Origin of the sequence: Rodentibacter trehalosifermentans, assembly GCF_002000545.1 — a bacterium.
GTDB classification, from domain to species: Bacteria; Pseudomonadota; Gammaproteobacteria; order Enterobacterales; family Pasteurellaceae; genus Rodentibacter; species Rodentibacter trehalosifermentans.
On the sequence record NZ_MLHL01000004.1, the window covers coordinates 1 to 47,123 of the forward strand.

General features: G+C 41.0%; 42 protein-coding genes, 1 other RNA gene and 1 riboswitch. Of the genes, 25 read left to right on the plus strand and 18 right to left on the minus strand.

Annotation, left to right across the window (positions count from 1 at the left end; all coding sequences use genetic code 11):
* Positions 1 to 35: 35 nt before the first annotated feature.
* The 9 genes from bioB to ompA form a co-directional block, all read right to left on the minus strand.
* Positions 36 to 1,049: a biotin synthase BioB gene (bioB, locus tag BKK52_RS00365; RefSeq protein ID WP_077474024.1), complete on the minus strand. Its 1,014-nt coding sequence runs from the start codon at positions 1,047 to 1,049 to the stop codon at positions 36 to 38.
* Between the two features lie 8 nt (positions 1,050 to 1,057).
* Positions 1,058 to 1,687, minus strand: a complete 630-nt coding sequence (thiQ, locus tag BKK52_RS00370) for a thiamine ABC transporter ATP-binding protein (protein ID WP_077414877.1) — start codon at positions 1,685 to 1,687, stop codon at positions 1,058 to 1,060.
* Positions 1,680 to 3,287, minus strand: coding sequence for a thiamine/thiamine pyrophosphate ABC transporter permease ThiP (gene thiP / locus BKK52_RS00375; RefSeq protein ID WP_077477459.1), 1,608 nt, complete (start codon positions 3,285 to 3,287; stop codon positions 1,680 to 1,682). Before thiP ends, thiQ begins: the two co-directional genes overlap by 8 nt.
* 8 nt (positions 3,288 to 3,295) lie before the next feature.
* Positions 3,296 to 4,294: a thiamine ABC transporter substrate binding subunit gene (gene thiB, locus BKK52_RS00380; RefSeq protein ID WP_077477460.1), complete on the minus strand. Its 999-nt coding sequence runs from the start codon at positions 4,292 to 4,294 to the stop codon at positions 3,296 to 3,298.
* 31 nt (positions 4,295 to 4,325) lie between these two features.
* Positions 4,326 to 4,416: riboswitch (TPP riboswitch) on the minus strand.
* Between the two features lie 112 nt (positions 4,417 to 4,528).
* Positions 4,529 to 4,855 (minus strand): Grx4 family monothiol glutaredoxin, encoded by a 327-nt coding sequence (gene grxD, locus BKK52_RS00385; protein ID WP_077420375.1) that lies wholly within the window; start codon positions 4,853 to 4,855, stop codon positions 4,529 to 4,531.
* Positions 4,856 to 4,938: 83 nt separating this feature from the next.
* Positions 4,939 to 5,736: a TPM domain-containing protein gene (locus BKK52_RS00390; RefSeq protein ID WP_077477461.1), complete on the minus strand. Its 798-nt coding sequence runs from the start codon at positions 5,734 to 5,736 to the stop codon at positions 4,939 to 4,941.
* A complete protein-coding gene (locus BKK52_RS00395) occupies positions 5,729 to 6,178 on the minus strand; it encodes a TPM domain-containing protein (protein ID WP_077414885.1) in 450 nt (149 codons plus the stop codon). The genes BKK52_RS00390 and BKK52_RS00395 overlap by 8 nt, the downstream gene beginning before the upstream one ends.
* A 10-nt stretch (positions 6,179 to 6,188) precedes the next feature.
* Positions 6,189 to 6,770, minus strand: coding sequence for a LemA family protein (locus tag BKK52_RS00400; RefSeq protein ID WP_077414887.1), 582 nt, complete (start codon positions 6,768 to 6,770; stop codon positions 6,189 to 6,191).
* A gap of 118 nt (positions 6,771 to 6,888) precedes the next feature.
* The gene (ompA, locus tag BKK52_RS00405) at positions 6,889 to 7,974 is read right to left on the minus strand and encodes a porin OmpA (RefSeq protein WP_077477462.1); all 1,086 of its coding nucleotides are present in this window, start codon (positions 7,972 to 7,974) and stop codon (positions 6,889 to 6,891) included.
* Between the two features lie 410 nt (positions 7,975 to 8,384).
* Between ompA and ydiJ the strand changes: the two genes are divergently transcribed.
* The 3 genes from ydiJ (at position 8,385) to hemH (ending at position 12,959) form a co-directional block, all read left to right on the plus strand.
* Positions 8,385 to 11,456, plus strand: coding sequence for a D-2-hydroxyglutarate dehydrogenase YdiJ (ydiJ, locus tag BKK52_RS00410; protein WP_077477463.1), 3,072 nt, complete (start codon positions 8,385 to 8,387; stop codon positions 11,454 to 11,456).
* 118 nt (positions 11,457 to 11,574) lie between these two features.
* Complete coding sequence (locus BKK52_RS00415) at positions 11,575 to 11,991, plus strand: hotdog fold thioesterase (RefSeq protein ID WP_077420409.1); 417 nt, start codon at positions 11,575 to 11,577, stop codon at positions 11,989 to 11,991.
* Positions 11,988 to 12,959 carry a ferrochelatase gene (gene hemH, locus BKK52_RS00420; RefSeq protein ID WP_077477464.1) on the plus strand — a complete coding sequence of 324 codons (972 nt, stop codon included), beginning with the start codon at positions 11,988 to 11,990 and terminating at the stop codon, positions 12,957 to 12,959. Before BKK52_RS00415 ends, hemH begins: the two co-directional genes overlap by 4 nt.
* 31 nt (positions 12,960 to 12,990) lie before the next feature.
* On the opposite strand, the gene selD is transcribed toward hemH, so the two are convergent.
* Positions 12,991 to 14,031, minus strand: a complete 1,041-nt coding sequence (gene selD / locus BKK52_RS00425) for a selenide, water dikinase SelD (protein ID WP_083735370.1) — start codon at positions 14,029 to 14,031, stop codon at positions 12,991 to 12,993.
* Between the two features lie 114 nt (positions 14,032 to 14,145).
* On the opposite strand from selD, the gene gntR reads away from it, so the two are divergent.
* Positions 14,146 to 15,147 carry a gluconate operon transcriptional repressor GntR gene (gene gntR / locus BKK52_RS00430; RefSeq protein WP_077414899.1) on the plus strand — a complete coding sequence of 334 codons (1,002 nt, stop codon included), beginning with the start codon at positions 14,146 to 14,148 and terminating at the stop codon, positions 15,145 to 15,147.
* A 33-nt stretch (positions 15,148 to 15,180) separates the two neighbouring features.
* Here gntR and BKK52_RS00435 read toward each other — a convergent pair whose 3' ends face one another.
* A complete protein-coding gene (locus BKK52_RS00435; RefSeq protein ID WP_077474029.1) occupies positions 15,181 to 15,696 on the minus strand; it encodes a gluconokinase in 516 nt (171 codons plus the stop codon).
* 231 nt (positions 15,697 to 15,927) lie between these two features.
* On the opposite strand from BKK52_RS00435, the gene idnD reads away from it, so the two are divergent.
* From idnD to cydC, 7 genes are all read left to right on the plus strand, one after another.
* Entirely contained in the window at positions 15,928 to 16,968 is a 1,041-nt protein-coding gene (idnD, locus tag BKK52_RS00440; RefSeq protein WP_077477466.1) for an L-idonate 5-dehydrogenase, read from the plus strand.
* Between the two features lie 12 nt (positions 16,969 to 16,980).
* Complete coding sequence (idnO, locus tag BKK52_RS00445) at positions 16,981 to 17,745, plus strand: gluconate 5-dehydrogenase (protein WP_077420393.1); 765 nt, start codon at positions 16,981 to 16,983, stop codon at positions 17,743 to 17,745.
* A gap of 29 nt (positions 17,746 to 17,774) precedes the next feature.
* Positions 17,775 to 19,121, plus strand: coding sequence for a GntP family permease (locus tag BKK52_RS00450; protein WP_077477467.1), 1,347 nt, complete (start codon positions 17,775 to 17,777; stop codon positions 19,119 to 19,121).
* A gap of 89 nt (positions 19,122 to 19,210) precedes the next feature.
* Positions 19,211 to 20,068, plus strand: coding sequence for a co-chaperone YbbN (locus BKK52_RS00455; protein WP_077477468.1), 858 nt, complete (start codon positions 19,211 to 19,213; stop codon positions 20,066 to 20,068).
* Positions 20,069 to 20,182: 114 nt separating this feature from the next.
* Complete coding sequence (trxB, locus tag BKK52_RS00460) at positions 20,183 to 21,136, plus strand: thioredoxin-disulfide reductase (RefSeq protein ID WP_077477469.1); 954 nt, start codon at positions 20,183 to 20,185, stop codon at positions 21,134 to 21,136.
* Positions 21,137 to 21,239: 103 nt separating this feature from the next.
* Entirely contained in the window at positions 21,240 to 23,000 is a 1,761-nt protein-coding gene (gene cydD, locus BKK52_RS00465) for a heme ABC transporter permease/ATP-binding protein CydD (protein ID WP_077414913.1), read from the plus strand.
* The gene (gene cydC / locus BKK52_RS00470; protein ID WP_077477470.1) at positions 23,000 to 24,727 is read left to right on the plus strand and encodes a heme ABC transporter ATP-binding protein/permease CydC; all 1,728 of its coding nucleotides are present in this window, start codon (positions 23,000 to 23,002) and stop codon (positions 24,725 to 24,727) included. The genes cydD and cydC overlap by 1 nt, the downstream gene beginning before the upstream one ends.
* Before the next feature lie 18 nt (positions 24,728 to 24,745).
* Here the strand turns inward: cydC and ffs are convergent.
* Positions 24,746 to 24,844, minus strand: an RNA gene (gene ffs / locus BKK52_RS00475) — signal recognition particle sRNA small type.
* Positions 24,845 to 24,972: 128 nt separating this feature from the next.
* Here ffs and nrdG point away from each other — a divergent pair.
* Positions 24,973 to 25,443, plus strand: coding sequence for an anaerobic ribonucleoside-triphosphate reductase-activating protein (gene nrdG, locus BKK52_RS00480; protein WP_077414917.1), 471 nt, complete (start codon positions 24,973 to 24,975; stop codon positions 25,441 to 25,443).
* On the opposite strand, the gene BKK52_RS00485 is transcribed toward nrdG, so the two are convergent.
* From BKK52_RS00485 to BKK52_RS00495, 3 genes are all read right to left on the minus strand, one after another.
* Complete coding sequence (locus BKK52_RS00485; protein ID WP_077477471.1) at positions 25,438 to 26,439, minus strand: glycosyltransferase; 1,002 nt, start codon at positions 26,437 to 26,439, stop codon at positions 25,438 to 25,440. The two genes, nrdG and BKK52_RS00485, sit on opposite strands and share 6 nt — an antisense overlap.
* 102 nt (positions 26,440 to 26,541) lie before the next feature.
* Positions 26,542 to 27,345, minus strand: coding sequence for a TatD family hydrolase (locus tag BKK52_RS00490; RefSeq protein ID WP_077473646.1), 804 nt, complete (start codon positions 27,343 to 27,345; stop codon positions 26,542 to 26,544).
* Between the two features lie 57 nt (positions 27,346 to 27,402).
* Positions 27,403 to 27,912 carry a peptidylprolyl isomerase gene (locus BKK52_RS00495; protein WP_077477472.1) on the minus strand — a complete coding sequence of 170 codons (510 nt, stop codon included), beginning with the start codon at positions 27,910 to 27,912 and terminating at the stop codon, positions 27,403 to 27,405.
* A gap of 105 nt (positions 27,913 to 28,017) precedes the next feature.
* On the opposite strand from BKK52_RS00495, the gene cysS reads away from it, so the two are divergent.
* From cysS to BKK52_RS00540, 9 genes are all read left to right on the plus strand, one after another.
* Entirely contained in the window at positions 28,018 to 29,397 is a 1,380-nt protein-coding gene (gene cysS / locus BKK52_RS00500; protein ID WP_077421311.1) for a cysteine--tRNA ligase, read from the plus strand.
* A gap of 221 nt (positions 29,398 to 29,618) precedes the next feature.
* On the plus strand, positions 29,619 to 30,257 hold the full coding sequence (gene sspA, locus BKK52_RS00505; RefSeq protein ID WP_077421312.1) for a stringent starvation protein SspA: 639 nt from the start codon (positions 29,619 to 29,621) through the stop codon (positions 30,255 to 30,257).
* Entirely contained in the window at positions 30,257 to 30,709 is a 453-nt protein-coding gene (locus BKK52_RS00510) for a ClpXP protease specificity-enhancing factor (RefSeq protein ID WP_077421313.1), read from the plus strand. The genes sspA and BKK52_RS00510 overlap by 1 nt, the downstream gene beginning before the upstream one ends.
* 194 nt (positions 30,710 to 30,903) lie before the next feature.
* Positions 30,904 to 31,332: a 50S ribosomal protein L13 gene (gene rplM / locus BKK52_RS00515; RefSeq protein ID WP_077477473.1), complete on the plus strand. Its 429-nt coding sequence runs from the start codon at positions 30,904 to 30,906 to the stop codon at positions 31,330 to 31,332.
* Between the two features lie 16 nt (positions 31,333 to 31,348).
* A complete protein-coding gene (gene rpsI, locus BKK52_RS00520; protein WP_017806615.1) occupies positions 31,349 to 31,741 on the plus strand; it encodes a 30S ribosomal protein S9 in 393 nt (130 codons plus the stop codon).
* A 234-nt stretch (positions 31,742 to 31,975) separates the two neighbouring features.
* Complete coding sequence (hypF, locus tag BKK52_RS00525) at positions 31,976 to 34,276, plus strand: carbamoyltransferase HypF (protein WP_077477474.1); 2,301 nt, start codon at positions 31,976 to 31,978, stop codon at positions 34,274 to 34,276.
* Positions 34,277 to 34,298: 22 nt separating this feature from the next.
* Positions 34,299 to 34,961, plus strand: coding sequence for an NAD(P)H-dependent oxidoreductase (locus BKK52_RS00530; RefSeq protein ID WP_077473643.1), 663 nt, complete (start codon positions 34,299 to 34,301; stop codon positions 34,959 to 34,961).
* Between the two features lie 307 nt (positions 34,962 to 35,268).
* Positions 35,269 to 36,522, plus strand: coding sequence for a glutamate-5-semialdehyde dehydrogenase (gene proA / locus BKK52_RS00535; protein WP_077477475.1), 1,254 nt, complete (start codon positions 35,269 to 35,271; stop codon positions 36,520 to 36,522).
* A 64-nt stretch (positions 36,523 to 36,586) separates the two neighbouring features.
* Entirely contained in the window at positions 36,587 to 37,240 is a 654-nt protein-coding gene (locus BKK52_RS00540) for a hypothetical protein (RefSeq protein ID WP_077477476.1), read from the plus strand.
* 52 nt (positions 37,241 to 37,292) lie between these two features.
* Here the strand turns inward: BKK52_RS00540 and BKK52_RS00545 are convergent, their stop codons facing one another.
* Together BKK52_RS00545 and pepT are read right to left on the minus strand one after the other, a co-directional pair.
* Complete coding sequence (locus BKK52_RS00545; RefSeq protein WP_077477477.1) at positions 37,293 to 38,813, minus strand: catalase; 1,521 nt, start codon at positions 38,811 to 38,813, stop codon at positions 37,293 to 37,295.
* Between the two features lie 380 nt (positions 38,814 to 39,193).
* Positions 39,194 to 40,432 carry a peptidase T gene (gene pepT, locus BKK52_RS00550; RefSeq protein WP_077421320.1) on the minus strand — a complete coding sequence of 413 codons (1,239 nt, stop codon included), beginning with the start codon at positions 40,430 to 40,432 and terminating at the stop codon, positions 39,194 to 39,196.
* A gap of 303 nt (positions 40,433 to 40,735) precedes the next feature.
* On the opposite strand from pepT, the gene potA reads away from it, so the two are divergent.
* From potA to BKK52_RS00575, 4 genes are all read left to right on the plus strand, one after another.
* Positions 40,736 to 41,854, plus strand: a complete 1,119-nt coding sequence (potA, locus tag BKK52_RS00560) for a spermidine/putrescine ABC transporter ATP-binding protein PotA (protein WP_077473641.1) — start codon at positions 40,736 to 40,738, stop codon at positions 41,852 to 41,854.
* Positions 41,838 to 42,698, plus strand: coding sequence for a spermidine/putrescine ABC transporter permease PotB (gene potB / locus BKK52_RS00565; protein ID WP_077421321.1), 861 nt, complete (start codon positions 41,838 to 41,840; stop codon positions 42,696 to 42,698). The genes potA and potB overlap by 17 nt, the downstream gene beginning before the upstream one ends.
* Complete coding sequence (gene potC, locus BKK52_RS00570) at positions 42,698 to 43,468, plus strand: spermidine/putrescine ABC transporter permease PotC (RefSeq protein WP_077421322.1); 771 nt, start codon at positions 42,698 to 42,700, stop codon at positions 43,466 to 43,468. Before potB ends, potC begins: the two co-directional genes overlap by 1 nt.
* A 134-nt stretch (positions 43,469 to 43,602) precedes the next feature.
* Positions 43,603 to 44,685 (plus strand): extracellular solute-binding protein, encoded by a 1,083-nt coding sequence (locus BKK52_RS00575; protein ID WP_077421323.1) that lies wholly within the window; start codon positions 43,603 to 43,605, stop codon positions 44,683 to 44,685.
* A gap of 77 nt (positions 44,686 to 44,762) precedes the next feature.
* Here BKK52_RS00575 and BKK52_RS00580 read toward each other — a convergent pair whose 3' ends face one another.
* Complete coding sequence (locus tag BKK52_RS00580; protein ID WP_077421324.1) at positions 44,763 to 46,790, minus strand: BCCT family transporter; 2,028 nt, start codon at positions 46,788 to 46,790, stop codon at positions 44,763 to 44,765.
* Positions 46,791 to 47,123 lie beyond the last annotated feature (333 nt).

Consider the following 47,123-nt stretch of genomic DNA (forward strand, 5'->3'; position numbering starts at 1 on the left):
TTTGGGGTGCAGATCATTGACCGCACTTTTTCTTTCTACCCTTTCAAAGGCTTACGGTTTTCTTTTGTTTCCGGTTCGAGATCAAGTTTTGCCATAAGCTGTTGATCGCCATCTTCTTCAGAGTTAGCCGTTACCAATAATTTATCACCATAAAAAATAGAATTAGCGCCCGCCATAAAGCACATCGCTTGCATTTCTTCACTCATACCTTGGCGACCGGCAGATAAACGCACATAACTTTTTGGCATAGTAATGCGTGCAACGGCAATCGTTCGCACAAACTCCGTCCAATCCAGCTCAACAGCATTTTCAAGCGGCGTTCCCTCTACTTTCACCAATTGATTTATCGGTACCGATTCAGGTTGAGGGTCTAAATTTGCAAGGCTTGCAATTAATCCCGCACGTTCTTTGCGTGTTTCATTCATACCAACAATGCCACCACAACACACTTTTAACCCTGCCTTTCGTACTTTTCCTAAAGTGCTTAGGCGATCATCAAATCGGCGTGTTCCGATAACCTGTTGATAATGTTCCGGAGCCGTATCAAGATTATGGTTGTAATAATCCAATCCCGCTTCTTTAAGCGCTTCTGCCATGCCCTCTTGCAATAGCCCAAAAGTACCGCAAGTTTCCAGCCCCAATGCTTTCACCGCTTTAATGATAGCCGTCACTTTTTCCATATCTTTTGGCTTCGGACCCCGCCATGCCGCCCCCATACAAAAACGAGCCGCACCACGGGATTTTGCAATTTTCGCTTTTTCAACAATTTCCTCAATCTCTAATAATTGCTGATTTTGCACACCGGTTTGATAACGGGCTGATTGTGGACAGTAGCCACAATCCTCTGGGCAACCACCGGTTTTAATCGACATTAAGGTCGAAAGTTGAATGACTTGCGGATTAAAATGCTCACGATGAACTTGGGCGGCACGGTAAATTAATTCTAAAAATGGCATTTCAAATAATGCCTCGACTTTGCAAACCGACCAATATTCAATGGAAGGATGTGGGGTTATACTATTTAATTGAACGGATTGGATGTTGGTCATTCTTTTTCCTATAAATTTTTTCCTTGATGAATAGGGATAATACGATCAATATGCCCTTCTAATTCTTTCGGCTGATGTGTAACGAGGAGTAAAGTTAGCATTTTTTCATCGCATAACTGGTCAATCAACTTTAACATTTCCATACGTAATTGCGGATCAAGTGCAGAGAAAGGTTCATCTAATAATAAAATCGGTTTATCACGTAATAAACAACGAGCCAATGCCACCCGCTGTTTTTGCCCGCCTGAAAGTGCGGTGGATTTTCGCCTTAAAAAATCTTGTAAATTCACCGCACTTGCCACCTGTTCCACTCGAATTTTTTCTTCAACAGATAACGATAAATTCGGTTTTAAGCCTAGTGCGATATTTTCTGCCACCGTCAAATGGGTAAATAAATTATTTTCTTGAAATAGCATTGAAACGGGGCGTTCGTAAGGGGCAGTATGCGTATGGTTTTCACCATTGAGCCAAATTGCCCCGCTATTGGCATAATCAAATCCAGCAATAAGATTCAATAGAGTGCTTTTGCCTGCGCCACTTTCACCAATAATCGCAATTTTTTCTTGTGCTTGAATGTGTAAATCAAACATCATTGGCATAGATTGATAATTAAAGATGACTTGTTTTAATTTAATCATAATTCACCTTATTGCGTTCAATAAACAAGAAAAATCCGATACATAAACTGAGGAGAATGAATGCGGTAATCGCGGCTTCTTGACTCCGATATTGCCCAATTTGTTGATAGAGTAAATGCGGTAAAGAAGTAAAATCAGGATTACCAAACAATGCAATAGCCGTAAAATCGCCTAAAGAAAAAGTGGTTGCTAAAGCAAACGCATATTTTAATGGCGCTTTGAGTAACGGATATTCGATGAGTTTAAAACGTTGCCAACCTTTAAGACCAAGGGATAAACAAAGCTTTTCATAATACTGCATGGTTTGTACCATTGGGGGATTTAAAATGCGAATAACAAAAGGCATAGCCGCTAAAGCATTGCACAGCACGACAATCACAAATAAATGTGCCGGGGTAAAATTCATATTTTGTAAAGTTAGAAATAACCCTACGGTTAAAATTAAAGTCGGGATAGCTAATATCATCATTCCACCACTTTGAATAAGTGTTGCGAGCAGGGGGAAATGAAGCCATTGCAATTGTCGGGAAAGTAAAAGTAAGAAAAAAGAAAAGACGATGGATAATACACCTGAGGTCGGTGCAATTGAAAGGGAATAAATTAATGCTTTCCATAATTGCGGATCTTGCCAGAAAGTCAACCATTGTGGTGCACTTATCCCTTCCACAATAATATTGATCAACGGCATCAAAATGAATAAACACACGGAAACTAAAATAAAAATATGTAAAATTTTGACCGCACTTGAGGGTCGGTTAACCCAAATATAGCGTTGAGAAACAACGGTTTCCGGTGGGGTGGAAAAAAATTGCGATATGCCGAATAGTACAAAACAGCAGATAAATTGAATCAATGCAAATAAGGCGGCTTTTGGTAAATCAAACTCAAAGAAAATCGCTTGGTAAATAGCGACTTCTAAGGTGCTATTTTGTGGTCCTCCCCCAAGCGAAAGCACAATAGCGAAACTGGTGAAACACAACATAAAAACCAAGACAAAAGCCGGCAAAAGCTGGCTTTTTAAATAAGGGAATTCAATTAAGCGAAAAAATTGCCAGCCTCGAAGATTTAATTGTGCCGCAAGGCGGTGTTGTTCTGAGGGAATACTTTGCAAGGCTTGCTGTGCCATTCTGGCGGCAAGAGGAATATTAAAAAAAAGATGTGCGATAAGTATACCGGTTAAACCGTAAATGGTCGGTTTCCAATCTATTCCCAGCCAATGAATGAAACGGCTGAACCAGCCTGCTGTGCCATAAATACCCAACAAACCAAAAATCACAAGCAGTGAGGGCAGCACAAACGTCAGGGAAAATAAACGTTGAATAACCGATTTCCCTGGAAAAGATTGATAAAAAAAAGCACGCCCGAATAACACACCAATGAATAAAGAAAGAAATGCGGACAAAAAAGCTTGCCCGAAACTAAAGGTGATAACTTGGTGTACATAGTCATCTTGTTTGAAATCTTCCCACGAGTAATCACCTCCTACTGAAAAAATTTCGTAAAGCGAGGTGCTATAAAGCAAAACGATAAAAAAAATGACCGCACTCCCCCCTAAATAATGACGAGGGCGAAAATGCGGATGAGAAAAGCGTGACATCATTTCAATCACTATTTAGACAGTGCTTTTTGCCATTGATTGATCCAAATTTTTAATTGTTCACCGGTAATCTTTGAGGTATCCAGTATCAACGAATTTTGGGTATGTTTTTTTAGTGCGTCAATATGGCTTTCGATAGGGCTATCAATGACGGGTAACATCACGTTATGTTTTGCAATGTTCGCTTGCGCTTCGGGTGAAACTAAATAATCTAAGAAAAAATCGGCACAGGCATTATGACGATTTGCCACTTTAGCCGCTACTTCCACTAGCAATATGCCACCTTCCGAAAAATCCGTTGCCATATAGTTGTCTTTTTGTTCAGAAAGAAGATGATAAATTGGTGAAGTATTGGTACTGAGTACAAGATCTCCTTCACCTTTTAAAAATGCACCGTAGGCTTCAGTCCATCCTTTTGTAATCGTGACCGTGTGTTCTGACAAGGTTTTCCATACGTTTTGTGCTTCTGCTTGCGGATAGAGTGTGTTTACCCAAAGTAATAAACCACGACCAATACTGCTGGTTCGCGGATCTTGATACAACACCTTCAAATCTTTACGTTCGACTAATTCTTTTAGGCTTTTCGGTGGATGGGATAATTTATTTTTATCATAAATGAAGGCGTATTTTGCAAAATCAAAAGGCAAGAACGTGCGATCATCCCATTTGAGCGGTAAATCCAATTTATTAAGATCTACTTGGTTCGGTTCAAAAATGGCTAATTTCTTGGCTTCATCTATTTGGTAATTATCTAACCCTAATACGATATCCGCTTTAATTTTTTTTCCATCCAAACGAACACGATTAAATAATGTACCACTATTATCAAAAGCCACATAATTTAATTGGCATTGAGGAAATTGTTTTTCAAAACCTGCTTTTACCTTTGGACCGGCACTCCAATCGGCACTAAAAGTGTCGTAAGTGTAAACGGTTAGGGGTTGTGTGGTTTGAGCAAAAACGTTTGAGGCAAGAAAAAGTGCGGTTGAAATGAAGAGTGTTTTTTTCATTATGCTGTCCTTATAAAAATGCGAAACAGTCTAATGAAAAGAATTAGTTTCCTACGCCAGCATTATCTGTTTCAGGTTCACGGGTCTCTCTCAGCCAATGATAGGCACCCCGACTAATGGGCAAGAGTCTATATAAACTTGTTACGATATACAAGCATTTTAAAAGAAAAATGCTAACCTGATCACAAAATTTAGGCAAAATAAAACCCGCACAAGCGGGTTTCAACAATAGAATTAAGCTTTATGTTTTGCGGCGACTTCAGTTAATAAGGCTTGTAACTCACCGGATTGATACATTTCTAACATAATATCGCATCCTCCAATGAGTTCTCCTTCAACCCATAATTGTGGGAAAGTCGGCCAATTTGCGTAAGCCGGTAATTCAGCACGAATATCCGGATGTTGGAGGATATCCACATAACCAAAAGGCACTTTACAGTTGATTAATGCCTCTGCCGCACGCGCAGAAAAACCACAAGAAGGTAGCTTAGGCGAACCTTTCATATAAATTAAAATTGGGTTCTCGCTAATTTGTTTTTTGATTTTATCTAAGGTTTCCATAATGTTCCCCATAACAATAGAAAGGCGCATTCTAGCATAAGTTCTCAGTATCACCAATGAGAAGCTGAGTTATTATGTCGGATTTACCAGCTCCCGCCGGCACCACCGCCACCAAATCCGCCACCGCCAAAACCGCCACCCGATGAGCCACCACCGAATCCCCCGCCAAATCCTCCACCAAAACCGGAGCCGCCTCTACGACGACGGGATAATGTCGATTGATGCACAATGCGATTTAATTGATCACGCTGATTTGGGCTAATGTAAATTTCATCTTTGTGGAATTGATATTCACCAAACACGACAAAGGCGATAAATACCAATGCCATAAGGAAAGGAATATATTGGTCAAATTCACTTTCTTCCGTTTGATAAGCGCCATATTCCCCTTGGCTTGCGGCAATAATATCATTTAACCCATCGTTAATCCCTTGTGCATACTGACCCTGTTTAAATTGCGGTAAAATGGTATGACGGATAACCTGGGATAAAAAAGCATCGGGTAATACGCCTTCTAATCCCTGCCCGGTAGCAATAAATACCTTACGATCATTTTTGGCAATCAGCATTAATACGCCATTATTCAATTGCTTACGCCCAATTCCCCATTTATCGCCCAAAGCAAAGGTGTAATCTGCAATCTCATATTCAGCCGTGGTAGGAATGATAACAACAGCGATTTGTGAACTGGTCGCCTTGCCATAGTCCACTAATTTATTTTCAAGCACTTGCTGCTGTTGTGGCGAGAGCGTATTAGTGTAATCATTCACATAACGAAAAGGATTGGGTGTTGCAGGGAACTGTGCAGCAAAAACCAACGATCCCCAAAAAATAAGCCCAAAAACAACCGCACTTTTCAAGTGTTGCAACAGTTTAGCCATGAATGATCACCTCATTAGGTAATTCATTTTTATCATTCGGTTGAATCGGAAAATGGATTTTCAACGTATCAGTAATTCGCTCAATAGCCTCTACAATCCCTTTTGTATAGGCTTTTTCTTTGAATTGTTCGATCATAAGATCACATTGCCTCTGCCAATAAGCCTCATCAACAAATTGATGAATCCCTTTATCGCCAATGATTGCACAAAGGTGATCTTTATATCCCACATAAATCAACACTGCGTTTTGTGCAGAAGTTTTATCCATTTCAAGTTCGTTAAACACCTGTAAAGCGCGTTCTATGGCAGACATCCCTGCAGAAGATTTAGGCAGTTTTCGTTCAATATAAACACGCAACTCTGCCGAACTTTCATTTTCAAGGCGGCTAATCGCCGCCTCTATTTGTTTTTTATCCACCGGAATTCTTGAAAAGAATCTCATCATAGCAACCTTAATTAAAATTCACAGTCGGGGCATTTTCAGCGCCGGAGGCCGATTTAAAATAAGGTTTTTCTTTAAACCCAAAGATTAATGCGGCAAATTTTGTCGGGAATTGGCGCACCTTTTGGTTATAAATACGAGCCGCATCATTAAACTTATTACGAGCAACATTGATACGGTTTTCAGTTCCCTCTAATTGTGCTTGTAAATTCATAAAGCCTTCATGCGCTTTTAATTGAGGATATTGTTCAACGGTAACAAGCAATCTGGATAATGCGGATCCTACTTGGTTTTGATCCTGTTGAAATTGTGCAAGTTGTTCTTCTGTCATATTGGCAGGATCAATTCTCGTTTGTGTCGCTTTTGCACGCGCTTCGATTACATTGGTTAAGGTTTGTTGTTCAAAATTTGCCTGACCTTTCACTGTATTCACTAAATTAGGAATAAGATCGGCACGGCGTTGATAAGAAGATTCCACATTTGCCCATACTGAATCAATTTCTTCTTCCGCTTTAACCAATCCGTTATAACTCGACATTAAAGTAAACCCCGCAACAACAGCAACAAGGATAATTACAAGCCATTTTTTCATAATAATGTTCCTACTTAATTAAAAAATGAGAGAGCCTTTCTCTATTTAGATAAAAGAAAAGACCTAAACCGAGGCTTAGGTCTTTCCGTTTAATCCGCTAATGGATAACTAAATGAAATTATTTAGTACCGTTAACTGCGATTTCAACACGACGATCCGGTGCTAAACAAGCGATAAGCGCTTTACGACCTTTAACCGCATCACAGGTTGCACCAGTAACTGGGTTTGCTTCACCGTAACCGGTTGCAGTGATATCTTGTGCGGCAACACCTTTAGATACTAAGTAGTTCGCCACAGAATCTGCACGACGTTGTGATAATTTTAAGTTTGCTGCATCTTTACCGATACGGTCTGTGTAACCGGCAACTGCTACTTTAGCGCTGTTTACTTGTGCAATTTCACCGTAGATACCATCTAAAGTTGCTTTTGCTTCAGGTTTTAAGTTTGCTTTAGCGAAAGCGAAAGTCACATCAGAGTTTAAGTTGAAAGTTTTGCTTACAACTTCAGGTGCAACAACCGGTGCGCCTTGACCGAAACGGTAAGATAAACCAGCGTTGATAGAACCGATCCATGGAGTGTAGTCTGCATTTTCTGCAATTTTGTTGTCTTTACCTACAGAAGTTAACCATTGGTATTCAAGACGGAATGCTAACTCAGGTAATGAAGGTAATGCATACTCGAAACCTGCTGCAAACATTGGAGACACTTTTAAGCTGTGCGCTCCAGCTTCATGGTTACGGTTACCGTTGTCGTAAAATTTGTAGTCAGAGCGAACTAATGCAGCACCTGCACGACCATAGAAGTCTAAACCTTCTAAAGCAGACACTAAACCGCCTAAACCATAGCTACCTTTAAGGCTTAAGTGAGCACCGTGGTTAGTATGTTTTAAAGCAGTTTGACCTAAAGTACGAATTTTAGCACGACCAAAATCATCGTAACCTAATTCAACCGCTAAACCTAAGTTGTCACGATTTAAGATTTGGTAACCACCAAATACACCATAAGTAAAAGAATTACGCTTATAGCCAGCAACGGTAGTACCAACGACATTATTTATGCTATCAGCGGTTGCTCTTAAACCATCATGGAAAGATGCTTGACCTGCTTTAACACCAACATAGAAAGTGTTTTCTTGTGGTGCTGCTTGAGCTACAGAAGCTGCTGCGAAACCAGCTACTGCTAATGCGATTGCAGTTTTTTTCATTTTGATGTCCTCTATTTAGTCATCGTTAATAATAAAAGTTTCCTTACTTGAAAGTTTTTGAACTTTTCACTCAAAACGTTTTCCAAGCATTGCTTAACTAGGGTTTTGAATTTGCCCTATCGTTACCAACTTTTGACAAATTCAATTCCTTTGTGTCGCCAAAGGAACGTTCAAAAGTGCCGCTATTATCCTACAAAAAAATCAAAGATCAAATAATTTTTGTGATTATTGTCTATTTTATAAACAAATAAATCTTAAAATGCACGTCCATTCATCGATTGTTAATAATTATTTTCATTTCAATAAGATAAAGCTCGTACTGTCAAATTTAACACTGCAAAAATCGACATTCTTGCCCGTATCATATATCATCTCTTTCGTTTTTTCTGTATTATTTTGTGAGTAAAACTATGTTACCCCGTCTTGCTAATGTGCCACAAGTTGATGAAATTGTTCAACACTATCTCACCGAACTTAAAACACAACATTTTGAAGGTGATATCGCCACCCATTATGCTGATCGCTTAAGCCTTGCCACAGATAATAGTGTCTATCAGCAACTGCCTCAGGCGATTTTATTCCCCAAAACCGTGACCGATGTTGTGCGTATCACAAAATTAGCAAATCGATCAGATTTTCAATCCCTCACCTTTACTCCCCGAGGCGGTGGTACCGGGACAAACGGGCAATCTCTTAATCACAATATTATTGTAGATATGTCCCGCCATATGACAGCCATTTTAGAACTGAACATTGAAGAGCGCTGGGTGCGTGTGCAAGCGGGTGTCGTGAAAGATCAACTCAATCAATTTTTAAAACCCTATGGTTTATTCTTTGCCCCGGAGCTTTCCACCAGCAATCGTGCCACGTTAGGCGGAATGATTAACACCGATGCCTCTGGACAAGGCTCGCTCCAATACGGTAAAACCTCAAATCACGTGTTGGCATTGCGCACAGTTCTTATGAATGGCGAAGTTTTGGATACAAGTGCGGTCAATTCTCAGGCTATTTTTGATAATATTGATTCCCTTAGATTGACTGAAACCGCTAAAACCCTGCATCAAACCATTGCACAACGTTGCAAAGAAAAACGTGAAAATATCATTAACGATTTACCGCAACTCAATCGTTTTTTAACCGGTTATGATTTAAAAAATGTGTTCAATGAAGATGAAAGTGAATTTAATCTCACTCGTTTGCTCACCGGTTCTGAAGGATCCCTAGCCTTTATTTGCGAAGCCAAGCTCAATCTCTTACCTATTCCGCGATACCGCACCCTCATTAATATAAAGTACCGTTCTTTCGATGCGGCACTACGCAATGCCCCTTTTATGGTGAAAGCCAACGCCCTTTCAGTGGAAACCATTGATTCCAAGGTTTTAGACCTCGCAAAACAAGATATTATCTGGCATTCGGTTAGCGACCTGCTAACAGAGGAAGAAAACAACCCGATTTTGGGTTTAAATATTGTGGAATATGCCGGCCATCATCAAGAAAAAATCCATCGCCAAGTGACCGCACTTTGTCAGGCATTAGATGAAAAAATCGCCCAACAGCAGGATCAGATTATTGGCTATCAAATCTGCCATGATCTTCCTTCTATTGAACGCATTTATGCCATGCGTAAAAAAGCCGTCGGGTTACTCGGTAATGCCAAAGGACCGGCCAAACCCCTTCCTTTTGTGGAAGATACCTGCGTGCCACCGAAACATCTTGCCGATTACATCAGCGAATTTCGTGCCTTATTAGATCGCCACCATTTACAATATGGTATGTTCGGGCATGTGGATGCCGGTGTGCTACACGTTCGCCCTGCGCTGGATTTGTGTGATAAAGAACAAGTTAAACTTTTCCAACAGATTTCCGATGAAGTCGCTGAGCTGACTGTGAAATACGGTGGTTTACTGTGGGGGGAGCATGGCAAAGGCGTGCGTTCTCATTACGGCGAAAAATTCTTCACACCGGAATTATGGAATGAACTCCGTTACATCAAATTCTTATTTGATCCTCACAATCGCCTAAACCCGGGGAAAATCTGCACGCCGTTAGGTTCTGAAGATGAACTCTATTCCATTTTATCGCCAATGCGGGCTGACTATGATCGCCAAATTCCGGTTCAAATACGCGATGAATTTAAAGGTGCAATGCATTGCAACGGCAATGGGCTTTGTTTTAATTTTGATGAACACAGCATTATGTGTCCATCAATGAAGGTGAGTAAAAACCGTGTGTTTTCCCCGAAAGGGCGGGCTGCGATGGTGCGGGAATGGTTGCGTTTATTAGCCAATGAAAACATCTCGCCGGAACAACTTGATTTTCAAAAAAATGACGTAAAATTGACCGCACTTGTCGCCAAAACCCGTCATAGCCTGCAAAAATGGCGGGGAGAATATGATTTTTCCCACGAAGTCAAAGCCGCAATGGAAACCTGCCTTGCCTGCAAAGCCTGTGCCAGTCAGTGTCCGATCAAAATTGATGTGCCAAGTTTCCGTGCAAAATTTTTCCATTTTTACCACCGCCGTTATTTGCGTCCGGTAAAAGATCATATTGTGGCGAATTTAGAACTTGCCGCCCCTTATATGGCGAAACAAGCCAAATTTTTTAATTATTTTACTCGGTTAAAAACCACCCAAAAGCTAGTAGAAAAAACCATTGGCATGACAGATTTACCGCTCCTTTCTACCCCAAATTTACAACAACAACTTGTGGAAGTCGGCTATCAGGGCAAACCGTTGGAAGCCTTAGAACAGTTAAACGCCGTGGAAAAAGCGAAAATGTTATTGATCGTCCAAGATCCTTACACCTCTTATTACGATGCAAAAGTGGTACGGGATTTCGTGGCGTTAACGCAAAAACTGGGCTTTACCCCAATTCTTCTTCCTTTCAAACCCAATGGCAAAGCCATGCATGTGAAAGGGTTCTTGAAACGTTTTGCGAAAACCGCAAAAAACCAAGCGGAATTGCTTAATCGGGTTGCCCAATTGGGTGTGCCGTTGGTGGGGGTCGATCCCGCTATTGTGCTTTCCTACCGTGATGAATATAAAGAGGTATTACAAGCACAACGGGGCGATTTCCATGTTCTGACCGCTCACGAGTGGCTCAAAAACCAGATTGATTTAGGCACATTAGAAAACATACCAAAAACTGACCGCACTTTTGATTGGCATTTCTTTCCCCATTGTACGGAATCCACCTTTATGCCAAACAGTCCAAAAGAATGGCAACAGATTTTTGCAAAATTCGGACAACAATTAACCGTTGAAAAAGTGGGCTGTTGTGGTATGGCGGGCGTATTTGGTCACGAAGTACAAAACCAAACCATGAGCCGTGACATTTACGCTATTTCATGGGGCAAAAAACTTCACGGAAAAGATCCACACTTTTGTTTAGCCACCGGTTATTCATGCCGCAGCCAAGTAAAGCGTTATGAACAAAGGGTGCTAAAACATCCCGTACAAGCATTGCTTGAAGTGTTAGAGTGAGAAAAAATTAACCTTGCCTTCCCCTGCTTGCGGGGGAAGGTACCCAAAGGGCGGAAGGGGGAAAATGCGAAATCTAAACAAACTCAAAGAAAAGAAGAACGATATGGAAGAAAAAATGATGATTTGGAAAAAAACCTTCACCCTCCCACAACTCAATGAAATAGGTAAAAATTGTGCGGTAGGTCATCTTGGCATTGCTATTTCAGCCTTTGGCGAAGATTGGTTAGAAGCCACTATGCCGGTAGATAATCGCACCACACAACCTTTTGGATTATTACATGGCGGCATTTCTGTCGCACTGGCGGAAACCGTGGGCTCCCTTGCCGGTTTTCTTTGTGTTGAAGAAGGAAAAGCCGTGGTAGGCTTAGATATTAACGCCAATCATCTTCGCCCGGTGCGTGAGGGCAACGTGACAGCAAAGGCTACGCCTATCAGTTTGAGTAAAAATACCCATGTTTGGCAAATTGACATCCGCAATGATCAAGATAAACTTTGCTGCGTTTCACGATTAACGCTCTCTATTGTAAATTTATGACAATGACAAAAAAAATTGGGGTCATTTTGGCTAACTTGGGAACACCGGATGCCCCTACACCTTCCGCTATTTCCCGCTATTTGTGGGAATTTTTAACAGATCCCCGTGTAGTGGATTTGCCTCGTTGGCGGTGGTTGCCTTTGCTTAAAAGTCTCATTCTTCCTTCCCGCTCCAAACGTATTGCGAAAAATTATCAGGCCATTTGGACAGAACAAGGCTCGCCATTACTTGCTATCACCACACAACAGCAAAAGGCATTACAAGCCTATTTGTCCGCTCGAAATATCAATGCGCAGGTTGAAATTGCGATGACATACGGCAATCCTTCAATGCAAAGTGCAGTGGACGCACTCGTGGAAAATCAGGTGGATAAAATCATCGTCTTCCCCCTTTATCCACAATATTCCAGCACCACAACCGGTGCATTGTTTGATGCTTTTGCCAATGCCCTGAAATACACTCGAAATATCCCGCCTTTTGAATTTATCCATTCCTATCATTTGGATAAACACTATATTGATGCCCTCGCGCAATCTATCAAAGTGCGGTTAAAACCCGATGAGTTTTTACTTTTCTCTTATCACGGTATTCCATTGCGCTATGAAAACCAAGGGGATTATTATCGCCAACATTGCAAAGAAACCACCATTGCCGTTGTCGATAAGCTCGGTTTAACCGAAAATCAATGGGGAATGACCTTTCAATCCCGCTTTGGGCGTGAGGAATGGTTGCAACCTTACACCGATGAATTTTTAATTTCTGCAAGTGAACAAGGTATCCGTAAAATCGCTGTGGTTTGCCCCGGTTTTTCGGTGGATTGTTTGGAAACTATTGAAGAAATTGATGAAGAAAACCGTGAGAATTTTCTCCATAACGGGGGAGAAACTTATCAATATATTCCTGCACTAAATGCCGAGCAGGCGCATATTGAAATGATGGGTCATTTAATTCTACAAAAACTTCAATAAACAAAAGCGTGGATTGCTCCACGCTTTTTTATCAAACCTCAATAAAAATCCCTTTTTCTTCATCTCTTGCTTTCAGCACACCAATTTCATCAATCTCAAGGCCTGCAGCTTGCGCAATCGCTAAAAGTTCCGCCTCGCTTTTCGGTTCAACCGCCACCAATAAACCACCTGAAGTTTGTGGATCACATAACACGGCTTTTTGATAATCCGTCAATATGTCTACTTTATGTCCGTAACTGTCGTAATTGCGCGTTGTTCCTCCCGGCACGCAACCTTCCGAGATATAGCCCGATACGCCCTCAAGGGTTGGGATTTGCTCAAAATACAGCTCAGCATTGAGATTTGATCCTTCACAGATTTCAAGTAAATGACCAAGTAAACCAAAGCCTGTCACATCCGTCATGGCGCTCACCCCATCAACTTCTGAAAATTGGCTGCCAATCTTATTTAATTGGCACATTACTGCCGTTGCCAATCCTTGATGCTCGGGTTTTAATTTGCCTTTTTTCTCCGCCGTAGTCAGCACGCCAATGCCCAAAGGTTTGGTTAAATAGAGTTTGCTCCCTACCTTAGCTGAGGCATTTCGTTTTACTTTTTCAGTATTTATCACCCCGGTGACCGCCAAACCAAAAATCGGTTCCGGTGCGTCAATGGAATGACCGCCGGCGAGAGAAATCCCTGCTTGATGACAGGCAAATCGTCCGCCGTCCACAATTTTTTGTGCCACCTCTGCCGGTAATTTATTGATTGGAAAGCCTAAAATCGCAATCGCCATAATGGGCTTTCCTCCCATCGCAAAAATATCGCTAATTGCATTCGTGGCTGCAATACGTCCAAAATCAAAAGGATCATCAACAATCGGCATAAAAAAATCCGTGGTACTGATAATTGCCGTTCCATTTCCTAAATCGTACACTGCCGCATCATCTGCGGTATCATTGCCCACCAACAAATGAGGATCGACAAAATTTTCAAGCTGTGTTTGTAAAATTGTCCCTAACACCTTAGGCGAAATTTTACAGCCTCAACCCGCACCATGGCTGTATTGTGTTAAACGAATGTCATCCACCATACACTATCCCCCTGTTATCAATTTGATTGCCAAATTATACCTTTTTTCAACGAAAAGTGCGGTCAAAAAATCAAATGTTTTTGTTATACTGCCAATACGTATGATTTAATTTGAATGTCAATGAAACATAAACGTCCCACCTTGCAGGATATCGCCAATCACCTCGGTATCACCAAAATGACGGTCAGCCGCTATTTGCGTAATCCCGATTCTGTCGCCCAGGAAACCCAAATTCGTATTGCTCAGGCGCTTGAGCAATTTGGTTATATTCCTAACCGTGCACCGGAAATTCTCTCCAATGCAAAAAGTAAAGCTATTGGCGTATTATTGCCTTCTTTAACCAATCACGTTTTTGCCGATATTTTAAAAGGTATTGAATATATTACCGATCAAGCCGGTTACCAAACGATGTTGGCGCATTACGGATATAGTGTCAAAAAAGAAGAAGAACGGATTGAAAGTTTACTTTCTTATCATGTTGACGGGCTGATTTTATCGGAAAATTACCATTCCCTACGCACCCTTAAAATGATCGAAGTCGCGAATATTCCCGTGATTGAAATTATGGATAGTACACAGCCCGGCATTCAGCAAGTTATTGGTTTTGATAATGTTGCGGCAGCACAAACTATGGTGGAAACAATGATTACACGAGGATACAAAAATATTGTGTATTTCACCGCACGAATGGACAGACGAACCCAACTGAAAATGCAAGGCTATGAACAAGCTATGAAAAAATATGGGCTTGAGCCCTATAGTTTAATCACCGAAGAGCCCTCTTCCTTTACCTTAGGCGGAAAGCAACTTCGTGACATTCTAAAAAAACGCCCGGCAACTGATGGTATTTTCTGCACCAATGATGACTTGGCGATTGGCGCACTCTTTGAATGTCAGCGACTTGGCATTTCTGTCCCGACACAAATCGCCATTGCGGGATTCCATGGACATGATGTTGGGTTTTCCGTTACCCCTCAACTTGGCACAGTGATTACACCTCGCTTGGAAATCGGAAAACTCGCTGCTCAAGAATTATTAGCACGATTAAACGGTGATCCCCTCACAGAAAAAACCATTGATCTTGGATTTAAAATCCATCTTGGTGAAAGTGTGTAAAAAATGCGGTCAAAAATGACCGCACTTTTATCATCAAAGCAACGGCTTTAACGCACGAATGCAACGCTCTACCACGGTTTCAAAGCTTCCGTCAATATCAATATGAATGACATCCGGCTCATCGTCTTGCGGTACTTCAAGGGTATCAAATTGGCTTTTTAACATATCCGTTTTCATATAATGCCCTTTGCGTTGTTTCATCCGATCAAGCACCAAATCAAAAGAACCTTCCAAAAATAGGAATTTTACATTCTCATTCCCTTGTCGAATCAAATCACGGTATTGCTTTTTCAATGCCGAGCAAACAATGATCCCCACTTCGCTTTTACGTTCAAGACTAAAGGCGGCATCACGAATGCGCTCAAGCCAAGGTGCCCTGTCCTCATCATTTAACGGTTGTCCTTTCCCCATTTTGATAATATTGGCACGAGGATGAAGATCATCACCATCAATTAGTTTAATGCCTAAACGCTGTGCGACTTCAGTTCCAACGGATGTTTTTCCCGTACTTGAAACCCCCATCAGGATAAAACTTTTTCCTTTGCTCATAACAATACCTCATCAATGTTTTTCTTAATCATATAAGAATTTTGATTAATTGTTACTGGTAACATTTAATTTTGTGACAGACATCACAGAAATTCTATCTTTTTTATGCCTACTTACAAGCAATAATCACAATTTCTTTGAAGTCGATCACATTTCTGAAAAAAGCATCTTTACCAAATTGTGATAAGTGGATATGTTACTGGTAACATATCTATGTGTAGGAGAAGAAATATGAAAATTAAAACATTATCCTGTGTGGTGAAATGCGCAGAAAATGTCGGAATTATTGAACAAGATTTGCAATATGATGATGGTGATCAATATCAGACACTTATCCGGATCTCTCGTGGAGGAATATGCGGCTCAGATTTGCATTATTACCAACACGGAAAAGTTGGAAATTTTGCGGTAAAACATCCTATGATTTTAGGACACGAAGTGATTGGTAGAATCATCAAAACAAACTCCCCAAATTTACGCATAAATCAAAAAGTGGCAATAAATCCGAGCAAACCCTGTCACAGCTGTAAATATTGTTTATCAGGAGACATTAATCAATGCGAAAGTATGCGTTTCTTCGGTAGTGCGATGTATAACCCTCACGTAGATGGTGGATTTACACAATATAAAGTTGTTGATAATACCCAATGTATTCCTTATCCGGAGGATATTGATGATGAAATAATGGTTTTTGCAGAACCGCTTGCCGTGGCGATTCATGCCGCAAAACAAGGAGGCGATCTTAAAGGGAAGCGTGTATTTATTTCCGGTGTCGGGCCTATCGGTTGTTTGGTTGTCGCTTCAGTCAAAGCATTAGGCGCACAAGACATTATTTGTACAGATATTAGTCAGCGCTGTTTAAATTTAGCCTTAGAGATGGGGGCAACGAAAGTCCTCCACGCCAATGATGATTTTTCAGAGTATGCACAACATAAAGGTGAATTTGATGTGGCTTTTGAAGCGTCAGGTCACCCTTCTTCAATTGAACGTTGTTTAGAAGTGACTAAAGCAAAAGGTACAATTGTACAGATTGGTATGGGAGGCAACCTACCTAATTTCCCATTAATGACATTGATTGCTAAGGAAATTAACTGGAAAGGCTCATTCCGTTTTGTTGAAGAATTTAATACAGCGGTCAATTGGCTAGCAAGCAATAAAGTCAATCCACTACCGTTACTCTCCGCTACATTTTCATTTAAGAATTTCGAAGATGCATTAAAAACAGCAGGAAATAAAAATGATATTTCAAAAGTACAAATAATATTCTCATAGAGGAAAATCATAATGGAAAACTTATTTTCACTAAAAGATAAAAATATTTTAATTACGGGTTCCACAAGAGGCATTGGATATTTACTGGCAAAAGGGCTCGCTGAACAAGGGGCTAAAATTATCATTAATGGCACAACACAAGAAATTGTTGAAAAAACAGCCAAAGAATTTAATGATAATGGCTTTATTGCTTATCCTGTTCCTTTTGATGTGACAAATACGGCTGCAGTTCATACCGCTATTGACTATATTGAACAAAATATCGGTCCTATAGATGTATTAATTAATAATGCCGGTATTCAGCGTCGCCATCCGTTTTGTGAATTTCCCGAACAAGACTTTGATGACATTATTCGAGTTAATCAAAAAGCGGTTTTTATTATTTCACAAGCCGTTGCTCGATATATGGTACAACGCAAAAAAGGAAAAATTATTAATATAGGTTCCATGCAAAGTGAATTAGGGCGAGATACTATTACACCCTACGCCGCCTCAAAAGGTGCGGTAAAAATGCTGACAAGAGGTATGTGTGTTGAGCTTGCTCGTTATAACATTCAAGTCAATGGTATTGCTCCGGGATATTTTCAAACAGAATTGACAAAACCCTTGGTCGAAAATAAAGAATTCACAGAATGGTTATGTAAAAGAACACCGGCCGCACGCTGGGGAAACCCTGAAGAATTAATTGGCTCGGCGATATTTCTTTCGTCAAAAGCATCTGATTTTGTCAATGGTCATTTGCTATTTGTTGATGGCGGAATGCTTGCGGCTGTTTAGGTTATTACATCACATAAGGTAAACACATTATGCTTATTTTCATCCTTATCGCCTCAATAGCAATTTTATTGCTATTAATTATTAAATTTCATGTCCATGCATTTGTTGCTTTAACGATTGTTAGTTTACTTACCGCAATCGCAACAGGCATTCCCGTAGATAAAATATTACCAACCCTCCTCAGCGGTTTTGGAAATACTCTTGCTTCCGTTGCATTATTAGTCGGACTCGGTGCAATGATAGGGCGACTACTTGAAATAACCGGTGGTGCAAAGGTATTAGCGGATACACTCATCAATAAATTTGGAGAAAAAAGAGCTCCCTTTGCCTTAGGTATCGCTTCTCTCTTGTTCGGTTTCCCCATCTTCTTTGATGCCGGCTTAGTCGTGATGCTTCCTATAATATTTAGTGTTGCAAAACAATTTGGCGGTTCCTTATTTAAATATGCGTTTCCTGCCGCAGGTGCTTTTGCTGTCACTCATGCTTTCCTTCCGCCACATCCAGGCCCGGTCGCTTCCGGTGAATTACTCGGTGCGAATATCGGTTTACTCACTATTATTGCAGTAATTATTGCGATTCCAACATGGTATTTTGCCGCTTATTTATACGGCACATATTTAGGGAAAAAATTTCATTTGGATCTACCAAAATCATTTTTAAATGTCACACCAATAAATGAAACGACTTTAACCCCGCCGAGTTTTAAAAAAGTACTTTTCATTCTATTGCTCCCATTATGCTTAATTATGTTCGATACCGTCTTATATACCCTTACCGTAGCGAAAATGGTTGATGGTTCTTCACTATTAGTACAAAGTTTGCGTCTATTAGGAAAAACACCCATTGCATTATTAATTACATTACTTGTCTCCATTGCGCTACTCAAAGAACAAAGAAGTTACGAACAAATCGAAAAAATCTGTGATAATGCGCTTGGTCCAATTTGTGCTATCGTTTTAGTGACCGGTGCCGGTGGGATGTTTGGTGGTGTTTTACGAGCCAGCGGTATCGGAGATCAATTAGCCTCTATGTTATCTGATACAGGAATGCCGATTATTGTTGCAGCATTTGTCATATCAACAGCATTACGTGTAGCCCAGGGATCCGCTACCGTTGCCATCACAACGACTTCGGCTTTAATTGCCCCAACTGTCGCTGCAACAACCGGACTTAGCCAATTTGATCTTTGTTTCATCGTTATCTCAATTGCCTCCGGCGCAACGGTCTTAGCACACGTAAATGACAGCGGATTTTGGTTGGTTAGTCGCTTTTTAGAAATTGATACCAAGACGATGTTTAAAACTTGGACGGTTCAAGAAACATTAATTGGCTTAGTCGGCTTTGTTATCGCCCTTATCGGTAGCATCATTCTCTAATCTTAAAGTGCGGTCGATTTGTAAAACATTTCTAAAATTGACCGCACTTTGTTAAAATCAGCCATTATTTTTCCGAACAAGGATGCACAATGGCTGATTTTTCTTTTGTTATTGAGATCAATGAACAAAATCTCACCGAAATTCTTCAACAATCTCTTGAAAAACCGCTGGTGGTAAACTTTTATGCACCAAGTCATAAAGAATCGGTGGATTTTTTAACATTATTGGAGCGGGTTGCTGAGCAATATCAAGGGCAATTTATATTGGCGAAAGTGAATTGTGAAACAGAGCAAATGATTGCCGCACAATTTCGTATTCAAGCCTTACCAACCACTTATTTATTCAAAGAAGCACAGGCATTGGATGCCTTTCCCGGTGCGTTGGATCAAGCCTCGCTTTTACAACGTTTAAGTGTGATTTTGCCCAAAGAGGAAGAGCTTAAATTTCATCAAGCCTTAGATTTCTTACAAGTAGAAAATTATGATGCCGCATTACCGCTATTAAAAGAGGCGTGGGAACTTTCCGATAAGAAAAACAGTGATATCGCCCTACTCTATGCGGAAACCTATATTGCGATGAAAAAAACCAAGCCGGCACAAGCCATTTTAAATCAAATTCCACTGCAAGATCGGGATAGTCGCTGGCAAGGTTTACAAGCCCAGATTGAATTATTCATTCAAGCGGCTGACACACCGGAAATTCAACAATTAAGTGCTGATTATGCAAAAAATCCTGCCCCTGAAATTGCCATTAAGCTTGCCGTGCAATTACATCAGGCGGGGAGAAATGAAGAGGCACTCAGTCTGCTTTTTGATATTTTAAAAGTGGATTTAAATGCACAAAATGGTGAAGTCAAACAGCAGTTTTTATCGATACTAAGTGCAATGGGGAATGCGGATCCACTCACCAATAAATTCCGCCGATTACTTTACTCTCTGCTCTATTAAATAGGGTATTATATTGCCGTGACAAGCCCTTGATTTTGGCTTTATTTGTAGGGGCACACTGCGTGTGTCCGTTATAAAATCAAATTACTTCAATATGTTAAGAAAGGATACTTTATGTCAACTGTGAAACACGCCAAACTGTTAATTTTAGGTTCCGGCCCTGCCGGTTATACTGCGGCAATTTACGCCGCTCGTGCCAATTTAAACCCGGTGTTAGTCACCGGTTTACAACAAGGTGGACAGCTCACCACCACCGATGAGATCGAAAATTGGCCGGGGGATTTTGGTGAAACCACAGGTTCCGGTTTAATGCAACGAATGCTACAGCACGCCGAAAAGTTCAATACAGAAATTGTATTCGATCATATCAACCGTGTAGATTTATCCTCTCGTCCGTTCAAACTTTATGGTGATGTACAAAATTTCACCTGTGATGCGTTAATTATCGCCACCGGTGCGTCAGCCCGCTATTTAGGTCTGCCTTCTGAAGAACATTATAAAGGTCGTGGTGTTTCCGCCTGTGCTACCTGTGATGGTTTTTTCTATCGTAACAAACCCGTTGCAGTGATTGGCGGTGGCAACACAGCAGTAGAAGAAGCGCTCTACTTAGCCAATATTTCAAGTTGTGTTCACTTAATCCACCGTCGTGATACCTTCCGTGCGGAAAAAATCTTAATCGACCGCTTATACAAAAAGGTGGAAGAAGGAAAAATCGTGCTCCATACCGACCGCACTTTAGAGGAAGTATTGGGCGACAATATGGGCGTAACCGGCTTACGCTTACAAAATACCAAAGACGGTACAAAAGAAGATCTCAATATTGATGGCTTATTTGTGGCAATCGGTCATTCACCGAACACCGAAATCTTCCAAGGTCAACTTGAATTAAACAACGGCTATATTGTGGTGAAATCCGGTCTTGAAGGCAATGCAACGGCGACTTCGGTAGAAGGGGTATTTGCCGCCGGTGATGTGATGGATCATAACTATCGCCAAGCCATTACTTCTGCCGGTACAGGTTGTATGGCGGCATTAGATGCCGAACGTTATCTGGATTCGCAAAAATAAACCCTAAGGTGTGCTAAGTAAGAACTAGCACATCGGTTCATCATTGTGCGTGGTTTGCTCACGCACCAATCGATCTTCCCCGATTCGGGACGAATAAAAATCTATGGATAAACTTCGCCAAAAATATTTACAAAAATGGCTACGCACCCAACAAGAACCGATTAAAAAACTAATGCGTGCCAATATTGCTCTTGCGACCGTTTCATCGCTTATTTTAGTGATACAAACCTATTTTCTTGCGTTCCTACTTGATAAGCTCATTATGCAAAATGTGCCATCGGGTGAGCTCATCCCCTATTTTATTGGCTTAATTTTTTGTTTTGCTTTACGGGCAATCATTTTGTGGGGGAGAGAAAAAATCGGTTTTGAAAGCGGCCGCCAATTACGATGCCATATTCGTCAAAAAATTCTGGATAAAATCCACCTTGTCGGCCCTGCTACCATAAATCAAAAACCGGCGGGCAGTTGGGCAAGTATTATGTTGGAACAGGTAGAAAATTTGCACAATTTCTATGCCCGTTTTCTACCACAACAGAGTCTTTCTGTGATCCTCCCTATTGTCATTTTAATTGCGGTATTTCCACTAAACTGGGCTGCCGGTTTAATTTTAATGCTCACCGCCCCACTCGTCCCCCTATTTATGATTTTGGTGGGCATTGCGGCAGCCGACAGCAACCAAAAAAATATGGCGACCCTCGCCCGTCTAAGCGCACAATTTTTAGATCGCCTGCGTGGACTTGAAACCTTGCGCCTTTTTAACCGCACTTTAGAACAAACCCTGCATATCAAAAACACCACGGAAGATTTTCGTGAAACCACTATGGATGTGCTTAAAATCGCCTTTCTCTCCTCAGCGGTATTGGAATTTTTTACCTCTATCTCTATTGCACTGATGGCGGTTTATTTTGGTTTTAGTTATCTCGGGCAAATTGAATTTGGCACTTACAGCACTTCGCTCACCCTCTTTACCGGTTTTTTCTGTTTAATTCTTGCACCTGAGTTTTATCAACCCCTTCGTGATCTCGGCACCTATTACCACGACCGGGCTGCCGGTATCGGTGCAGCCGATGCCATTGTGGATTTTTTAGAAACAGACTATCTCCCCCCCTATCAACAGGATAAACCTATTCCCACTGAAAGTGCGGTAGAAATTCGGGCTGAAAATCTCGTGGTGCTTTCAACGCAAGGTCTCCCACTGACTAAACCTCTCAACTTTCATATTCCGGCAAATCATAATGTCGCCTTGGTAGGGCAAAGCGGTGCGGGCAAAACCTCTTTGATGAATGTTCTTCTTGGTTTCCTCCCTTATGAAGGCTCATTAAAAATCAATGGTCAGGAACTTCGTGAAAGCAATTTAACGCAATGGCGTAAAAACATTGCTTGGGTGGGGCAAAACCCCTTATTGCTACAAGGCACAATCAAAGAAAATCTGTTGCTTGGTAATATTCAAGCAAACAATGAAGAAATTGACCGTGCTTTAGCTTTGGCACAAGCCAAAACCTTCACGGACAAACTCGGCTTAGACTATGAAATCAAAGACGGGGGCTTGGGTGTTTCCGTAGGGCAAGCACAACGTCTTGCCATTACACGGGCATTATTACGCAAAGGCAAATTGCTTCTCCTCGATGAACCCACTGCAAGCCTTGATGCCCAATCGGAAAATTTAGTTTTACAGGCATTAAACGATATCAGTTGCTATCAAACCACATTAATGATCACCCATCGTATTGAAGATCTTAAACAATGCGATCAAATTTTTGTGATGCAACAAGGTGAGATTCTGCAACAAGGCGACTTTTCACAACTCAAATCCCACGGCTTTTTTGCCGAATTACTCGCTCAACGACAAGAGGATATTCAATAATGCGTGCATTGCTGCCTTTTATACGTTTATTTAGCTCCGCCAAATGGCCCTTAATTTTAGGCTTAATTTTGATGATTTTAGGGCTAGCCTCCAGTATGGGATTACTCACGCTGTCCGGCTGGTTTTTAGCGGCAACCGCCATTGCAGGACTCGGCTCATTATTTAACTTTTTCTACCCTTCCGCCAGTGTGCGGGGATTAGCCATTGGACGCACCGTTGCCCGTTATTTTGAAAAATGGGTAACCCACGATGCCACTTTCCGGGTGTTGGCGAATTTACGTGTGAAAGTCTTTGAAAAAATGATCCCTTTAAGTCCTGCGGTGCTAAACCGTTACCGCAATAGCGAATTATTAAATCGCTTAGTATCGGATGTAGACACCTTAGATAGCCTTTATTTACGCCTACTTGCCCCGTTTTTCAGTGCAATATTGGTGATTATTGCCATGACGATTGGCTTGAGCTTTATTCATACTCCCCTTGCATTAGGGATCGGTATGGTTTTGCTACTATCATTAGTGCTTATTCCGACCACTTTCTATCGCTTAGGTCAACAATTTGGCAAACCTTTAGTGCAAGCCCGTGCCACCTACCGCACGCAATTCTTAGAATTTATCCAAGCCCAAGCAGAGCTTCTACTGTTTAATGCAGAAAATCAAATCAAAGCGAAAATGGCAAGCACAGAAAAACATTGGCAAGCCACCCAAGAAAAAGAAGCAAAATTAGGCGGATTTTCCACCGCACTTTCGCTCTTTCTCAATGGCTTGCTCATTTGTGCTATGCTCTGGTTTGGTAGCCAAGCCGATTTTGGTGACGATGAATATCGTGCAGCCTTTATTGCCCTTTTTACCTTTGCCGCCCTTGCCGCCTTTGAAATTATTATGCCTTTAGGCGCTGCTTTTTTGCATATCGGACAGGTGATTGCTGCCGCTGAACGGGTGACGGATATTGTGGAACAACAACCTTTAGTTGAATTTCAGGGTGAGGAAAAGTTTGAACCACAAGTGCGGTTGATTTCAGCCAAGAATTTAAGCTTTACCTATCCTGAAAGCAAAAATCTTGCGTTGGATAATCTCACGCTGGATTTAGAACAAAGGCAAAAAATTGCCATTCTTGGCAAAACCGGCAGTGGTAAATCCACATTACTTCAATTATTGGTGCGCAACTATGATCCGAACCAAGGGGAACTCTTACTGGCAGGCAAACCAATTTCCGGTTACGCCGAGCAAACCTTGCGTGAGCAATTTTGTTTTCTCACCCAACGGGTATATGTTTTCAGCGATACTTTGCGGCAAAATTTACAGTTTGCCAGCCACGACAAAATTTCCGATGAGAAAATGATCGAAGTACTCAATCAAGTGGAATTAGGCAAATTATTAACCCAACCGGAGGGATTAGATCTTTGGTTGGGGGATGGAGGTCGCCCCCTTTCCGGTGGCGAGCAACGCCGTTTAGGTATTGCCCGCATTTTATTAAATGCAGCCCCAATTTTATTGCTTGATGAGCCAACAGAAGGGCTTGATCGTGAGACTGAACGTCAAATTTTACGCTTAATTTTACAGCATACGGAAAATAAAACCCTAATTATGGTGACCCATCGTCTAACTGCCCTTGAGCAATTTGACAAAATTTGTGTCATTGATGAGGGTAAACTCATTGAACAGGGCGATTACGAAAGTTTAATCAAAAAAGAAGAGGGATTTTTCAAACGATTCGTTGAACGTGTCTAGAAAGGAAGTTGGGCGGAAACCTTCCCAGCTGCTTCTCGGCACACAGCACTTCCGACTTTGGCTGCTTTCTTCCGAACCTGACCGAGTAAACCGGACACCGTTGCGAGAGACCGAAAAGGTTTCCATTGACATCGCAATGCGATAGAGTGCTATTATGCAAGAATTGAAAGGTCATTGCAAAGGTTAATTGCACATAATGATGAATTTGACGAGAATTTGAACCGCACTTTTCAGGAATTGGCAAAATGAATTATTTACAATATTACCCTGTTGATGTGGTGAACGGAGAAGGGACACGTTGTACCCTTTTTGTGAGTGGCTGCACCCACGGTTGCAAAGGTTGCTATAACCAAAAAAGCTGGTCATTTAGTGCCGGTGTACGCTTTGACGAGGTGATGGCGCAACAAATTATCAATGATTTAAAGGATACCCGTATCAAACGCCAAGGATTAACGTTATCCGGTGGCGACCCATTACATCCTCGCAATGTAGAAACACTCTTACCTTTCGTGCAACGTGTAAAACGTGAATGCCCCGACAAAGATATTTGGGTATGGACCGGTTATAAATTAGCTGAACTGGATGGAAATCAGCGAGCTATGCTCCCCTATATTGATGTCCTTATTGACGGAAAATTTGAACAAGAAAAAGCCGATCCGGGTCTACTCTGGCGAGGATCGGCAAATCAGATTATTCATCGCTTTAAAAATTTATAATTTCACCTCAAAAAGAAGCCATTTTTTCATTAATTGTAATACTTCATCAGTGAAATAATGCCGGACTTCTGCTTTCATCGCCTCGGGATACTTCAAATATTGAGAGCGGTAAATATAAGCGTAGTTAAGCGCTCTGATTTTTTCTAAATTAATCAGCATCATTTTTGCCTCATCATTGATATTTTCTAGTTCATTTAGACGCTGTTGATAAAGCGCTATCAGCCATTTATCAACCTTTAATAAATTCATCAATTTTGAGAGCTCAGGCTTTCTTGTCGTTAAACTATTTGGTCTTAAACGGTAATGATAGAAGACCCGTCCCACTTCAATCACCACCATATTAGGGCAAGAAAGCACATAAGTCATAAATGGGGTGTCTTCAGCAAATTTGATGTTTTCATTAAACATTAAATGATGATTTCGTAGGAATTCGACCCTAAAAAAACCAAGCCAACAAGCCGGAAACCAATCTTTAAGGAGATCATTCAAATGCTGATAACCACTCATTATTTCATATTGATTTGGCTTAATTCGTGGTGATTCAAAAGCCCGTACAGTCAATTCTTGGCTAGCACTATTTTCATCGCTTTGTTCGACTGTGCCTCTTAAATAATCCGCTTGATGCTGATCAGCAATTTCAACCATTCTATCGAATTGCATTTCCACCAACCAATCATCTGAATCAACAAAATACACATAGCGCCCTTTTGCTTGCCTTAAGCCTGCATTACGAGCGGCTGAAAGTCCTTGATTATGTTGATTAATTATCGTGATGAAGGAATAACGTGATAAATATTGTTCGGCAACAGCCAAACTACCATCTGTTGAACCATCATTAACAATGATGATTTCTTTACTCACAGATTGAGAAACAAGGCTCTCTAAACACTGAGCGAGATATTTTTCAACATTATAAACAGGAACGACAAAACTGAGACTGACTGACTGACTGACTGACTGACTGACTGACTGACTGACTGACTGACTGACTGACACATTGTATGGTTAATTCTATAGCGCAACAAATAGTGGTATTTTACATCGCGCCCCCAACCATATCAATCATAGAAATAAGCTATTTATTCCGCTAGTTCACAATTATCTCTTCACCCCATTGCCAAATAAAATATGACTATTGCCCCAGATTATTTCTTCTATTTTATCTGTTGGTTCTTGTCGCAATTCACGCAGAGTCTGAAAAATATTAATGATCCGTTCAGGGCGATTCGGTTGCCCTTGGAAACCGAATACCGGCATATCGGGGCTATCGGTTTCCAGCACCAAGGCATCTAATGGCAATTTTGCTATCGCTTGGCGGGTTTTATTTGCACGCGCATAAGTAATCGTGCCACCCACTCCGATTTTATAACCGAGATCCACAAACCGTTTGGCTTGCTCATAACTGCCGGCAAAACCATGTATCACACCACATTTAGGCAATGAAATACGTTTCAAAAAGGTAAAAATTTGATCGTGGGATTTTCGGCTGTGAATATTCACGGGTAAATTAAATTGCTTGGCTAAATAAAGCTGACGTTCAAAAAAATAGCATTGTTTTTGCCAGAGTTCATCTGCAACTAAATCGGGGATCGCCCGCTCCAAACCAATTTCCGCCACCGCCGTACAATTTTTATCACGATGCGCTAAGGCTTGTTGCAAAATCGATAAATCCTCTTCCGAATGTTCTTTAATATAGAGCGGGTGTAAACCCAACCCATAATATAAATTTTCCGGATAAAGTGCGGTCATTTTTTGGATAGTTTTGAAATCCCTAGCCAACACCGCCACAATCAGGATTTTTTCAACCCCCGCCAGCTTGGCGTTTTCCATTAATTGCGAAAGCGGTTCGCCGGTGAATTGTTGCAAATAATCAAGGTGGGTGTGCGTGTCAAAAAAAGGCATAATACATCGCTTAAAAATGCAAAGAGAAAACCTGAGACAACGCTCAGGTTTCTTTCATTACTCTACGGTAACAGAATTAATCACTACATCTTCTTTCGGCACATCTTGGTGGAAACCTTTATTACCGGTTTTCACAGCTTTGATTTTATCCACCACATCCATACCTTCTACCACTTCACCGAATACGGCATAACCCCATTCTTGTACCACTGTTTTACCAAACATTTCTTTAGCACGGTAATCTAAAAACGTATTGTCCGCCACATTAATAAAAAATTGTGCTGTCGCAGAATGTGGATCGGAGGTGCGCGCCATGGCAATGGTGCCACGTTTATTACTTAATCCATTTGCCGCTTCATTTTGAATTGGCGCACGGGTATTTTTCTCTTTCATTCCGCTTTCCATGCCTCCACCTTGGATCATAAATCCGTCAATAACACGGTGGAAAATTGTGTTATCATAAAACCCGTCTTTACAATAGGTTAAGAAATTTTCAACTGTCATTGGCGCTTTTTCTGCATTTAAAGCCAGTTTAATATCGCCAAAATTTGTGTGTAAAGTAACCATTTTGATTTCCCTATGAAATTTAAAGGATGCCATTATTCCATAAATAGGCAATAAGTGCTATAAAAGTGCTGTCAGTTTCACTATCAATTTAAAGCCGAGAAAAAAATGCTAAAAATCTTCAATACTTTAACCCGAGAAAAAGAAATTTTTAAACCTATCCACGCCAATCAGGTGGGGATGTATGTGTGTGGTGTAACCGTCTATGATTTATGCCATATCGGGCATGGTCGCACTTTTGTGTGTTTTGATGTCATCGCCCGTTATCTGCGTTATTTAGGCTACGATTTAACCTATGTACGCAATATTACCGATGTGGACGATAAAATCATTAAACGCGCCTTAGAAAATCAAGAAACCTGCGAACAATTGGTGGATCGTATGGTGGTCGAAATGTACAAAGATTTCGATGCGTTAAATATTCTACGCCCGGATTTTGAACCCCGTGCTACCCATCATATTCCTGAAATCATTGAAATTGTAGAAAAATTAATTGAACGGGGGCACGCCTATGTGGCACAAAACGGTGATGTAATGTTCGATGTGGAAAGCTTCAAAGAATACGGTCAATTATCCCGTCAAGATTTAGAACAATTACAAGCCGGTGCACGGGTTGATGTGTCTGAGGTGAAGAAAAATCCGATGGACTTTGTGTTGTGGAAAATGTCAAAACCGAACGAACCAAGTTGGCAATCCCCTTGGGGAGCGGGTCGTCCTGGTTGGCACATTGAATGTTCGGCAATGAATAGTAAACAATTAGGCGAACATTTTGATATTCACGGCGGCGGTTCTGATTTAATGTTCCCTCACCATGAAAATGAAATTGCCCAATCTTGCTGTGCGCACGGTGGCGATTATGTCAATTATTGGATTCACTCCGGTATGATTATGGTGGATAAAGAAAAAATGTCAAAATCACTTGGCAATTTCTTCACTATTCGTGATGTCCTCCAACATTATGATGCGGAAACCGTACGTTATTTCCTGTTATCCGCCCATTACCGCAGTCAGCTCAATTATAGTGAAGAAAACCTCAATTTGGCCCGTGGCGCTTTGGAACGGTTATATACCGCCTTGCGGGGAACAGATCAAAGTGCGGTCGCTTTTGGCGGAGAAAATTTTGTTGAAGCATTCCGTGAAGCAATGGACGATGATTTCAACACACCAAATGCCATTTCAGTGTTATTTGAAATGGCACGTGAAGTGAATAAATTAAAATCGGAAGATATTGGAAAAGCCAATGGACTCGCCGCACAATTACGAAAATTAGCCCAAATTTTAGGGCTGTTGGGACAAGGTCCAGAAAGCTTTTTACAAGCCGGTTCTGACGATGATGAAGTCGCTAAAATCGAGGCATTAATCCAACAACGTAATGAAGCCAGAGCCGCTAAAAACTGGGCAGCAGCAGATGAAGCGAGAAATGCCTTAAATGCCATGGGGATTGTGTTAGAAGATGGGGTAAACGGCACGACTTGGCGTAAGCAATAATCCCAAAGGAGATAATATCCTGAGAGCCAATCTTCCCTAAAACGACAAAGCGGAGGTTTTTTCCTCCGCTTTTTCATACTGTTTCAGATACCGATTTGATCTCTAACCTACTGAATATAAATCAAAAATAAGTTTTTCTTGGCTTTTTCACTCATGCTTGTGATAGAATAGCGGACTTTTCAAACACTCTTAATTTTTAATTTGGATCTTCGGAGGAATCAATGTCCAACGCATCAAGTAAACGTTTTGTTATGACACTTTTCTCAAATAAAGATGATATTTACAGCCATCAAGTGAAAATTGTACTGGCTGAAAAAGGTGTCGCTTATGAAAATGAAGAAGTTGATCCGCAAGCATTATCAGAAGATTTAATGGAATTAAATCCTTACGGTACCTTACCGACATTGGTCGATCGCGATTTGGAACTCTTTAATTCCCGTATTATTATCGAATATCTTGACGAACGTTTCCCTCATCCTCCCCTTATGCCGGTTTACCCTATTGCCCGTGGTAAAACCCGCCTTTTAATGTATCGTATTGAACAAGATTGGTATCCGACTTTAATAAAAGCAGAAAAGGGCAACGAAGCGGAGCGGGCAGAAGCCTTAAAACAACTGCGCGAAGAATTATTGGCAGTAGCGCCTATCTTCCAACAAATGCCGTATTTTATGAGCGAAGAATTTAGTTTGGTTGATTGTTACATTGCACCATTGTTATGGAAATTAAAACAATTTGGTGTGGAATTTACCGGTGCTGGCAGCAAAGCATTAAAAAATTATATGGATCGTGTTTTCAGCCGTGATTCCTTTTTGCAATCTGTCGGCGAAGCAGCACCGAAAAATTTGATGGATGATAAATAATGGAATACCAATCTTCACCAAAACGGCCTTATTTATTACGGGCGTACTATAATTGGTTGGTTGATAATGACTTTACACCTTATTTAGTGGTAGATGCCACCTATTTGGGGGTCAATGTGCCGATTGAATATGTTCAAGACGGGCAAATCGTGCTTAATCTTTCCGCCAATGCCACAGGTAATTTACAACTTACCAATGATTTCATTCAATTTAATGCCCGTTTTAAAGGCGTATCACGTGATCTTTATATCCCAATGGGGGCTGCTCTTGCCATCTATGCACGTGAAAACGGTGACGGCGTGATGTTTGAACCGGAAGCGATTTACGATGAGTTAAATCTTGAGCCGGATACCGATCAACCGAATGGTTTTAACGAAGCCGTTACCCCTCCTAAAACAACGAAGAAAAAAACTTCGTCAAAATCGACCGCACATTTAAGAATTGTTGATTAGGCTGAAGAACAAATTTAAAGATAAAAAATTAGCATTTATCTGAAAAATAGGTATAATACGCCGACCCTGTTGATGCACGAATTCCCATCGTGCATTATTTTATTGAAATCACACTCGAAGGGGTGAAGGTTTCGATGACTGGTTGTGTTCATTAAAGAACACTGGGTATCAAACTAATTTTTGGTAATTAATTAATGAAAACTTTTGTAGCAAAACCAGAAACGGTTAAACGCGACTGGTACGTAGTAGATGCGACAGGTAAAACTTTAGGTCGCTTAGCGACTGAATTAGCACGTCGTCTTCGTGGTAAACACAAGGCTGAATACACGCCACACGTTGATACCGGTGATTACATCATCGTGATCAATGCGGATAAAATTGCGGTAACCGGTCGTAAAGAAAGCGATAAACTTTACTATTGGCACACCGGCTATGTAGGCGGTATCAAACAAGCGACGTTCAAAGAAATGATCGCACGCCGTCCTGAAGCAGTGATTGAAATTGCGGTTAAAGGTATGTTGCCAAAAGGTCCATTAGGCCGTGCAATGTTCCGCAAATTAAAAGTGTATGCAGGTTCTGAACACCAACACGCTGCACAGCAACCACAAGTTTTAGATATTTAATCACGAGGTTTAGGATATGGCAGAGAATCAAAACTACGGCACAGGTCGCCGCAAAAGCTCTTCAGCTCGTGTATTTATCAAACCGGGCAGTGGTAAAATCACTATCAACCAACGTGAATTAGACGTTTACTTCGGCCGTGAAACTTCACGAATGATCGTACGTCAACCTTTAGAACTGGTTGAATTAACTGATAAATTAGACCTATACATCACTGTAAAAGGTGGTGGTATTTCAGGTCAAGCGGGTGCAATCCGTCACGGTATCACTCGTGCATTAATTGAATACGATGAAACCCTACGTCCTGCACTTCGTGCAGCCGGCTTTGTTACTCGTGATGCACGTCGCGTTGAACGTAAAAAAGTGGGTTTACACAAAGCTCGTCGTCGTCCGCAGTACTCAAAACGCTAATACGACAATTATCATCGTACTCAAAGAATTTATCCTTGTATATCAAGGTTTTATGCAAGAAAAGGTTGGTTTTACCAACCTTTTTTATTTTCCAATATTTCTTATTGATTTCATATTTTAATTTCCATTCGTTACGATTCACCTTCTCCTAGCAATAAAAAATTTGACTGAAATCACGCTATTTCTCATCATTTTTCGTTATCATACCTCTCACCAACTCCAAGCGGAAAAATTATGAACGGTATTGAAATAAGAATAAAAGGAAAAGTGCAAGGTGTGGGATTTCGCCCTTTTGTGTGGTTACTCGCCAATGAATATGAGCTGAAAGGTGATGTGAATAACGATGGGAAAGGGGTACTAATTCGTTTTATCGAACCAAATGAAAATGTATTACAACAATTCTTATCCGCCCTACAAACCAAACACCCTCCTCTTGCGTTAATTACAGATATTCAAATACAAAAAAAATACTGGGAAAACCTACCGCACTTTTCGGCATTTATCATTCGAGAAACTGAAAACAATAATATGGATACTCAAATTGTGCCTGATGCCGCCACCTGTACTGCTTGTATTGATGAACTATTTAATCCGAAAAGTCGCCGCTATCACTACCCTTTTACCAATTGTACTCACTGCGGCCCGCGTTTCACGATTATCAAAAAAATGCCTTATGACCGCCAAAATACTGCAATGGCGGATTTTCCACTTTGCCCCGAATGTACACAGGAATACAAAAATCCGGCGAATCGCCGCTTTCATGCCCAACCAAATGCCTGTATTGTTTGTGGACCACACATTTGGCTACAAGATCGCTATCATCAGTTAGCTATTCAAGAAACTGCCTTAAAACAAACCGCACTTCTATTACATCAAGGAAAAATAGCTGCCATTAAAGGCATTGGCGGCTTTCATTTAGCGTGTGATGCCCGCAATAAAACCGCTGTAACATTATTACGGGAACGTAAACATCGTCCAAGCAAACCCCTTGCCATAATGGTGCCAAATCTTGATTTTTTGCGTGATCTCAATGAAGTCGAAATTCAACTTTTAACTTCAACGGCTGCCCCTATCGTCTTACTGACAAAACATAAAGTCCCCAATTTAGCCTCCAATATAGCCCCTGACTTGAATGAAATTGGTGTAATGCTACCAAGTAATCCATTACAGCATTTATTATTACGTGAGATGGATGCACCATTGGTGATGACTTCTGCAAACCCGAGCGGGCAACCGCCGGTGTTGGATAATGAAAGTGCGGTCGAAAAACTGACAGATTTAGCCGATATTTATCTCTGCCATAATCGGGATATTTTACAGCGTGCCGATGATTCTTTGGTTAGAGTAGCATTTGACGGCGTGGAAACCTTACGCCGTGCCCGTGGTTATGTGCCGGATGAAACCATACTTGAAACAAACAATACGAAGAATATTTTAGCGTTAGGCTCGGATCTTAAAAATACCTTTTGCTTGCTCAAACAAAATAAATCAGTAGTCAGTCAACACATTGGCGATACTGCTAATGTATTCATCCAACAACAGTTAGAAAACAACCTCAACTTGTTTTCGCAAATTTATCAATTTAAACCGAATTGCATTGCAGTGGATGCACATCAAGGTTATTTTTCCTCAAAAACAGGCAAAGCCTTAGCGGAAAAACTCAATGTACACTGTGTAGAAATTCTCCACCACCATGCCCACATTGCAGCGGTATTAGCGGAATATCGTTGTAATGAAAAAGTGATCGGCATTGCGTTAGATGGCATTGGTATGGGAGAGAACGGACAACTTTGGGGCGGGGAATGCTTACTGGTCGAAGGCAAAAATTGCCAACACCTCGGCGGCTTGCCTGTGGTTGCCTTACCGGGCGGTGATATTGCCGCAAGTCAACCTTGGCGCAATTGGCTTGCACATTTACAACAATTTGTGCCGAACTGGCGCAATATTGCTGCGCAAACTTGCCAACATTTGCCATGGGAAGCCCTTGCCAGCGCCATAGAACGCCGTCTCAATTCCCCCCTAGTTTCTTCCACCGGACGATTATTTGATGCGGTGGCTTACGGTTTGGGTATCGCTGGTGAAAAATTATCTTGGGAGGGAGAAGCGGCTTGCCATTTGGAAGCATTAGCCGCTCAATCTTCTTTTACTAAAGGCGAAAAAAGTGCGGTCAATTTTTCGGTTAAAATGCCGCTTAAAGGAAACCGGCTAGATCTCGCTACCTTTTGGCAAACTTGGCTTGCTTATGAAGGTTCGGCGGCAGAAAAAGCCTTCGCTTTTCATTATGCGCTGGCAAAAGGCTTTTCGGATCTTGCCCGCCAACAGGCACAAAACCATGGTTGTCGAATCATTGTGCTATCCGGTGGAGTGATGCACAATCAATTACTCCGCCGATTATTGAAAGAAAACTTAGCCGAATTTACCCTGTTAAGTGCCCACCAATATCCCATGGGGGACGGCGGACTCAGTTTGGGGCAAGCTTCTATCGCATCAAGTTTGCCAATAAATGAGGAAAAGCGTAAAATCGCCAAATTTTAAATATTAAAAGAGAGGAAAAACCATGATCAAACTTACCGCTCAAGAAGTCATCGAACTTCTCAATCAACGTAGTTCCACCCGTTATTATGATCCGAGCAAAAAAATTAATGATGAAGATTTCCACGCCATTTTAGAATGTGCCCGTCTTTCACCAAGTTCCGTCGGCTCAGAACCTTGGAAAATATTAGTTATTCAAAACAAAGCGTTACGTGACAAGATCAAGACCTTTAGTTGGGGTATGGCGAATCAGTTGGATAATTGTAGCCACGTGGTGATTTTACTTGCGAAGAAAAATGCACGCTACGACAGTCCGTTTTTTGTCGATGTGATGACAAGAAAAGGGCTGACCGAAGAACAGCAACAACAAGCCTTGGCAAAATACAAAACGCTTCAAGAAAATGATATGAAATTGCTGGAAAGTGACCGCACTTTATTTGATTGGTGTAGCAAACAAACCTATATCGCTCTAGCCAATATGCTGACCGGTGCTGCTGCAATGGGGATTGATTCTTGCCCGATTGAAGGTTTCCATTATGAGTTAATGAATCAAGCCCTTGCGGAAGAAAACTTGTTTGACCCGAATGAATATGCTGTATCCGTTGCCGCCACCTTTGGCTACCGTGCCCGTGATATTGCGAAGAAATCCCGCAAAGCGATGGATGAAATTGTCACTTGGGTAGAATAAAGCTGAGTGATTTATTTGATGAATTTAAAAAGCGTTAGAGGTATTGGCGATATTTACCGTTCATACTATTCGAAATCCCGCCATTATTTCATTGATGCGGTATTAAAATAGCTACCCAATAAAGCAAAGCACACATACATTTAAAGCGGGCGTAAATTTTCATCGCCAACACAAAATATGTTAAATTTTAATCGCACTTTTTTGGATAAGGATACTTTGGAATATTTGCAGGGTTATTAATCTAAAGATTTAACCCTATTTATTTTTCAGATAAGTTACGCATCATTATTTTTTTAGAGAGAAGACTATGTTAGTACAAATGGGACAACAAGCCAAAGAAGCCGCTTTTATCTTGGCACAATTAAGCACGGCAGAAAAAAATCAGGCGTTAACGATGATTGCTGAACAATTGGAACAACAAGCTGGTCGTATTTTAGCCGAAAATGCCAAGGATATTGAACGGGCAAAACAAAACGGGCTGTCGGAAGCCTTGATTGATCGCCTTTTGCTCACCCCTGAGCGTTTACAAGGCATTGCCAATGATGTCCGCCACGTGATTTCTCTTGCCGACCCCGTGGGGAAAATTATTGATGGGGGAACATTGGATAGCGGTTTGAAAATTGAGCGGGTTCGTACCCCCATTGGTGTGATCGGCACGATTTATGAAGCCCGCCCAAATGTCACCATCGATGTGGCAAGCCTTTGTTTAAAAACCGGTAATGCGGTCATTTTGCGGGGGGGGAAAGAAACCCAATTTTCTAACCATATTTTGGTGGAAGTGGTGCAAAATGCTCTTGAGCAGGCGGGATTGCCTAAATTTGCCGTGCAAGCTATCACCGATCCTAATCGTGATCTCGTGATGCAATTACTCAAATTGGATCGCTATGTGGATATGATTATTCCTCGTGGCGGAGCCGGTTTGCACGAACTTTGCAAACAACATTCCACCATTCCGGTGATTGTGGGTGGCGTGGGCGTTTGCCATACCTTTGTGGAAGAAAGTGCGGATCAAAATCAAGCCGTTTTAGTTATCGACAATGCCAAAACCCAACGTCCAAGCACTTGCAACACCTTAGAAACCCTACTTGTACAAGAGTCCATTGCCGCTGAATTCTTACCTAAACTCATCGCACAGCTTGCAGCGAAAAACGTAAAATATCACGCAAAATCAACCGCACTTGAGCTTTTAAAACAAGCAGGGGCTGAAGTGAGCGAAGTCACGGAACAGCAACTACGTGAAGAATGGGGCTCCCTTGATCTCAATGTGGTGATCGTCAAGGATATTCAAGCCGCAATCTCTCATATTCAGGAATATGGTACACAACATTCTGAAAGTATTTTAACCGCCTCCCAATCTCTCGCCCGCCAATTTATAAACCAAGTGGATGCGGCAGCCGTTTATGTGAATGCCAGTACACGTTTTACCGATGGCGGACAATTTGGTTTAGGCGCAGAAGTCGCCGTCAGCACTCAAAAACTCCATGCGCGAGGCCCAATGGGACTGGAAGCGCTCACCACCTATAAATGGGTGTGCGAAGGAAACTACACCACCAGAAAATAACCATTATTTCAACCGCACTTTCTCGATTATCACGCCAAAGTGCGGTGATTTTTAGGAGCATTTTATGAAAAAATTACTTTCATTATTCATTATCATTGCCGCATTAATAGGTATTTCCGCAATACAGCCTTCAGCAACGGCTGACAACGCCGATGACGGTAAACGAAATTTCGTGGTTTCTCTCGTTGCAAAATATTTCCCCTTTGAAGCCGAATCCTTAGTGGCATGGTATGACAAAAATATTGTTTATGCGGATAACCCGACAGAGAGCACGGTGAGCTTTAAATTAGATGAAAAAGAAATCACGCTAGCTCCTCATCAAACACAAAAACTGATTTTGGAACCGGGACAATATCGCCTCGTTCTCGCGGATGGAAAAGTGGTTGAACTGACACAAAAAGAAGGCACGAATCGTTCTATTTTAAACCCGACCGCTTCACCTTATTTCTTTTGGAAAACCGTCTATGGCAGCGTAAATTTACCCATTGAATACAAAACGGTCGTCATGGCTGGAAAAGCTTATGAAGGGCCTTTTGAGGTAAGTAATGAATATTTGATTACACGCATAGGCAATCAACCTTGGCGTTTTGGTTTGGATGAAGCCATTCCTGATACAGTTGCGGTAAATAATGATCGGAATACTTACACCTTAATTTTTAGTAAAGCCTATCGCTTACCGGATTTTATCAAGGCTTATCCTATGCTATCAGCACAATAAACAAAAAGGGTTGATACCATTTCTGATATCAACCCTTTTGCTTTTTATTAAATTAGAGTAAGCCGCCTTGACCTAAAGCCGGATCAGTATCACGGGCTTTTAACGCCTCTTCTACGGTTAAACCTAATGCTTTTGCCACGCCTTCACCATATGCCGGATCACACCAGTGACAATTACGGATATGACGATATTTGATGAAATCAGGCGCATCACCCATTGCCCCCGCAGTATTGTTAAATAACGCTTGTTTTTGTTCAGCGCTCATTAAGTTAAACAAGGCACGCGGTTGACTGAAGTAGTCGTTATCATCTTGACGACAATCCCAGAATGCTGCATCACCGTTAATGCGAAGTGGTGGCTCTGCAAAATCCGGTTGTTGTTGCCATTGATTAAAGCTGTTTGGCTCATAATGCGGTAAGCTACCGTAGTTACCATCGACACGGCCTTGACCATCACGTTGGTTGCTGTGAACCGGGCAACGAGGACGGTTTACCGGAATTTGACGGAAATTCACACCTAAACGATAACGTTGTGCATCGGCATAGTTGAATAAACGAGCTTGTAACATTCTATCCGGGCTTGCACCGATTCCCGGTACTAAATTGCTTGGTGCAAAGGCAGATTGCTCAACATCGGCAAAGAAGTTTTCAGGGTTACGGTTAAGCTCAAATTCACCCACTTCAATTAATGGATAGTCTTTTTTCGGCCATACTTTGGTTAAATCAAACGGATGATAAGGCACTTTTTCTGCATCGGCTTCCGGCATTACTTGGATAAACATTTTCCATTTCGGGAAATCACCACGCTCAATAGCTTCATATAAATCACGTTGATGACTTTCACGATCGTTGGCAATAATAGCGGCAGATTCTGCATCGGTTAAATTTTTAATGCCTTGTTGTGTATGGAAATGGAATTTCACCCAGAAACGCTCGCCGGCTTCATTCCAGAAGCTATAAGTATGTGAACCGTAACCGTGCATATGACGATAACTTGCCGGAATACCACGATCACTCATTACGATAGTGACTTGGTGTAATGCTTCCGGTAATAATGTCCAGAAATCCCAGTTATTGGTTGCGGAACGCATATTGGTGCGTGGATCACGTTTTACCGCTTTGTTAAGATCAGGGAATTTACGGGGATCACGCAAGAAGAAAACCGGTGTATTGTTACCGACCATATCCCAGTTACCTTCTTCGGTATAGAATTTTAACGCAAAACCACGAATATCACGCTCTGCATCCGCTGCACCACGTTCACCGGCTACGGTCGTAAAACGCGCGAACATTTCTGTTTTTTTACCCACTTCACTGAAGATTTTAGCACGGGTATATTTGGTGATATCATTGGTTACAGTGAAAGTCCCAAATGCACCTGAACCTTTTGCGTGCATACGGCGCTCAGGAATCACTTCACGCACGAAATCCGCTAATTTTTCATTAAGCCATAAGTCTTGTGCAAGTAATGGACCACGAGGACCTGCGGTTAAGCTGTTTTGATTGTCAACAACCGGTGCGCCATTTCCCATCGTTAAAGGGGTGGCATGAGAAAACGGACATTTTGAAGTCATAGTATGTTCCTTTTTTGAGTTGAGTAAAATTCGTGCGGATCATACTAAAAGATTTTACCGATTGAAAACTATCAAATTGATTTAAAAAACCAATCCCTAAACACAAAACCTTGATAAAAAAGACTGCACTTTATTGGTGAATCCGCAAGATTTAAACCTAACAAAAGGCAAATTAAAGTTGATTTATCCACTCACAATAAGCAGAAACCAATCAATCATTTATTAGAAAAGGAGGAAGATATAAAAAAAACCCCTGATCGCTCAGGGGAGTGTCAAAAGGAATTTATGAATAAAATCTCTAAAGTTTAGCTTTATCAAAAGGAATCTCAATAAAACCGAGGTAAGTATATTTACATTTCTTTACAAAAGCAAGAAAAAATTTACATTTTCTTGAATTTCACAATTTCTGTAATCACTTCTGTGGCTTTTTCCATTCCCTCCAAAGAGATTAACTCGTGCTTGCTGTGGAAATTATATCCGCCGGTAAAAATATTCGGGCAAGGCAAACCTTTCTCCGATAAAAATGCGCCGTCCGTTCCTCCGCGAATAGGTTTATGGATCACATGGATACCACATAAATCCATTGCTTTTTCCGCAATAGTAATGGCTTGAGGTACTTTTTGAACCGCATCATACATATTTTTATAACTTTCATGAACCACACATTCAACAGGTGTTTTTAAGCCTATTTCAGCATTAAATTTTGCAGTCCAATCCAACACAAATTGTTTACGTTTCTCAAAGGACGATAAATCAAAATCTCGAATTAAATAATGTAATTCTGCTTTTTCAATATTCCCCTCAAAATGCTCCAAGTGGAAAAATCCTTCTTTGCCCTCTGTTTTCTCCGGTACCTCATCTTTAGGAAAACCTTGGTGAAAATCACAGGCAAGTGCGAGAGCATTTATCAGTTTATCTTTTGCATAACCGGTATGAATACTTCTTCCTGAAAAATAAATTTTTGCGGTCGCCGCATTGAAGTTTTCGTATTCCAATTCCCCCACTTCCCCGCCATCAACAGTGTAAGCCCAATCACAGAGGAAATCCGCCAAAGGAAAATACTGCATGCCTAAACCGATTTCTTCATCGGGTGTAAAGGCTATTCTTAAATTACAATGAGGTAATTTTTCCTTTTGAATGATCTCAAGTGCGGTCATAATTTCAGCAATTCCTGCTTTATTATCTGCACCTAATAAGGTGTTACCATCTGCCACAATTAAGGTTTTTCCGATAAGCTGATGCATAAAAGGATAATAAACTGGACTGATAAATTCTTCCCCTATTCCTAAAGCAATATCGCCCCCCCGATAATTTTCAATGACTTCCGGCTTCACATTCTTCCCACTACATTCCGGTGAGGTATCCAAATGAGCGATAAAACCGATGGTATGGGAAAGCTCCGGTCTATTTGATGGAAGAAAAGCGGTGACCACTGCATATTTGCTGACCTCAACCTGCTCCAGCCCCAGTTCAATGAGCTCTTTTTGTAGATGCTTAGCAAGTTTCATTTGCCCAATAGAACTTGGTGAAGATTTTGCATTAGGCTTTGATTGCGTATCAAAAGAAACATAATGCAAAAAACGGTTTAATAAATTGTTTTTATAATAATTTGTATCCATTTTTCTCATCCTTTACGACTTATGGTTCTGACTCTAACCTAAACTTCAAGATAGAGTTTTGATATATAGCAAACATTCAATAATTAGCTGAAAAATAAGCCTAAAAAAGGAAAAGTGCGGTCAATTTTTTATTTGTTTTTATGACCGGAAATTTTTTTGTTTCCTCAAGCATGAAGTCCTTTTCATTATTGAAAATTCACTATATCATAGGCACCTATTTTTATGTCGCCCCTGCATTCTTGCAGGTTCTTATTTCTACTCAGTACCAGTTTATTGGTGAAATTAGGGAGAAAACCAAAGCTAGTGGAAAATCAGGTTCAAAACAAGCCGATTATTGAGCTTCGTTCAATCAAAAAATCCTACGGTTCTAACACCATTATTAACGACTTTAACTTAACCATTAATAATGGGGAATTTGTCACCATTCTTGGTCCTTCAGGCTGTGGTAAAACTACAGTTTTACGCTTGTTAGCGGGCTTAGAAGAATTAGATTCGGGTCGTATTATTTTGGATGGTGAAGATATTACCGATGTACCCGCTGAAAAGCGCCATATCAACACCGTTTTCCAAAGTTATGCCCTCTTTCCGCATATGACAATTTTTGAGAACGTGGCTTTTGGTTTACGCATGCAAAAAGTGCCTGAGGCTGAAATCAAACCTCGTGTACTTGAAGCCTTGCGTATGGTGCAATTGGAAGAAATGGCCGATCGTAAACCGACCCAATTATCAGGCGGTCAGCAACAACGTATTGCCATTGCCCGTGCAGTTGTCAACAAACCAAAAGTATTGTTGCTCGATGAATCTTTATCGGCATTGGACTATAAATTGCGTAAACAAATGCAATATGAACTTAAAGTATTGCAACGCCAATTAGGCATCACCTTTATCTTTGTTACTCACGACCAAGAAGAAGCCATCACTATGTCTGATCGCATTGTATTAATGCGTAAAGGTAAAATTGCACAAGATGGTTCACCTCGTGAAATTTATGAAGAACCGGCCAACTTGTTTGTGGCACGTTTTATCGGTGAAATCAACGTATTTGATGCCACAGTGATTGAACGTAAATCCGACAATGTGGTCTTGGCAAATGTGGAAGGTCGTGTCTGTGATATTTATACCGATATGCCGGTCGAAAAAGATCAAAAACTTCAAGTGCTTCTCCGCCCTGAAGATATTGTGATTGAAGAACTTGATGAAAACGAACAATCCAATGCGATCATCGGCCATATTATTGACCGCACTTACAAAGGGATGACATTGGAATCTACCGTGGAATTTGACCATAACGGTATGCGTGTACTTGTCAGCGAATTCTTTAATGAAGACGATCCGCATATGGATCACAGTGTAGGACAACGTGTTGGCATTACATGGCACGAAGGTTGGGAGGTAGTACTCAACGATGAAGATAATCAATAATAAATTTCAAAAAATTGCTGTTGCTATTATCTTCGCTTGGCTAATCTTCTTTGTACTGATCCCAAACTTATTGGTGTTGGTTGTAAGTTTTTTAACCCGAGATGGTAGCAACTTCTATGCCCTGCCATTTAACTTGGATAACTACCTCAACCTGTTTAATCCGCTTTATGCGCAGGTGGTATGGAATTCCTTGTATATGTCAGGGATTGCCACAATCATTTGCTTACTCATCGGCTACCCTTTTGCCTTTATGGTCAGCAAAATTCATCCAAAATATCGACCGCTCTTGTTATTCCTTGTGGTTTTACCGTTTTGGACGAACTCGCTTATCCGCATCTATGGTATGAAAATCTTCCTTGGTGTGAAAGGCGTGTTAAACACCATGCTTATGGATATGGGCATTTTGAGTGAGCCTATCCGTATTTTAAATACAGAAGTAGCGGTGATTATCGGGTTAGTTTATTTATTACTCCCCTTTATGATTTTGCCTCTCTACTCGGCTATTGAAAAATTAGACGGACGCTTACTGGAAGCGGCAAAAGATTTAGGTGCTAACGCCTTCCAACGCTTCTTCCGGGTTATTTTGCCATTAACTATGCCCGGCATTATCGCAGGTTGTCTTTTAGTCTTACTCCCGGCAATGGGCATGTTCTATGTGGCAGATTTACTGGGCGGTGCGAAAGTGCTTCTCGTGGGGAATGTTATTAAGAGCGAATTCTTAATTTCCCGTAACTGGCCGTTTGGTTCAGCAATCAGTATCGGGTTAACCATCCTTATGGCATTGTTGATTTTCGTCTATTACCGTGCAAATAAACTATTGAATAAAAAAGTGGAGTTAGAATAATGAGCCGTTTACTGCGTAATGTGTTTATGTTTGTGGTATACGCTTATTTGTATATCCCAATTATTATCTTAGTCACCAACTCCTTCAATGCCGACCGCTACGGATTAAGCTGGAAAGGATTTAGTTGGAACTGGTATGAACGTTTATTTAATAACGATACCTTAATTCAGGCGGCCATTCATTCCGTGACTATTGCCTTTTTTGCGGCAACCTTGGCAACCATTATTGGTGGACTAACCGCTATTGCATTATATCGCTATCGTTTCCGTGGAAAACAAGCGGTGAGCGGAATGTTATTTATCGTGATGATGTCACCGGATATTGTTATGGCGGTCTCCTTACTTGCCTTATTTATGGTTGTGGGGATTTCATTAGGTTTCTGGTCACTGCTTTTAGCCCATGTGACTTTCTGTTTACCTTATGTGACGGTAACCATTTTCTCACGGTTAAATGGCTTTGATGCCAGAATGTTAGAAGCGGCAAAAGATTTAGGTGCAAGTGAAGTCACCATCTTACGCAAAATTATCGTTCCCCTTGCGTTGCCTGCTATCGTTTCGGGTTGGTTATTAAGTTTTACGATCTCATTAGATGACGTGGTCGTCTCCTCCTTTGTAAGTGGCGTAAGCTACGAGATTCTACCACTACGCATCTTCTCCTTGGTGAAAACCGGCGTCACACCGGAAGTGAATGCCCTAGCCACTATTATGATCGTGCTTTCCTTAGTATTAGTAATTTCAAGCCAGTTAATCACGCGTAAAAATAACCACTAAGAAACGATAAAAGGTTTCACAAACCCTTTAATATCAAATAGAATACGCCTTGACGCATCATCAAGGCGTTTTTTTATACCTACTGTTTACGGTAGGTGGTTTTTTTACCCCTCTTTTACGGAGAACAAACAAAAATGAAAAAATTTGCAGGTTTAATGACCGCCGGTTTAGTAGCAGCAACCTTAACCGCTTGTAATGATAAAGAAAACAAGCCTGAAAATACCAATGCACCAGCGACTGCTAATGATACGGTTTACCTCTATACTTGGACAGAATATGTCCCGGATGGTCTTTTAGATGACTTCACGAAAGAAACCGGCATCAAAGTGATCGTTTCAAGTCTTGAATCTAATGAAACCATGTATGCCAAACTCAAAACCCAAGGTGAAGCCGGCGGTTATGACGTTATTGCCCCTTCTAACTATTTTGTCTCTAAAATGGCGCGTGAAGGCATGTTAAAAGAGCTTGATCATAGCAAACTGCCTGTTATTAAAGAATTAGATCCTGATTGGCTGAACAAACCTTATGATAAAGGAAACAAATATTCCCTTCCTCAATTACTTGGAGCACCAGGTATCGCATTTAATACCAATGCTTATAAAGGGTCGGATTTCACCTCTTGGGGCGATTTATGGAAACCTGAGTTTGCCAATAAAGTCCAGTTATTAGATGATGCCCGCGAAGTATTTAATATTGCCCTCTTAAAACTTGGTCAAGATCCTAATACGCAAGATCCAAAAATCATCAAACAAGCCTATGAAGAATTATTAAAATTACGTCCGAATGTGCTGTCTTTCAATTCCGACAACCCGGCTAACGCTTTCATCTCCGGTGAAGTGGACGTCGGTCAATTATGGAATGGTTCTGTGCGTATTGCGAAAAAAGAACAAGCACCTTTAGATATGGTGTTCCCGAAAGAAGGGCCGGTACTTTGGGTGGATACCTTAGCCATCCCGAGCACCTCTAAAAACCCGGATGGTGCGCACAAATTAATCAACTATATGCTCAGTGCCAAAGCGGCTGAAAAACTCACTTTAGCCATTGGCTACCCAACCGCTAACGTTGAAGCGAAAAAGGTATTGCCAAAAGAAATTACCGAAGATCCATCAATCTACCCAACCGCTGAAGTGCTACAAAACAGCCACTGGCAAGATGACGTAGGTGATGCCATTCAATACTACGAACAATACTACCAAGAATTAAAAGCAGCAAAATAATCTGACTTAATTCCAATAGTATAAAGTGCGGTCAAAATCACTCCTGTTTTTGACCGCACTTTTATTTGTGTGAAAAATTACTCTGCCAATTCCGTTTGTTCGTGTGCCATGAGTTCCTGTCCCACATTATCTAAGAGACTTAAATAGCGTTCATATTGTTTTAATATATCGGCAATCAATTCCTCTTTATTCATATATTGCACATCATAACCTACCCGCCCATCGAAGAAATAAGTATAGGGTTCATAAGTGGTGTGATGCTGAATATGCGGCAGATTTTCATCATTGATGAGTTTCTCGGATACTTCCCGTCCCACAGATTTGATGCCGTACATAAAATCACGCAACGATTCTTTTTGTATCACCAACTCTACCGCAGGCTCTTCTTGTTCAAGCAACGCATTCACTTCCACACTCAGATTATATTTGCTGATAAGTTCTTGGCGTAATTCACGCATTGCCGGCAATGCTCTGTGTTTTAAAAAACGCAAAATATCTTTTTCTTGGGTTTGGCTCATCATTTGCTCTAAGCGATCTTTCCACTTTTCACCTGTCCAGAAAATACTGGTTGGATTCACCTTTGTTGCAAAATATTTTTTATCGGCGTTTAACCCTTTCCATAGGCTAAAACACATCACTAACATTAACACGGCAAAGGGTAATGCCACCATTAATGTCATTGTCTGTAAATTGGCTAAACCACCCGATTGCATTAATACGATAGCTACTATCGACATCAATAATCCCCACATCACCGTTTGCCAGTTAGGTGAGACAAGGCTTTTATCACGAGAGGCGATATTATTTAAAACATAAATCCCCGAATCCGCTGAGGTGATAAAAAATAATGCGATAACCATCAAACTGACCACCCCACTTACCGTCGGTAAAGGTAAATAAGCCAAAAATTGAAATAATAAGATTTCTGGTGATGAAATCATTTGCCCCAGTGCCCCTGCCGCTTCGCCATCATTTAACCAAATTGCCGTGTTACCAAATACGGTAAACCAAAGAATGCCAAATACACTGGGTATGACCAATACACCAAAGATAAATTCACGAAGCGTTCGACCTTTGGAAATGCGGGCAATAAACAACCCAACAAATGGCGCCCATGAACACCACCAAGCCCAATAAAGCACTGTCCAACCACTAAACCAGGTTGTATGTTCTTGCTCATAAACATAGGTTTTAAAACTCAGTTGTACTAAATGGCTGAGATAGTTTCCGATATTATCGCTAAATGCGGAAAGCAAATAGCGGGTTGGGCCGCTCGCTAAGACAAAAATAAGTAATAAAAATGCTAACGCTAAATTTAATTCACTGAGCATTTTTACCCCTTTACCCACACCTGAAATGGCTGAGAAGACCGCCAAGCCCATCACCACGGCAATGACAATCACTTGTAAGCTAAAACTATTTTCACTCACCCAGCCCATTTGCTGCAAACCTGCGCCCAACTGAGCCGCACCAAAGCCCAGTGTGGTGATAATCCCAAATAAGGTGGCAAGCAGTGCCATAATATCGATAAGATCCCCCATTTTTCCATTGATACGATCTTTCAACAGAGGATAAAAACAAGAGCGTAATGCTAAAGGTAACTTATAACGGAAACCAAAATAAGCTAAAGCTAAGGCAATGGTGCCATATACCGCCCAAGCATGAATTCCCCAGTGGAATAACGTATGCAATAATGCTTCTTGTTGGCGGTGTTCCGGCACACCGCCGGTGATTTCGGAAAGATAATGGGTTAAGGGCTCTGCCACCCCAAAGAACATTAAGCCCACCCCCATACCGGCTGCAAATAACATGGCAAGCCATGAAAGGAAACGAAATTCAGGCTCTTCCTCATCGCTCCCTAATTTAATATTACCTAAACTACTGACAGATAAAATCAACAAAAACCCTAAGAAAATCGAAAATGCTAAGATATAAAACCAACTAAAATTGGCAAAAATCCCGGCTTTCGCTTGGTTTAATAATGTTTGGGTTTGCTCCGGTGCGATTAAAATCATCACAACCAATAACAAAACAAAAAATAGCGTCAATCCAATTACAAAAGGATTAAATGACGTTCGCTTTTCCATAAATTGAGATAAAGACAAACCTTTCCCCTTAAAATGAAGTCGATAAATTAAAAATTCGATTTATTTAAAACATTGCCATGAGGCAAAAAAGTGTGTAGTGGAACCACTACGATGACAGCACATAGAAGTGCGATTTTGACAGAAACACTCAGTAGGCATTGAGAGATTGTTTCTAAAAACAAGGGAATTTTATCAAAAATCGATAATTATTTCAAATTGGTAGATTATTCTCTTGAGCCTACGGCGAAAAATAAGCTATTCTCTTCTTCCCCTCTCTCTTCCCATAGAAATCAACATTCAATTAACACAGCCGTGAAATATCCCCAAAATTGCTGCGATTTTTGACCGCAC

Bases quoted from the DNA above. Each gene is read 5' to 3' on its own strand.
- bioB (WP_077474024.1), bottom strand. From the start codon at position 1,049: ATGACCAACATCCAATCCGTTCAATTAAATAGTATAACCCCACATCCT.
- thiQ (WP_077414877.1), bottom strand. From the start codon at position 1,687: ATGATTAAATTAAAACAAGTCATCTTTAATTATCAATCTATGCCAATG.
- thiP (WP_077477459.1), bottom strand. From the start codon at position 3,287: ATGATGTCACGCTTTTCTCATCCGCATTTTCGCCCTCGTCATTATTTA.
- thiB (WP_077477460.1), bottom strand. From the start codon at position 4,294: ATGAAAAAAACACTCTTCATTTCAACCGCACTTTTTCTTGCCTCAAAC.
- grxD (WP_077420375.1), bottom strand. From the start codon at position 4,855: ATGGAAACCTTAGATAAAATCAAAAAACAAATTAGCGAGAACCCAATT.
- BKK52_RS00390 (WP_077477461.1), bottom strand. From the start codon at position 5,736: ATGGCTAAACTGTTGCAACACTTGAAAAGTGCGGTTGTTTTTGGGCTT.
- BKK52_RS00395 (WP_077414885.1), bottom strand. From the start codon at position 6,178: ATGAGATTCTTTTCAAGAATTCCGGTGGATAAAAAACAAATAGAGGCG.
- BKK52_RS00400 (WP_077414887.1), bottom strand. From the start codon at position 6,770: ATGAAAAAATGGCTTGTAATTATCCTTGTTGCTGTTGTTGCGGGGTTT.
- ompA (WP_077477462.1), bottom strand. From the start codon at position 7,974: ATGAAAAAAACTGCAATCGCATTAGCAGTAGCTGGTTTCGCAGCAGCT.
- ydiJ (WP_077477463.1), top strand. From the start codon at position 8,385: ATGTTACCCCGTCTTGCTAATGTGCCACAAGTTGATGAAATTGTTCAA.
- BKK52_RS00415 (WP_077420409.1), top strand. From the start codon at position 11,575: ATGATTTGGAAAAAAACCTTCACCCTCCCACAACTCAATGAAATAGGT.
- hemH (WP_077477464.1), top strand. From the start codon at position 11,988: ATGACAATGACAAAAAAAATTGGGGTCATTTTGGCTAACTTGGGAACA.
- gntR (WP_077414899.1), top strand. From the start codon at position 14,146: ATGTCAATGAAACATAAACGTCCCACCTTGCAGGATATCGCCAATCAC.
- BKK52_RS00435 (WP_077474029.1), bottom strand. From the start codon at position 15,696: ATGAGCAAAGGAAAAAGTTTTATCCTGATGGGGGTTTCAAGTACGGGA.
- idnD (WP_077477466.1), top strand. From the start codon at position 15,928: ATGAAAATTAAAACATTATCCTGTGTGGTGAAATGCGCAGAAAATGTC.
- idnO (WP_077420393.1), top strand. From the start codon at position 16,981: ATGGAAAACTTATTTTCACTAAAAGATAAAAATATTTTAATTACGGGT.
- BKK52_RS00450 (WP_077477467.1), top strand. From the start codon at position 17,775: ATGCTTATTTTCATCCTTATCGCCTCAATAGCAATTTTATTGCTATTA.
- BKK52_RS00455 (WP_077477468.1), top strand. From the start codon at position 19,211: ATGGCTGATTTTTCTTTTGTTATTGAGATCAATGAACAAAATCTCACC.
- trxB (WP_077477469.1), top strand. From the start codon at position 20,183: ATGTCAACTGTGAAACACGCCAAACTGTTAATTTTAGGTTCCGGCCCT.
- cydD (WP_077414913.1), top strand. From the start codon at position 21,240: ATGGATAAACTTCGCCAAAAATATTTACAAAAATGGCTACGCACCCAA.
- cydC (WP_077477470.1), top strand. From the start codon at position 23,000: ATGCGTGCATTGCTGCCTTTTATACGTTTATTTAGCTCCGCCAAATGG.
- nrdG (WP_077414917.1), top strand. From the start codon at position 24,973: ATGAATTATTTACAATATTACCCTGTTGATGTGGTGAACGGAGAAGGG.
- BKK52_RS00490 (WP_077473646.1), bottom strand. From the start codon at position 27,345: ATGCCTTTTTTTGACACGCACACCCACCTTGATTATTTGCAACAATTC.
- BKK52_RS00495 (WP_077477472.1), bottom strand. From the start codon at position 27,912: ATGGTTACTTTACACACAAATTTTGGCGATATTAAACTGGCTTTAAAT.
- cysS (WP_077421311.1), top strand. From the start codon at position 28,018: ATGCTAAAAATCTTCAATACTTTAACCCGAGAAAAAGAAATTTTTAAA.
- sspA (WP_077421312.1), top strand. From the start codon at position 29,619: ATGTCCAACGCATCAAGTAAACGTTTTGTTATGACACTTTTCTCAAAT.
- BKK52_RS00510 (WP_077421313.1), top strand. From the start codon at position 30,257: ATGGAATACCAATCTTCACCAAAACGGCCTTATTTATTACGGGCGTAC.
- rplM (WP_077477473.1), top strand. From the start codon at position 30,904: ATGAAAACTTTTGTAGCAAAACCAGAAACGGTTAAACGCGACTGGTAC.
- rpsI (WP_017806615.1), top strand. From the start codon at position 31,349: ATGGCAGAGAATCAAAACTACGGCACAGGTCGCCGCAAAAGCTCTTCA.
- hypF (WP_077477474.1), top strand. From the start codon at position 31,976: ATGAACGGTATTGAAATAAGAATAAAAGGAAAAGTGCAAGGTGTGGGA.
- BKK52_RS00530 (WP_077473643.1), top strand. From the start codon at position 34,299: ATGATCAAACTTACCGCTCAAGAAGTCATCGAACTTCTCAATCAACGT.
- proA (WP_077477475.1), top strand. From the start codon at position 35,269: ATGTTAGTACAAATGGGACAACAAGCCAAAGAAGCCGCTTTTATCTTG.
- BKK52_RS00540 (WP_077477476.1), top strand. From the start codon at position 36,587: ATGAAAAAATTACTTTCATTATTCATTATCATTGCCGCATTAATAGGT.
- BKK52_RS00545 (WP_077477477.1), bottom strand. From the start codon at position 38,813: ATGACTTCAAAATGTCCGTTTTCTCATGCCACCCCTTTAACGATGGGA.
- pepT (WP_077421320.1), bottom strand. From the start codon at position 40,432: ATGGATACAAATTATTATAAAAACAATTTATTAAACCGTTTTTTGCAT.
- potB (WP_077421321.1), top strand. From the start codon at position 41,838: ATGAAGATAATCAATAATAAATTTCAAAAAATTGCTGTTGCTATTATC.
- potC (WP_077421322.1), top strand. From the start codon at position 42,698: ATGAGCCGTTTACTGCGTAATGTGTTTATGTTTGTGGTATACGCTTAT.
- BKK52_RS00575 (WP_077421323.1), top strand. From the start codon at position 43,603: ATGAAAAAATTTGCAGGTTTAATGACCGCCGGTTTAGTAGCAGCAACC.